The organism is Methanothrix soehngenii GP6 (assembly GCF_000204415.1).
In the GTDB taxonomy this organism is placed as follows: domain Archaea; phylum Halobacteriota; class Methanosarcinia; order Methanotrichales; family Methanotrichaceae; genus Methanothrix; species Methanothrix soehngenii.
The window spans coordinates 1-57,671 of record NC_015416.1 but is presented as its reverse complement, the minus strand read 5'-3'; the positions used below and the strand labels follow the sequence as shown (position 1 = coordinate 57,671).

The window sequence follows — 57,671 nt, the reverse complement described above, 5'->3', positions numbered from 1 at the left end:
TCTTACACTGGATCTTATGTACCGAGATGATAATAGACCACGATTCCATATAAATTGATTGCAAGCTGGCCTTGAGGCCTGGCCATTGCAGGCTGATGATTTTTGCCATCAAACAGCACTCAGCCACCAAGCCCTAAGGAAGGGATATGCCTCGGGCCGATCACTGCCGTTTTTCAGAACCCGGAAATCATCCAGGCTCTCTGGTCGGACTGATTTGACTGCCCAATCGGAACTATGGTTGCTTTTTTTAGACTCCATAAAATAGTGCGCAATTGTTTCAGGGGTTTCATTTTAGATGATACCTTTGTAAAGGCAAGTCCTCTGCAAGAAACCTGATTCGAGCCAGAATACTTCTCCAGGCGGATGAAGGGCACCATGATGTAATACGTTAAATAAATATATATGAATAATAATAGATAATTTTGAACCGCCATTGAAATATAAATGGATGCTCGCTATAATCAAGGGTGATGCAATGAGATCAATGCGAAGGATTTGGCTAATATTTTTGATCATACTGATTACGGGGATCTGTGCGGCTCAAGTTCCTGACCTCGTGGGCTACTGGGCAGGATCTGCGCCGGCATATTTTATTGAAGATGGAGCTCATGATCTGGTGGAAGACGACCGCATTGTTCTTGCTGTCGTCGAGCAGACGGACCGCCTCTTCACAGGAAATATAACGTTTATGCGAGATGGAGAAGAGGTTGTAGAGGCTTTTGCAGGAGCAATTAGTGCGGATAACAAGACGTTATACATTGCCGAGAGTAATGGATATGGCTTTGGAACGATAATCTCTGAGAATGAATTTGAGATGTTTTATCTCGAACATGGAACGCCAGCGATAGCTGCCATTGATCAATTCCATAGGATAAAAGCATAGTCTGCCCATTAAAAATTCCTTTTTTCCGCCTCATACGAGTTAAAGAGATGTATGCCTTCGAGTCGCATCCCGAGGGCTCGCGCCCCTGTAGGCGGGGTGGGGCGTGGTTGCCTGGACTCGTGGTAGCAATAATTTCGGGAGATCCGCCCTGGGATAATGCTTGTCGTTTGCCGCGGACTTGCCCATTTGGGGATAGCCCAGAACGCTGAAGATATTGAAATATCTTAATGATAGTTTTATTGGTTGGTATCCGATCATGGTAGTTATCGATGAAGTTGCAAGTGCCCTGAAGATGGATCGTGACGTTCTGGTTTCAGGCTAGCATCAAGGCCTTCCTTGAAAAAGAACTCAGGTGCATCGAAGCAGAGATATTCGAGATTAGGAGAAAGCATGACGTGAGATCCATACTCGAGCTGGATGATAAGCTGAAAAAAGGGGAAGTTCGGGAGGAGGATGTTCTGGAGGATTTTCAGGAACTCGACTATCTGGAATCAAGGAGAGATGAGCTATTAGCAGCGATGAAGAACCTTCCTCAATAGCGGATCTAGTGATGTTAATGAGAATTATCGATACAGAATATGCAGATATTTCGACAGATTCCATCATTTCTCGCGGCAAGCTAAGAGCTTTTTTAGGGGCAATTCATAATCTCTCCAGCTATGTAGATCAATGGGAAGATATGGCAGTAGCGCCAGACATCCCAAGTATATTGCACTCCGCTTCGGCTCAGCCAATGCACCACCATCGCCTCATCCCAGGAACTCCTTTACTATCAATACAGTCTCCTCAGGATGGCTGATCCAGAAGATGTGCCCTGCGCCTTCGATCTCCCGCATCTGTGCGCCCGGAATTTTTCGGGCGATCTCGAAGCTATTGGGCGGCGGAATCAGCACATCTCGTTTGCCGATTATCACCATCGTAGGCGCGCGAATAAAGCCCAGGCGCCCTTCGACATCGAACTCATTGAAGGCCTTGAGCTGGGCCTCATAGGCAGCAAGGGTTCCAGGAAAGGCGAGATTGGCCTGGATCTTCCTCTCCACTATATCCGGATGGGCCTCAATGAACTCCGGCGGATAGCATACCGCTCCAGTCCACCAAAGGTAGTCATGGGCGGAAAGGTCCGTCCTCGGATAGAAATACTTCTGGATCTCGGGCGGCGGATTGGTCCTGGAGCTTCCACCAGCGGTTGTGCCTCCGAGCACCAGCTTGTCGACTTGCTTGGGGTAATCCAAAGCCATTTGCAGAGCAATCATGCCCCCCATGCTTCCTCCGAATACATGGGCATGATCAATTCCCAATGCATCCAGCAGGCCCGCGGCATCTTTTGCCATCTGCCCTATGGTTAAGGGGCCAGGAGGCTGATCGCTGCGCCCTGCTCCGCGGTTGTCAAAGAGAATCACCCTGTAGCTTTCTGCCAATCTCTGGGGCACTATCCACCCCCAGTCGAGCGAGTGGCCCCCCCAGGCCCATGATCATGAGCAAGGGCTCGCCCTGGCCGTGAACCTCGAAATACATCTCTATATCGTCTACAGGGACTCTGCCTGCAGAAATCGGTTCGCCAGTCTCTTTCATGGCTCGATCAACGGAATTCATCTGAGCATAATGACCGCTAAAAAGTTAAAAGTTTTTCTGCAGTCTGTTCGCAGAAGAAATACAAGCCAGCTCTTTCAGCCGGGAAGCATTCACAGATCGCTCCGGGGTGTAGGGGCAGCGGAAGCCTCGGTCTTTAGGCCGGGGAGGAGCGTGCCCCACCCATTACTTTCGCTGTGCTCTGCATACATATTTAACATGCCAAATCCATCTCCTGTATTGTACTTGGGCATCTTAGGCACCCTCGCGGTAAACCGCTTGATGCTGATCCTGTATGGCTCTGCCAGACTCTTGCCCGAAAGGGTGCGGTCGAAACACGATTTGAAGCCGTCTTTGGCAGATCTGAGGCCAATGTTCCAGCAAGACTGGGACCTCTGCAGATCGTCGCTGCATGTAGGCTGGCCTGGAGGTCCGATCTGGTCTCTGATTTTTGGAACAGACCAGATCAGGGCTGCTGAAAGCTCCGGTCTTCAGGCCGGAGTAGCTTACGTAGTTGGTTATGACATTTTCCGAACTCATCTATATTCTTCCTAATGCTTCTCAAATAACTCCAAATACCTATGCATTTTAGCCTATTGCTGGAGTTGGGAATTGTGGATCCCTTTTCAATGAAAATAATTTTGGGCTGTAGATGAAAGCAGAAAGGAATGGATGAATTAAAGTCTCTAGCGTGCGAAAAGAGCCTCTTCGATGAAGATGCAGCTCATGGAGCCTGTGCTTACTCCAGAGCGATATCTGTTTTGAATCCAATAGCAGATGCCATGCATGTGGTCCAAGGACCACTTGAATGCGCTACATGCGCTACATATGCCTGGAACGCGCGTGGAAGCATTTCCAGCCAACCAATGCTTCATGGTAAACGAGATAAGATATTCTTCGATAATTTAGGATTATCTGCTCAAGTCATGCGGGAGCTAGCTGCAGCCTGCAAGCCCCAGGCCATATTCGTCTATTCCACCTGCATGACCGAGACAATGGGTTGCGATGTCAGTGAAGTGTGTGAATCTGCGGCGAAGGATCTGAGGATACCTGTCATTCCGGTGGGTAGCATGGGTTTCCAGGCGGAGACGGGATACGAAGCAGCATGCAATGCACTCTTGAGGCTGATAGGCAGCAGGAGCTACAAGCCCATAAGCCCCTATTCAGTGAACATCCTGGGAGATTACAACATTGCAGGAGATCTATGGCCTATCAGATCCTACCTTGAAGAGCTGGGTATTGAGGTGATATCTGCAATAACCGGTGATTCAAGAGTTGCAGAGATTCAGAGGGCTCATTGCGCAGATCTGAATCTGGTACAGTGTAGCAGCTCCATTGGCTCCCTAGCCAGGCGATTTGAAGAGGAGTATGGCATACCCTACCGAAATGTGAGCTTCCTGGGCATCGAAGAGACATCTTCAGCCTTAAGAACTGCCGCGGAGTTCTTCGAAAATCCCGGCATAATTGAAGAATCCGAGAGGATGATCGGTAGTGTCCCGATTATGATGTAAAATAGTAGTAATAATCCTGGCGATGTATTGGATGCTGCTTTGGTAGTAGCAGCATTTTTGATCATTTGCAAGAATTATAATAGGCCCTGTATTCATACTTGAGTTGTCTCGAAATCAAGGAGGACACAAGGCCATGCAACCATTAGAGCCAGTAATAAATTATCTTGTCGATGTCCCGATTGAGATCGGGACTCTTTCCCCGTAGGTGAAAGATCCGAATAGCGGACTGAAGCAGGTCATAACCGAGTTCCTGAACGCGGTAATGCTGTTTGAGGCATATCTGCAGAGCGGTGCGCTTCCCTACGAGCGCAGCCCTCAGAGAAAGGCCCACAGAAACGGCACTAGATCGAGAACCCTCAAGACCCGCGTTGGCGAATTGACCCTTAATAAGCCTCAGTTCAGAGAATTCCCATTTGAATCAAGCGTATTTGAAAGATACTGTCGTGTAGAACAAGCTCTGCTAATGACGATTGCAGAATCATATATCCAGGGCGTTTCAACCCGAAAAATGGAGGAATTGGTCAAAAACTTCGGTTTGAACAGGTTATCTGCGTCTGAGGTCTCTCGTTTATGCAAGATTCTCGACGAAAAAGTGGAGGAGTTCCTCAAGCGCCCAATTGAAGTCAAGATTCGCTATCTGCTGGTTGACGCCACCTACTTCAAGGTGAGATGCGGTGCCCAATACAAGAACAGGGCTTTGCTGGTTGTAGTGGGGATTCGCGAGGATGGTCTCAGAGAGATCCTGGGCGCCAGCATAGCGGAATCAGAGGACAGTGGCTATTGGATGACACTATTCAGAAGCCTCAAGGATAGGGGATTAGAGGGCGTCGAGTTGGTGATATCAGATGCACACAAGGGAATTCAAAAGGCAGTGGAATCGTCTTTTGTGGGAGCCTCCTGGCAGATATCGCTGACTGAAGTCAGCGAGAGTTTCGACAAAGTCGAAACATTGCCGTTTTCACCATTCAAGAGCGGTCCTGGAGAGCATTCCCAACAAGGACAAACAGGAGATCGCCGATAAGCTAAAAGAGGCATCCGATGACGAGATGAAGATGCAAGAACTGGCGAAGGAGCTGAGAGATAGAGGTTACGATCCTGCTGCAGAGACAATCGACAGGTTCAGATTCGATCTATGGAATTATAAGGCGTATCCGAAGGCCCATTGGAAGAGGATACGAACCACAAACATCATTGAGCGCATCAATAAGGAATTAAAGCGCAGAAGCAGACCTGTAGGAGCATTCCCGAGTGATCAATCCCTGATGAGATTGGCAGGATGCATCATGATAAATATAAATGAAGAGTGGGTCACAGGTAAAAAGTATTTAACGATGGACGTATAGTAATGATAGTAGGATACAGGGCGGCTAAATTACAGCAATTTCGGGACACTACCCCCAACCGGCCCCCAGGCGGCAAGCCCACGCGGCCACGCGCGCCCATGCGAGAGCACGCACGAACGCCTGCAACATCAACTCCGCCATTAGGGCCATGTCTAGAGGACGAGCCAACTGAATGAGAAGCCGTCGGCTCCGTTATTTTAAAATGGCCTGAGCTTCATGCGGATGCAGAACTTTGGTCTTGAACTCTTTCGGGATGCTATAGCCCCTTAGAATTCTGTCGGTGGTTATGAAAAAGTCCACGTCGTAAGCCAGAGCGTATCCCAAATGCACCAAATCAGCTGGTTTGATTCTTGAATCTTTATACTTGCTGTGGTTATACAGATTGTAGCAGGTAGTAGCAACTGCTTCATTAGGGTGAAGAAATGAAATTCTCAGGCCGCTCCAGATATCGATAAGCTCGTGAAGCTCTTCACGATTATGCTTGTCCTCCCGGCCTTTCCACTCACCTTCAACGCATATGATGACTACTTCTCCAAGGACGGATATGGGAACACATAGCGAGATATCAGGATGACTGCTAAGATGGAATAAAAATTTTTTAATATCGTACGGATTTATATCCCGCTTGGTTAGGCTTTCGCTCTTATGGCTGATGGAAAAGAAGAAAATATCCGCATCAATGGCTGCTCGCCGCATAGCCATTACTCTTTTCCAAATGCCTTCTTTATGCGAAACATCATCTGGTCATGCTCTTCTTTGGAGACCTTCCAGAGTATCTTGCCGTGGATGTCTGTTGCTCCGCCGTAAGGCATCTGGTTATCATCTAAACTGTAGTACTGCTCTGGTATCTCTTCGGGAATGAGCGACTCCTCCTTCCAATAGATGCATTTTTGCGCATTAGCCAACAGAAATCTAAATGATCTGATTCATATTTAAATTGATCCATCGCACTGTAAACTGCCATGATACCCGTTGGCCCTGCCACGAGCGAAGCACTGGGGAGCGCGACCTTGGACTCCGGCGAGGATGCAGCACAGCTGATGAGCTGCTGTGCAAGTAGCCTACAATTCGCAATAATTGCAAATCTGGAGACGACAGCCCCGAAACTTCGCCCAAGAATCTCTGTGCGTCCTCCGTGCGCTCTGTGGCTCTGTGGTGTGATCGGTAGTTGTTCGGTTATAATTTTCAGCTAGTAATAAAAGCTGACCCGCCATTGCTTCCCAAAATCCAGCCCCCCTTGAAAAGCTGCCCATCAAATAGGCAAGCCCCCAACCGCACGCCCGACCGGCCTCCCGGCCCTCCATGCGACAAGCCCACGCCGGCACGAGCGTCCATGCGAGAGCACCCCAGAATGCCCGCCTGCCAGACAGCGATGCAGCCCGATCATTCCCGCACACTAGCGGAAATTGATCGTAAATCGTGGGGCACCGGCCAGGGTTCAGCCCGGCCGATGGGCTGCCAGGCCTGAATTAACCCCGACCAGGCGAGGTGAATTATCCTGGACGATATCTGCAAAACGGTCCTGGCCTAAACCCCCTCCACATGGATCTCTTTGGGCACACCGGCCGGGAAGAGTATATCGTTCTCATACATCCAGAAGCCGTCCCAGATGCTTATCACATGATTCACGCCGCCCTGGACGCTCAGGTTGAATACGCCATTCTGTCCTACGCCCACGAGCGCTCCATCGACGTAGACCTGGAAGGCGGATTTGCCGGGATAAAGGATCGATACCGGTGTATCGCCAGAGGAAGGTGCAGCAGAAGGTTGCAATGTTGATGGTGATGGTGCAGACTGCTCTGACTGCCCTGCTTCTGTGGGATAGATTGGGGGCTGAGCCGATGGGGCCTGGGCGAATACATCGATTATTATAACGTTGCTCGGCTGGTTATCCACCACAAAATAGAGCATATGTCTTCCCATCTCATCCGCCCGGTACTTCATGCTGTTATAGCCTTGATGGAACTGGTAGATCCTGGACCTCTGGGCGTTCGTTCCATTTGTGATGCTCTCGAAAAATCCGCCTGTTCCTCCCAGGGGTACGCGGCCGACCAGATCAAGAGTCGTTCCTACTGGGCTTACCAGATACTGAGTCCAGTTTTGCCTGCCCCGGATCCAGAGGTCATTGGCCTGGGGAGCGGTGATGGACAGATACTGAGCATAAGCCAGTCCCTGGCCGTTTCCATAATAGAGATAAGATGGTGGAGATTGTGTAACATTGAACTTAACGGGATTGCTCACGATCTCGCCGTCCATGGGAATGGCCTGGGCATAATAATACTCCCTGTATGGAGCGAATGTAGATGATGGCGCCATATGTCTGGAGAAGGTCAGGTCGGAGCTGTACCAAGGGTAGGATGGAACAGGAGAATCCAGCCAGCGAACCATGCCAGCTATTCCCGGGTCCATTAAAGAAGCCCGATCAATGGGAGTAACGTATGCTCCCTCTAGCCAGTCAACCGGATAAAGCTGGCCTATAGCCGGAGCGGTTTCACCCTCGGCTGATTGGGCCAGGGGAGTTGCCAGGGCAACGATCAGTGCCAATAATATCAATTTCAATGACATCGTTCTCATAGTATTACCTCGTTTACATTCTGCCTTCTTGAAATTCATAAAGCTATTGAGAATAGGGATATGCATTCAGAAGTATTGAGGGGCTGAGTGCTGAGCAGTTGACCATCGTTTAAGACAGAGCGGCTCATATTCTGCCCCGGTAGTAGGCGAGACTCTTAGCATGTGGGCGGAAGAGATCCATCAGCCTTGCTTCCTCCAACGGGTCCAGGGGTCGGCCGTCCTCGCCCAACCTGGCCAGTTGCTGCACTTCTTCCGGGCTGGAGCATCCCACAATGGCGGTGGTGATATCCCGAGAGAGGGCGAACCGGATCAATAGCTCTGGTGTGATCCCCAGATTTGGTGCGATGTAGTTTCGTGCCCCCAATACCTTCATTCCTATCACGGCTATTCCTTTATCCAGGGCAGCAGTAATGACCCTGTCCATGAATCCGCCGATTATCGCCTCTGCCGGATTGACGGGAAGGAGGACGGCATCCAAAGGCCAGCTCTCTATCGCCGCCAGGATTACCTCTGGATCGTGGTGACCGGTAACACCGATATACTTCGTCAGGCCCGAATCCCTTGCCTCGATGAAGGCCTTTAGGGCGCCATTGGAGGATTCGATCTCCTCCTTCTCCCTTCTGGTGCGGAGGTCATGGATCTGCCACAGGTCCAGGCTCTTCAATCCCATAACCTCCAGAGTCTCAAACAGATCGGCCCGGGCTTCATGATATTCGCGGGCGGCTGACTTGCTGGTCTGAAATATGGTGGATCGGTTCTCCTGATGGCTCCTATAGAAACTGCCGTAATATCCCTGGCTGCCGGCATAGGCCTTGGCAGAATCAAAGTAGCTAATGCCCCTGGTTGCGGCCTCCTCAATAACCTGCAGCGCATCCCTTCCCCGGCCGTAGGTGCGGAGCACTCCTTCTCCTCCCAGGCCCACGCGGGTGACGGATGGGCCAGTCCTTCCAAATAGCCTGGTACTAATCGCCATAGAGATCCACCATTTCGATATTTCCTGGTTTGGGTATGCTTTGATGTTGGTATTAATCATGTCGTTTGAGATGAATGAGGCAGGCAATCGGATTAATGGGTGATGGCTCTTTAGGGAAGCTTGGATAGGTAGGCATTGGACGCTGATTGCTCAGATATCTGAGCGAATAATCTGCTGGCGGATTCATGAGATTGATCTTGAAAGAAAAAAATAAAAGAGGGCTTTGCAGGCAGTTCCAGTCCACCCCCAAAATTACTTATGCATATATTTCAGTTCGCCTTTATCGGCCACCATGGTGAATCGGTGGATCCGGAATCAGATCAACCCTTGGCCTCAGGCTCTGAGTGGATGAGTCCCTCCATTTCATTCTGGCTTTTCACCGATATAGATGCCTCTGCCATAAGATTTGTAGTCGTCGAAGGGGCCGGAGGGTTTTGGTGATGAGCTTCTCTCTGTGCATTCCACCACCTTGCCTCCTATCCTGGCAAAGAATGTGGGCGATGGGTCAACCATCTCTCTGATCTTTTTTTGCTTTTCTGAGAAGAAATAGTAACCATCTGGCTCCATTTCAGAACATCCTCCTTTCTGTGTATGAAAGCGCATATCTATATCTGGTTGATCTATCGAACTCATCTATATCCGAATTGGCGTTCATTTTATTTGATCTCATTTCAAGCAACCTCGTAACCCTTTCCATTCTCTCTCTTCCTTAATTTCTGACCGCAAGTCTCGCATTCTGGTTTTGGATTATTTTCATTATGTGCTATCCACATGGAACCGCACATAGGACATCTCGGCAACACCATTCTCAATAATTCTCCAGATATACTATATTATTTATAACATCTAACACAATCTTTCCCTGACATTCCCCATCTCAATAATCGTCCTCTTACCGGACCAATGCCAGCAAATTCTTGTCTGCCATTGAATTGATGTCGTTTGAGCTCAAGAACCTCAATGGATTATCATCCATAACCAGCAGGGGAGAATCAGGAGCAGAGATGCCCATGGATTTGAGCTGCAGCAGTGATTCTTTGCTTCTCATGTCTGCTTCTTCAAAACTCAAATTAGCCTCTTTTAAGAGGCACACCAAACGCTTACTTTGCGTGCAATCCTCTGTCGTATACAGGATATTCCTTCTCATTTTCCAACTCCTTGAAAGAGTTGGCCGCGGTGTTTGCCTTGGAGCGCCAAAATGCTTTAATGCATAGGCGCTATTTAGAGCAATCAACCTGATGGAGTCTCTCGAGTTTGCAGACCAGAAGGGCTTCATCCGGCCATTTCTTTCTATGTTTTTTATACTTATCACTTAATTAATCTGCTTATGCTGATCAGATATGATGAATCCTTGCTGATGGATTCAGCTTGAAAGATCCGGTCTTATTGGATCTGATCTGGCATTGCCTCAAAACTTCTATTCTGAATGCTATATTGCAGCGCAATGTCTTTGTTTTGAATCAAGAGATTGATCCCGTTCATCGATGCTTTCAGAGAATGAATAACATCTATGCTCGAACAATCAACATAGCGCACATTCGGCATTCAATACCCAATCCGAGCCATCGGATTGGGCCTTATAGGCCGGGTTTAATCATGGATGCATCTAAGGACGCATCGCGTCCGTGCTCTCGACTAAAATTGCGAATTAAGAGCCACGACATGCTTTAGAGGTCCTCGCTAAAGTTATATATATTTTGCCATCAAGCCCTATTAGAATATATCTATTTATTTAATTTATATTATATCGTTCCTGGGTTTTCTCCTGGTTATTACCTATGAATTTTACCTTATATTCTCACCTGTATCCCCTTATGGTATGCCTATTACTTCCTAATATTTGCCTAATATCTTCGCCACTGCTCTATGTATGGAATGCATATTGAATCCCTTATCGGCCAGGTACATCATGGGGCATCTGCCGGCTATGTAATGCACCACCGCATCCTGACTCATCTTCTTGGTCCCATCAGTCTCCGTTCTCCAGTGTATCCAGAAATTCTTGATGCCGATTGTCTTTAGCTCTTCAACTGCATGTGCAGGATCCTTTTTTGTCAGACCAATTACTGCACAATCTATTTCAGGGGATAGATCGGAAAATTGTGATACGCTTCCTTTTTCAGGATCGTCTGACAAATCGACGATGTAGATCCTCTTTCCTTTTCTTCTCCAGCTCCTCGATTGTCCACTTCATGGCCGGCTTTGTCCTATCTGTGACCACCACAAAGCTCTCGTTCTCCCAGAATGATTCTTGCTCAGTCATGCCGCCCTACCTCTGGTATATGTTTAGAGCTCATAGTATATAGATAGTTTTGCTGATAGCTCACTAGATTGTCATATTGATAGATCATCAAATATCGGTTGGAGCGATCAACTCAACAATTCAATTGCGATACATTTTAATATTTCGCTTTCAGTCTAACATCCCACATTCCGCACTTCGCATAAAATAATCCAAGAAATAGCCTGTGATTAAAATAGGAAAGATTATTTAATAGCAGCTACAGCTTCTTCCCAGAAGGGAAGCAGCATGGAGATGGATGTCCAATCTTACTTGATAGGCCACCTTGGCATTGTAGCAGGCTCATTCGATGCATTGAATCTCGCGGATGTAATTGATCGGGTTCTTCCAAAGAGAGGCTCGCGAAATCTTCCCCATTCAGTAATTATTAAAGCTATGATCCTGAATGGCTTGGGTTATACTGGTCAGCGACTTTACCTCTTTCCTAATTTTTTCAAGACAATCCCTACCGAAAAGCTACTTGGCAAAGGAATTTGTCCGACTGACCTCAATGATGATGTCGTTGGAAGGACACTCGATGCGATCTACAAATACGGTGCTACCGAGCTTTTCAATGAGATCTCTTTGCACATCATGAAACAATTTTCCTTTGGAACTCAACTGCTTCATGCAGACACAACAAACTTCGGAGTTTATGGAAAATATGAGAATGATGCACCAGACAGTACCGATTCTATTAAAATTACTTTTGGCCATGCCAAAGATGGTAGAATGGATCTGAAGAGGTTTGTCCTCGGCATGGTCACAAATCAGTTTGGCTTGCCTCTCTTCACTGAAGCTTACTCTGGGAACAAATCTGATAAGAAAAGCTTAATGGAGATGATACAAAAAACGCAACAAGCGATCGATTTAGATGATGATAATTTTTGGGTCGCTGATAGCGCTCTGTATACTGAAGAAAATATTAAACTAATGGGTACAGAAACAAAATGGATTACACATCATGCGTCTTCGGTTAAGACCACAATCCCTCCCTGAATCGTTCTCTATTGACATGCGGATCAAGTGCCTCACTTGAACACACATTTAAGACTGTAGAGAAATCATGCTCTATTCCAAGGTAATCCAATATCGCAGACAATAGATGCGAGGAATTTTGGACAAAGATGTTACTCCATCTCAATTGAGTAAAGCGAACCATTTTGGCACCGGGATTTAGTTTTCGCACTATCGAATACAATTTTCTGCTGACAAGAAGCGTCAAAATTGAGACCCAGATTAAGGCCTCAATCGCGTATGGGCTCTTTGTTGTTATCTGATCTAGCGCATATCTGCTCTTCAATTCTTTGAAGATGAGTTCGACTTCCCATCTCCCAGAATAAACCGCTGCAACCTCTGAAGCATTTAATATATCTGATGAAATATTAGTTAGATAAAAGTGATGTTCTTCTGCTTCGGTATTATAAATGGCGACTAATCTAAATATCTTATTATCTTTTTTGCTCTCGCCGCGATAGGATCTTCGGTCAAATGATACTTCCACATTTACATCAAAAATATCATCGGATTTTTCTAGTTTAATATCTTTCAAATGTTTCCCGTTTAGATCAACGCCACGGGTATTGCGTACCTGATTTGTTCCTACTATTAAGGGATTTGCATTGCTCTTGAGGCGAGAGACAAAGGATCCGCCGTTTTCAACTATCCTGCTGAACAGTTGATATTTGTAAAATCCTAGATCTATTAATAATATTATATCTTTTACCCAGGGACCTATTTTTAAGGTCTTTACATCGTTGGTATTCTCAGGCAGTATCGAAATGCTTTTTGGACTATTGGCTATGGCACTTGTTAAAAATGCCACTTTTACTCCTGCAGCCACTTTTCGGGAACGAGTGGCTGGCCACTTATCAGCAAGGCTTTTATGAAGCCGAATAATAGTGCTATCTTGAATCATTACATCCCGAAAGCTAGCTAGACGGTCACCCAAAATCCTACTGGGTTCTTCAGAAATGTGCTCTATGCCGTGAATCACACATTCTCTGAGAAATTTTACCAGTTCTGGAGTGAAACGATCATGCCAACTGCTGTCTGAAATTGATACTTTCCCTCTGACTTCGTAAACGCGTTTCAACTCCACTATAGTTCGATACAACTGTGAGCCATAGCCGATAGCGAGAGTCCAAAACATTATCACTGGATCAATCTTTCTTTCTCTTTCGATCAATCCGCTCTCTCTTGCTTTATCTCGAATCCACTTGGATTCAAACATCCTGGTTAGTTCTTGCTCGACTATATCTTTCTCAATTTGTGATACTCCTTTTCGCATGCTAATCCCTTGGATTGAATATAGTATCACATATTCCATATAAATCTTATTAGATGAACTATTTCAGAAGATAAATTAATGTGCATTTATAACGATTGTGCTAGGAATGATCTGCTAACCGAAGACGCATGGATTACACATATGCCTGCTACGGTGGCAGAAGCTCAAGAGCTCCTCAGTTCCAACTTAAATATGATTCCTGGCAGCGATCCACGATACGCTTTTTATGCTACTGATATCAATTATGGCGGCGTCCCTCAGCGTGCAGTTGTTGTTTGGTCCAAAGAAATGAACGAGAGGAATGAAAAGACATTTGAGAGAAAAATAGAGAAAGAAACTATAGAAGCAGGAAAAGATCTCAAAAAGCTAATGAGAAAGAAATTTGCCTGCATACCGGACGCTGATAATGATTTGAGATTATGGCAATCCTCACATCCACATCATCTCCTCGATAATGTGCGGGTTGTGCCTGTTATGGAAAAAGCAGAAAAGAAACGAGGAAGACCGAAAAAAGATGAGCTTTTAACTGCGAGCTATATGATTCAGGGAGAAATTAAATTAAATGAAGAAGCTCTGATCGAAGCTCGCAAGAACTTAGGTCGATTCGTTTTAGCCAGTAATCAGGTCGATCTTGATCCCGAGGTTATGCTAAATTATTATAAAGGACAGCAAGCGGTGGAACGTGGATTCAGATTCTTGAAGGACAAAAGTTTCCATGTCTCTGAGGTCTATCTCAAAAAAGAGGAGAGAATAGAAGCACTTTGCATGATTATGGTGTTAAGTCTTCTAATATATTCATTTGCTGAATGGAAGCTCAGGCAAGAACTCAAGAAAACCGGCCAGACTGTGCCCAATCAGCTAAATAAACCAACACAGCGACCCACAATGCGCTGGGTCTTTGAGATTTTTATGGGCGTTATAGCATCGGCTATTATGGACGGTGAAACAATCATAAAAACAGTTATACATCTAAGCGATCCCCAGAAAACCATTCTGGAATTATTAGGTAGTGAGTGCAAAAAGTATTATGTGATGGGGTGAACTGCGGAATGTGGGTAACATATAATCCTAGCATCATTTATGTCAGGCTTCAGGATAAGACACAGAAAGCCTTGATTGGGGTTGATCTACATTCGCAAGAGAAGGTGCATTAGATTTGATGACGATCGGGAGAATTATCCCATCCAGCAAACCTGGGATCATTTGAGAGGATACAGGAGAGCCTTATCATGACTGCAGGGAACCAGGGGAACCAGGCGATCCAGCCGGGCGAGATGTTCCTGGGAGGAGTAATCGACCCGGTTAGCGGCCAACGCATGCAGAGGGACATCATTTACGATGCCCGCAACCTGACCACCCATGGCATCATCGTAGGAATGACGGGCTCGGGCAAGACAGGCCTTGGAATAGTCATGCTGGAGGAGGCTCTCTCCTCGGGAATTCCCTGCCTTATACTGGATCCAAAAGGGGATATGGGCAACCTGCTCCTGAACTTCCCATCGTTCTCTCCCCGAGACTTTCTCCCCTGGATCAATGAGGCTGAAGCAAAAAGCCAAGCTACCGGCACCGATCAGCTCGCCGTCCAGATATCAGAAAGCTGGAGGTCTGGTCTGGCAGAATGGGGAATAGGGCCAGACCGAATGCAAAAGCTTGCCGATTCTGCGAGTTGTACCATTTACACCCCAGGTTCAGTATCCGGGGTCCCGATCAATGTGGTCGGATCGCTTGTTGCCCCCAGGCTGGACTGGTCCGACTCCTCGCAGGCGGAGATCGGGCGGGATGAGATCGAGGGCCTGGTCTCCTCTTTCCTGGTGCTCGCCAGGATCGATGCTGACCCCATCTCCAGCCCGGAGCACATTCTCCTGGCAAACATCATCGAGAAGGCCTGGAGCGAGGGCCGGGATCTGGACCTGGGATCTCTGATCTCTCAAGTACGGCATCCGCCCATGAGAAAATTGGGGGTGTTTGAGATCGATAGCTTCTATCCCCAGAAGGAGAGAGACCGTCTAGCAATAAGGCTCAACGGCCTGATTGCATCCCCCTCTTTTGCCGCCTGGATGGCGGGACCTCCCCTTGATATCGAGAGAATGCTGTATTCCTCCCGTGGCCAACCACAGGCCTCAATAATCTATCTAGCTCATCTCTCAGAAGCCGAGCGACAGTTCGTGGTCACTTTAATCCTCTCCAGGCTGATAACCTGGATGCGAAGACAATCTGGAACTCCGGACCTCAGGGCGCTGGTCTATATGGATGAGGTGTTTGGCTTCGCTCCACCTACCGCCGAGCCGCCATCGAAAAAGCAGATCCTGACCATTCTCAAGCAGGGTCGGGCTTACGGGGTGGGCATGGTCCTCTCCACTCAGAATCCGGTTGATCTGGATTACAAAGCGATGTCCAATGCCGGGACATGGATGATCGGCAGACTGCAGACGGAAAGGGATAAGGCCAGGATTCTGGAGGGAATCGAATCGGTCTCCGGCCAGACAGACATGAAGCTCTTCGACCGGCTGATCTCAAACCTGGGCAAGCGACAGTTCGTCCTTCAATCGGCCAAGGCCAAAGAGCCGGTGATCTTCACCAGCCGGTGGTCTATGTCCTACCTGGCAGGACCTTTAGATAGAAACCAGATCGAGAGGTTGACCCGTGATCACCCTCTGCGCAGCATTTCCATATCCTCTTCCTCCGCCGGCGCTGGGGCTGCCTATGGGACCGCCGCTAGCACGAGCTTCAAGATCGCCTCAGCTGCCGCCTCACAGGAAACGCTGCGGCAGGAAGGAGGAATGGAGATGACCAGGAGAAGCTCTGGTGGATTCCCTCCAGCCTCTGGAGAGATATCCAGGGATGAGAGCCAGGTGGCTCCCCGAGTGGATCCATCCACTGCAGTCTATTATCTGGATCCATCAGCCCCCTGGGCATCTCAGGTGCGGTCAATGCCCGGAGGAAAGCGGCTCCAAGCAGGCCTGATCGCCCGTGTCCATCTCAAATATGATGACAATAAAGCAGCGGTCGATCATACCGAGGAATGGGAAGCGATTTTCTTCCCCCTTAGCAAACGCTTCGATCCCAAGTCGGCAATTAACGTCGATTATGATGATAGAGATCTGACCAGCAGGCCGCCCGACAGGGCAATTTACCTGCTGGCTAAAGCAGATCTGGATAAAGCGTCCTACTTCAAAGAAGCGAAAAGCGCCTTGCAGGATCATCTAGTAAGAAGTCGCAGCATAAGCATCCTACGCAATCCTGCCCTGGATTTGTACTCCAGGGTGGGCGAGTCGAGGAATGATTTTGAGAGAAGATGCTTCCAGGCAGCTGAGGATAAGGCAGATATTGAAATGGCGAAGCTCAAAGATAAGCATGAGTCCTCCATCAACCGAATAAAATCCCAGCTCAACAACGCTGATCGAAGGGTTCGAGAGCTCAATACAGATACCCGTCAGAGGCAACAGGAAGAGCTGCTCCACGGTGCTGGCGATCTTCTATCAGGGCTTCTCGGTGGCCGGCGTCGCTCCCTGAGCCTGGGCGGGGCAGCATCCCGGCGCTCAATGACGATTCGCACTCAGGAGCGTCTGCGCTCTGCAGAAGAGAAGAAAGAGGAAAAGGAGAGAGAGCTGGAGGAGCTCGAGGATAAGCTGGCAGAGGAGATTTCGCTGATCTCCGATCGATGGAAGGTAGCGGCCGATCAGATCGAAGAGATCAAGATTCCCCTGGAAAAGGCAGACGTTGATGTGGAAGAGATGAGCGTCTTGTGGATTCCAGTAGGATGAAACATCTTTTTTTCAGATGTGCCTTAAAAAAATAATTGATCTCATAGCTATGGGGTAGACCAAAAGCTCTCACTCTCGGCAGGTGCCTCGCTCGTTGACCTGAGGAAAGTGCCGGAGCCAGCCTATGTAGCATCCTCTTTCCAGATGCCAAACAGATCATAGTATTGCTGCAGATCAACTGGAAAGCCGTCAATCCTTCCCATCAGGCTCGGCATTATGGAAAATCACATGTGCAAGCATATTATCCGCCTTGCATTAGAAGTCGAAATAAGCCGGCCCTATTGAGTAGTACATCTCTGCCGGAATGCCATTTATCAGCCCATTCTTGTCAGGCTCGGGCAGTCCTGCAAAAGCGGAACTCTGGTTCCAGCTGGCATCTATCTCGTGAACAGGGGTCATAATCCTGTTCACAGAGTATGGAGAATCCTGTTTCGAGCCGTTTTGGGGTTTATCATTCGTCTCATTGCCAGCACTAAAAGGAGAGGTTATGCCCAGCCAGTCCTCGCTAAGTGGGTCCGCCTCGCTCAGATTGCTTTGACTGCCAGCCGCAGGCGGACTGCTCTTTGGCCCCAGATTTTTCTCCAGCCACGCCCGTCCAAAGTCGCCGCCAACCTTCTGAACCTTATCAGTGCCGCTCATTGCCTGTGCAAAGGCCAAAAGAGAGAGCGCCATAAGCAAGATCAGAATCCACCTCATTAGAACCGTCTCCTCGCATTTTTTAGGAACATAATTCGGCTGCTGATTAAGATAAAGATATGCGGCTTGATATTTATAGCCTACTCCCCTCTAATAATGATCCTGACCAGCAGCGATAGCCTAAAGATCAGCTGAAAAAAGATAAAAAGAGCATGCCAGCCCCAACAATAATAAAAAAATGATATGATAATTCAGTCAGGAACCGGGGATTCTCAATTCCTCAGCTATGAGACGATCACCCTCTGTTATGCTCCTCCAATAGATGAAACTTCAGCTCTTCCTTCGACTCAAATATCATGCGACAGATCTTGCATTTGAACTTACCTTCTCTCTTTGATCCGGTGCTGTCCATCAAAACACCTCGAATCAAGATGGCTATTTAATTCATTATTATTTCAGCTTTTCCATTCTCAAGCTTATGCTATCCATTCATAAGCAGATCAAAGCTCCATGAGGAAACTGCTTTGCTGGGCAAACGCTTATACTCAAATAGAGACTAGTAAGATTCAGATAATAGATTCAGGCTTCCGGATACCATCAAAGGTATCCAGATACCTTGAATCGGCTAAAAAGAGGATTAGCAGAAAGAGGATAGTGGTTTTCATGGCAAAAAAATATAAGTGCACTCTCTGCGGCTACATCTATGACCCTGAGATAGGAGATCCGGACTCCGGCATCGCCCCCAACACTCCCTTTGAGGAATTGCCAGACAGCTGGACCTGTCCCCAATGTGGGGCATCAAAGAGCGACTTCGAAGAGCTAAAATGAATAGCAACCAGGTGGATGAGAGATGACCCTTGTAAGAGAGATCAAGCCGGGAGTATTTTCCATCGGGGCGATAGACTGGGACCGCAGGCTCTTTGATGCCCTTATCGCCCTGCCCGATGGAACCAGCTACAACTCATATCTGGTCCGGGGAAAGAACAAGATCGCGCTCATCGATGCCGTGGATTCTACTATGGCCGATGTGCTCATAGAAAACCTGAATGCTCTGGGCATAAAGAAGATCGACTACATCATAGTCCAGCATGCCGAACAGGATCACACCGGGAGCCTTGGCCGGCTGGTTGAGCTATATCCCGATTCCACAGTTGCCGGCTCGGCCAGATGCCTGGAGCTGCTGGTTGAGTTCGGCCTGGTGGATAAAAAGAGAACGCAGGAGCTGAAGGACGGCGATGTAATCGATCTGGGAGGCAAGAGCCTGCAGATAATCTCCGCGCCCTGGGTTCACTGGCCAGATACCATATTGTCCTATCTTGCCGCGGACAGAATTCTCTTCAGCTGCGATTTTCTGGGATCGCATCTAGCCACCAGCACTCTATATGCAGATGAGGCAGTGGTCTATAGAGCGGCAAAGAGATATTATGCAGAGATCATGATGCCCTTCCGCCAGCACATTAGAAAGCACCTGGAAAGGATATCGAATTATGATATTGACATCATTGCCCCCAGCCACGGCCCCATCCATGCCCGTCCAGAATTCATACTAAATGCTTATGGAGAATGGGCCTCGGACGAGGTGAAAAACCAGGTGGTTTTGCCCTTTGTTTCCATGCACGGTTCGACAAAAGCCATGACCGACTATATCGCAGATGCTCTGATCGCCAGGGGAATCGAGGTCAAACGATTCGACCTCACCAACAGCGATATAGGTTTGCTGGCCGAGGCCCTAGTCGATGCTTCAACCATTGTAATTGGCACGCCCACGATGCTCTCTGGCGCTCATCCCCTGGCCCTTTATGCTGCCATCCTGGCCAATGCCCTCCGGCCGAAGACCAGGTACGCATCCATAATCGGATCATATGGCTGGGGAGGGAAGATGCTGGAACAGATCACCCAGGCTATGCCCAATCTCAAGCTGCAGCTCTTCGATCCGGTGGTGGCCAAAGGATATCCCAAGGAGGCCGATTTTCGCCGTCTGGACCGGCTGGCGGATGAGATTTTAGCCAAGCACCGTGAACTAATGCATGCCCAAAGCGCGACCAAATGAAAGCTCAGAAATGACGAATACAATCTCATCGACCCTCAGGGCGAGATGACCGCCAAGAGATTCGCTTGCAGGTGGCCATGATAGCAGAATCAATGCTCATCTATATTATCGTCCTCCTGCTGACGGGAATGGTTGTGGGATTTGCCTGCGGCATGCTGGGGGTAGGAGGTGGATTCATCATGGTGCCGGTGCAGATCTGGGCTCTGACATCCATGGGAGTGGATCCAACTCTATCAACCAGGGTGGCTTTTGGCACCTCCCTTGCGGTCATACTGCCCACGTCGCTCTGCGGATGCCACGGTCATAACTGCCAAGGAGTAGTCCTCTGGCGTCCAGGAGTGACATTGGGCCTCTCTGGCCTGGTAGGTGCCTTTCTAGGCGGAACCATTGCCTCTCATGCTCCGGGGGAGCTTCTCAGGATGATCTTTGGGATTATTATCATTGGAGGAGCTCTGCGAATGATATATGCCCGGGACCTACGGCGAGGAAGGCCCGAGGTGGTGAGCAGCCTTTTGCCTTATATTCTATGGGGGGTAGTGGTTGGAGTTATCTCCGGGCTCGCAGGAATAGGGGGCGGCGTGATCCTTGTTCCTGCTATGGTAATTGCCATGGGCTTTACCATGTATCAGGCGGTTGGCACATCAACTGTAGCCATTGCCTTTAACGCTGTGGGAGGGACGATTGCCTATGCCATCAATGGATGGGGGGTAGCTGGGCTTCCTGCCTACTGTGTGGGCTATATCGATCTGTTTCAGTTCGTTCTCTTAGCAGGAGCAAGCATGCTGACTGCCCATTGGGGAGTGAATGTCACCCATAAAATGTCAGAGGAGAAGCTCAAGAGGATCTTCATCGCCCTGATGATCCTCATCGGCCTGAAGATGATGGGATTATTTGATTTGATGGGATTTTAGCGACGCCAATTACTATGGGAAGATCGACGAGGATTTTCATTTGTGCCGTACTAAAGCGGCATTCCCCACATTGGGTACCACTTGGCCATATCCTTCTCTATTGGCAGCTCCTTTTGCATCAGTGACCTCAACCGGAACTCCATTGCAGTGTCGCGCTGCTTGTTGGATTTCGGCACAAAGGGATAGTATGATCCCAGCTTGAAGCTATAGATCCAGTATACAGCAGCCACTCCCTTGAAGCGATAGACTGCCGCCAAGAGCTGAGTTCCGAATCCATGCTCCATCAATATCTGGCAGATCATTTGAATATTGGCCACCAGATCCTCAAAATCCTGATCGGTCAGGATCACCCAGATATAGCCGTACTCATCCTTCTGGAGGCTGTGCGATGTGCCCGACTCCTGGAAGCTCAGCTTGAGGAGGTCTTCAATCTCCTTGCTGGCAGATTCATAGTAAGAGGACTCCATGGGCTTGAAGCATAACCCAGCCTGTCCATCCGGCACAAGATCGAGGTTGGCATCCATTGTCACCGCAGCGGTGGAGATGGCAAATAGCCGGTCGATCTTAGCCTCGGGCAGGCGCGTCTTTCCCATAATGGAATCCAGAAATCCCATCTTCAGCTCTCCAGCCCCTGCTCAATCCTCTGCAGAGCCTCGATCCTGGCCTCCAGAGTGGGGTGAGTCGAGAAGAGGTTCATGATGGAAGAGCGGCTGAAGGCAGGCACTATGAACAGAGCGCTTACGGGCCCCTCCACCTTTCTCAGATCCTCGGTGGGCACCCGAAAGCCGCTTATCTTCATCAATGCACTCACCAGGTTGGAGGGCTGCCCGGTGATGATTGCAGCTCCACGGTCGGCAGCAAACTCCCGGTATCTGGAGAGGGCTTGTATCAGTATAAAGCTCAAGACCCAAACCGCCAGGGAGACCACGAATATCACTATGAAGCTGCCTCCTGAGTCGCGATCGCGTCCGCCCCCTCCGCCCATGAATGGCATGGATCTGACCAGGATCTGGGCCATGGAAGATAGGAACGTGGCTATGGTCATCACCATCATATCCCTGTTCTTAACATGAGTCAATTCATGGGCCAGCACCGCCTCCAGCTCGCTATGATCGAGCTTTTGCATAATGCCCGTGGTCACCGCCACCACCGCATTCTTCTGGTTCCTGCCGGTAGCGAAGGCATTTGGCATTGAGCTGTTTACCACTGCTATTTTGGGCATGGGCAAATCGGCGATGGCGCAGAGCCGGGAGACGATTTGATGAAGCTCTGGAGCTTCACTCTCCGAGACCATCTTGGCGCCCATGGTCGACAGGATCATCTTATCTGAATAGTAGTATTGAAGGAGCATGAACCCGCCAATGAATAAAATAATTATTATATTATCAACGCCCTGGGAGACCAGAACTGCCAGAAACGCCATGTATAGGACCGCCAGAAGGATCATGGTCAGAAGCATTCTGGCTTCAAGCCCTCGATCTGCCTTCCATCTCATCATATCTTGAATTCACCCTCGATATACCTTGATTGCATCAGCCAGCATTTGTCGCTTCTCAGATATGGATCTTCTCATGGATCATGCATGGATGAAGTTATATGGAAGTAATAAGAAAAAGGATTGAGGATAAAGAGGTGGATCATATGGCACAGGCGAAAATGGGCGACACCGTAAAGGTGCACTACACCGGCAAGCTGGGGACAGGGGTTATATTCGATACATCAGAAGGATGCGATCCGCTGGAGTTTGAGATTGGATCAGGCTCTTTCATACCTGGCTTTGAAGAGGCTGTAGTCGGCATGAGCCCGGGCGAGTCAAAGAAGGTCCAGATCCCTCCAGAAAAGGGCTATGGCAATTACAAGGAAGATCGGGCTATAACCATGGATAAAAAGGATTTCCCTTCAGACCTCGTTCCCGTCGAGGGAATGAGCCTTGAGATCTGCACCTCCGAGGGTACTTATGTCCCTGCGCAGATAACAGATGTTACAGAGACCACAGTCACCCTGGATGCAAATCATCCCCTCGTCGAGCAGACGCTTTATTTCGATATTATGCTATTAGAGATAACGAAGAGCATGGAAAAGTCTGCTCAGTAAGAGAAGATTTGGCCATTCAGCGAAGAGCCATAGATTTTGGGGAGAGGGGCAGGATGGGAGGGGCAGGATTATGCCCCCTTTTCCCGGAAAAAAAGCGTATCTATCCAGAATATGTGACTCTCATATTCCATTTATTTATAATGCCTTTATCCAGCCTTGACAGATCCATAGCCCTGAGTATCCAATTTCCTTCCGCTGGTTGGCCTACGAAAGCCTGCAATTCTGGATTTATCTGCGAGTCATAGGTCTTGTCCAGGTTATCCTGATCGAAGCCTCCTCTATCATGGATAATGGCAGTCTTTCCAGAAGGAGACAGTATCTCCACCCTCAAATCTCCAATGAAGGGATGAGTTATATCCACCATGGTCACAACTCTCTGGACGATTCCCTTCTTATCAAGATTCATCGCCACGCTAGCCCCTCTCGGATCATTATCTGGTATTAGCTCATTCGGCTCCATATCCTTGCTTACTTCCATTTCAGAGGCTTCTTTCTCGATCTCAATTGACCATCTATTGAGGACGCCCTTGTCAATGGCTGCTACATCTGCTACGGTCAGTGACCACTCGCCATTGATTGGCGAACCTACCAGATCCCCTAAAGAAGGCAGCGAATTGGAGTCATATGTCTTTATCAGATTGCCTTCACCTCCTCCCTCGCGATTATGAATCATCGCTCTCTTACCGGATGGCGAGATGAGCTCTACCTTCAAGTCGCTGATATAGGAATGAGATATATCGAGGTTTAAATAGATCCTGGACGCCCTTCCTTCTTCAGAGATATTCAATGAGCTGCTCACTCCGTGAACATCATTGTCAGGTATGGCAATAGATACATTTGCCTCCCCTTTGACCGTGTCGGAAGAGACCACCGGCCCCACAACCAAGGATATTACCTCTCCTGGTTCACTGATGTCTGAAATTATAAAACCTGAATCGGAGCGATCCCATATCTTTGAAGATGGATTGGTATCATACGATAAGGCAACGCCATTGACCTTCTTGTATAGATCCGTTCCATCACCATAGTTGAGTCCCCTTTCAAGATGCAGACTGCCATCTCTCTGAAGCAGAGCACATTGAAAATGCTTGGATGGCGAACCCTCCTGCCACTCATTGGACCCAAGAATATCGCAGTGATAGATCGCCAGTCCACTGGAGGGAAGAGCCCTGTCCAGACCCATTTGAGAGCGGTTTTCCACCAGGAAGTACTCATTTGCCCTGTCAGTCGCGTATTTCATCACAGTTCGATAATCGCCATGCTTGGCTTCATACTTCCCTGGCTTATTGAGATCCACCACATTGTCACACCATCCTGCCAGGTTTCTAAAATAGGCACAAACAGGAGATGGCGTCTTCCAATCGTCCAGATGATCTCCAACGCTCATCAGGCAATATAAACCAAGTCCTGCGCTCTCAACAAGATCTTCATCCCTTCTCCCGTAATCATAGAGATCCGGGAAGCGACATAGCAGGTGTCCTGTCTCATGGCAGATGGTGCCTATTGCCAGATCGTCTTTGCTCGTTCCCAGATTGGAGAGCATGTACAAGTAGGTCTTGATATCGCCGAATTTCAGATCGATGTACGAGTTATGAGGATGAAGCTCGCCATCGTAAACGGCGTTTCCCGCATAAAGGAAGCTCAAAGCATCGATTAAGCCGACTCCCTTGGAGTCGAATCGGGATAGGTCTATACCCATGCCCACGACTGCATCCATGGCCTCCTCAACAAAGAGGTTGAAGTGATAATACATTTTGTTTTTTTTCAGTGTAATCGGCCCTACCACTTCATTTGTATAGTCGAGCTTTCCATTGGACATCTTAAGGTAATAATCCCGGACAGAGCAGAAGTTTCCACCCTCATTGTATCCTGTCTTATTGAGCATTTCTGATATATTGGCTGCAGAGACATTGATCTTTTCATCGGGGAACTCTACCAGGATTGTGAGACCCTTTATCTTTCCTTCATGAAGGAGCCTGCCTCTCAGCAGTCCATGCTGCTCGCCTATAGTTCGTGGCCGCTCGTCCATGGTTCGGGTAATTGGTGGCAGCATTCTGGCGTATTTGAGTTCGAATTTTCTCTGACGAACGGATGGATCCTCTCTCTCGTGCTTTTTTAATCCTTCTGGGGCGGGATTTGAAATAGGCACTCCACTTGATACCAGTTCTCCATTGACGAGAACGCTGTAGGTGAAAAGGCCCAGCTTGCCATCATAGACCACCGTATAACCTTCAAGATTCTCGTATCTGACATAGAATTCATCTCCTGACATCCAAAGCTTTACAGCAGGCCCATTCTCTTGAGGAACCTCGACGACCCTTCCTTTAATTGCACTCATGTGCTCTCATCTCCATATTTGATCGATTAAAAAAAAGAAAATTTCGCTCATATTTTCAGCTTCAAGAGCTATCCGCTCAAGCTCGGTGGTTCTCTTTTCTCAAACCGTCTTTGCGCTTTCTCCCTCATAACCTCATCTGACTCTCTCAGATGAGGCTTGAGATTTCCAGGAGGCTCTTTTGTAATGGCAACTCCTGTGGAGATATATTTGCCATCGATAACCTCGGCATAGGTGAACAGACCCATCTGCTCATCGTAGATCGCTGCATAACCACCTTTGTTTTCATAGCGAGCATAATACTCATCCCCAAAGACGGCCAGTTCAACTTCTGGTCCCTTTTCCTGTGGTATTTTTTTTATATCTCCGATTAATGCAGACATCTAAATCGCCTCGCATCATTAGGCTCATTCAGATTGAGGAGATTATCCCATTCTCCTGCGAAAATATTGACGATATTTCTTGCTTTCGTCTCTCGTAGTAAGCCCTCTGGATTCTAGATTTTTAATAGCAGAATATTCTGCCAGTTAAAGATATAAGTACTATGCCATTCGCACCTATTAAACTTTCGTCCATTAAACAAACGATTAGCCCAAGTTAATGGAGAAGAGCAAACCTCTCCAATTTAGAGAACCGACTATTGCTGCCTGAAATCCTCCAGGGTCATCTCCCTTTTCTTCTGCATCAACTGCAGCCCGGCAGCCTCCTGATCCCGCGCTGGCATTCTCTGGCGAAATGCTTGCAGGTTCTTTCTTTCCGGGCAGTACTGGCTGTCATAATAGGTCTGCCAGATATCATCTATATCCTGAGCATTTGCCCTGGCACCCTCAGCATCCGCCCCTTTCTCTTCTTCCGATATCTTCAGGGCAGATTTCAATCTATCCAGAGTCTCATTCAATCCCGCCCCGTGAATTCGCATCATCCTGTCCTGCCGGAAGAATGCCGTCCAGCTCTCGGCGCCATTTCCCAGGACTATTATCGTGCCAGGATTCCGGCGGGCGAAGTGCTCGCTCGTGTGCTCCCCGATCTTGTGCCTGGGTTTCATATAGCCCCAGAGGACCCGGTCCCCCAATGGCCTGAGCCTGACAAATGCTTTCATCCTGTGCACCTCACTCATCACAGCATAGACCATCCTTCTCAGGCTCACAGCCTCAGGACTGGTCGAGACCTCCAGATCCAGAGCGGTTAAGCCCTCCGTCCTGGCAAGCAGCCTTTCGCTCGATTTAGCATGCATGACCAGGTAGCGGCAATAGTCATCCGGCACCCTCATCCTGACCACTTCTCCAGGGTGGTATCCCTCCAGCCGTTGATCTTCAAGAAGGGAGCTGCTCTCTTGATCACGACCCCCAGAGCCTCAAGCTCCCTTTTCGAGACGATATTCTTCCTCATTCTCAGGGCGATTATTCTCTTCGCGCTCCGTGGCCCGATGCCTGGCACCCGGATAAGCTCCCGGTAGGCGGCCGAGTTAGGATCCACCGGCGAATCCAAAAGCTCCCTGGCTATGGCCAGCTTGGGATCGGAGTTGGATAGAAAGCCGTTCTCATCAAATGCCATGTGAATGTCGGCCGGAGAGAAACGGTAGATCCGGTAGAGCCAGTCCATCTGATAGAGGCGGTGCTCCCGCCAGAGGGGCTGGCCTTCTCGAGACTCAAATGCTGTTCCATTTTGGGGAGAAAAAGCGCTATAGTAAGCTCGCTTTACTCCAATATCTTTATACTCATATAGAATTCTTTTAAAGATGTCCTGATCGCTCTCTCCCGCAGCCCCCACCACCAATTGAGTGGTCTGGCCTGCGGGCAGATTCTCATCCGTTCTCAGGTCGCGAATGTATCTCTGCCTTTGCAGAATATCATTCTCATAGCTCTTGGTGGCACAGATCTCATTCAGCTGCGAGGCACTGGCAGCTTCCAGGTTTATGCTCACCCGGTCTGCCAGCTCCATAGCCTGCTGAATATGGTTCTTGGATGAGCCGGGCAGAATCTTGAGATGGATGTATCCCGGAAAGTCGTATTGCTTGCGCAACTTCTGCAGAGTCTCCAGCATCCTCTCCATGATCAGATCCTCATCCCTGCCAGCGCCCGAGCTGAGAAAGAGTCCTTCGATATAGTTGGAGCGATATAAGGAGAGGGTGATCCTGGCCAGCTCATCTGGAGTATAGGAGAAGGTTTGCACCTTGCGGCTGCAATTGGTGGCATTGATGCAGTAGTTGCACTGATGGCTGCAGTGGTTGGTGTAGAGGGTCTTGAAGAGGCTCACACACCTGCCATCCTGGGTGAAGGCATGACAGATTCCGGGCAGGGGCGATTCGCGAGGAGAATAGGTGGATGCGCACACGTCATGCCGAGTTCCCTCTCCCAGGGTTGAGAGTTTCTTCGGGTTGATATTCACGCCTGGCCCGAGGGAGTCAAAAGCGCAATCTTCAGCCAGGTGAGCTATCTTCTCCAGGGTGACCATTCAAATATAATTGGGCCTCATCGATTATAACCGATGTGCTTGCGAGGCGAAAGTGAGTGAAAGAGGCTATAAGGAGAGATAGTCCTCTCTGGGCGGGCTGAAAGTATCCACAACCACTGTCGCCTCCAGAGCTCTGGCGCTGTGCAATACTCCTGGTGGAGCACAGTAGCTGTCCCCTGGCCCCAGCTCGAGGCTATTTCCGTCTATTGTAATCTGAATTCTGCCCGAGACCACATAGCCCGCCTGGTCGTGAGGATGAGAATGCTCAGGGATCTGGACCCCACTTTCCAGATCGAACCGGCAGATCATCAAAGCCTTTCCGCTGACAAGGGTGCGCCTTATGAGGCCTGGCAGCATCTGCACCCCAGGAGCCTCATTCAACCGATAGAACATTTTATTCACCTCAGAATAGACTAAAGCAAAAAGTCCCGGTCATCGAGCAGTTGCCGCCTGGCGCTGCTTTGGCCTGGCAATCTCCTGCTCAGAGACCTCACCCCGGATGAACTGCTCCACCATCTCTTTGGCCAGCTCATCAGGAAATTGCACTGGGGGGTGCTTCATGGTGTAGGCGGATATGCCCAGCAGCGGCCCTCCGATCTTTCTATCCTTTGCCAGCTTGCATATCCTTATGGCATCGATGGAGCTTCCTCCGCTATTGGGAGAGTCCTCGACTGAGAGACGCAGCTCTAGATTTATTGGCGTATCTCCGAATATCCTGCCCTCCATTCTCAGGAAGCAGACCTTGTTGTCCTTCTGCCATGGCACATAGTCCGAGGGTCCGATATGAATATCATCATCGCACAGTGGCGTGTCCAGGATGGACTGGACCGCTTCCGTCTTGGATATCTTCTTGGACTTGAGCCTCTCGCGATTGAGCATATTTAAAAAGTCGGTGTTGCCGCCGATGTTAAGCTGGTAAGTCCTGTCCATGATGCAGGCCCGGTCCTTGAAGAGCTGAGTGAGAGCACGGTGCACAATGGTTGCGCCGATCTGAGATTTTATGTCATCTCCCACTATTGGAATCCCTGCCACCTGAAACTTCTTTGCCCATTCGGGATTAGATGCGATGAATACGGGCATGCAGTTTACAAATCCCACCCCGGCATCTAAAGCCGCCTGAGCATAGAAGCGAGTGGCATTCTCCGACCCTACGGGCATGTAGTTTACCAGGACGTCGGCACCGCTGTCGACGAGCTCCCGGGTTACATCCACCGGCTTGGCATCAGCCACAACGAACCTCCTCTCTTCAGGATAGTTTTCCATGTGAGGTGCAACGCCGTCAAAAACAGGTCCCATCTTGACCTCAACATTTTTTTGGGGAATATCAGAGTAGAAGATATTGGTGCAGTTGGGCTTGGCAAATATAGCCTGGCTCACATCCTTCCCTACCTTTCGAGCATCTATGTCAAAGGCAGCGACAACATCAATGTCACCAGCTCTATAGCCGTTGATATCATAATGCATCAGCCCAATACAACTTTCTTTACCAACATGTTTATAATATTCAATTCCCTGAACTAGGGAGCTTGCGCAGTTTCCTATGCCCGCGATTGCCAACCTTATCTTCTTCAAACTCTTTTCCCCTCCTGGGTCATGTGAAGCCTGGAGACCTGAGTTAGGATTCGGAGCTTCGTATAAAGGCAAGACATATATAACGTTATAGGCTTCGGTGAATATGGCCTGTCCCGGAATCCTATTGATCGCTCAAGTCTTATCAATCCTATAGGGATGCCGTCATGGAACGCAGAGTTTCGCTTATCTGCTCCTCCAGCTTTTCCCTGCCCTGAATGCTATCCTCATACTCAATGCTTTGTGTTTTAGGAATATCAATCAGATATTTTGAGCCTTGCGGGTGGATGAGGATGGTATCCTTGCCCAGAGTATGAGCGATGCCTAAGGCGTACATGACCTGGGGATCTGCTCCCGTCAGGTCGGCAATAATCAACGCCGCTTGATTGATAGAGCGCCATAAATCCCGGACGGCAGACTTTCCGCTTCTGATGTCCTCAGCCTCATCGCCTGCCAGCCCGCTGGCACCGATCGCCCTGAGGATCGAATCTGCATTCATTCTTGCCGCTTCATCCCCAGCTAGCAACAATAGAAGGCTTCCTGGCTGCACCGGTTGGGTGGCCTGCCCAAATATGGGACGGGTGCGTATCAAGTTTAAAAGCTGGGCCAGCCTCAGAAACTCTGCATCAAGGTGCTTTGAGGCGATCTCCTGCAATGAGCTTTTCCTTTCTTCTGTGCTCTTCTCCAGCAGATCAGCTGGAAGCTGGATCACAAAAGCATCATCAAAACCAAACTCCCACTTAGCATTGCTGGCTACCTTCTGGAGGGTCAATGATTTATCTGGTCTATTGTAGTAGCCTGTAATCCTGTTCTCCATTCTGAACTGACCCAGGATGTAAAGCCACTGAGCTTCAAGGATGAAAACCATGCTGCATGGCAGCTGAATTCTTGCTATTCCCTTCTGGAGATGGCGTTCATCGACCAGGCGATCGACGATGGCCATAAACTCCTCTGCAATTCTGTCCACTCTCTCCCTGAGCTCTGGAGGCATATCACCGCTCATAATCCTGGTAGCTTCGAATGGCATAGAAGGTAATTCAATCACCGACTTAAAGTAGGTTTCCGATAAACAGGATGGTATCATTAGAATATCATAAAAAATGAGAATATCATGAAAAGGAGCTCAATGTGGTCTGGCGGCTCTTTAGCTCCCCCCGGAGAAGATCGCTCTGACGGATAAAACTCTTTACCGGAAGCTCAAGCCTTGTGGATATGTATCCAAGAGCAGCCCTCATGTCCTCGAACTCCAGGGGCTTCTGGTGCATTGCATTTCTCACATTCTCCCGAACATTGAAGACCCCCAGGGGCACATAACCGGCATAGGCTTCTCTGAGGATTATCGCCCCTGCCTGCCTTCTCTCCCTCTCCAGCCCCTCCAGGACCGCCATCTTGCAGGAATAATAGCATCCTCCCACCCGGGAGTATCCCTTCTTGCCGCCATTTGTCTCAAAATCGGAGAATATCAGCTCCTCGTTTCCCATGATGCGCAGGAATGCCTCCATCCACTCATACTGCCAGGCAGTGGGGAGGAGAAGAACGGCATAGTAGTTGTTGAGGCTGGCGAACTCCCTTATCTGGCAGCAGTCGATTATATCATAATCCCTCACCTTTTGAAGAAGACGATCGCCAAGGGCGCTATCACAGGCGGTGATAGACCAGCGGGTGGGAACCAGCCTCCTTTTCTTTTTCATGCCCATTGCACCCACTGAGAAGGCCTTCTGGATGCTGGAGAAGGGAAGGCCACGCTGGTGAAGATCTTCCACCGCATCCGCCGCCTTCAGATCCCCATCGAAGTAAACCTTCTCTAGATCTCGATCCCACCTAGAGTTGCCGATTTCAAACCTCTCCAGAGGAGCGCTGGGACCAAAGGGCGTATGCACGTCGTCAAAGGACATGCCTTTGGGGGCCTGAATGAACTGGGCCTCGCTCTCAATGGACGAACTGGATAAGGAGATGTCGCGAAGCTTTTCTATAAAGCGATTCTCAATATCAGTTACCTTGACAGATCTCTTGCCTCTTATCAGGTTCAGCCGGTACCTTATGATCTCCTCCTGGGTTTTATTCTCCGGTATCCATGATTCAGGGTGGTCCATGACCATGGTATCTCCATGCAGGGGAGAAATCATAGGTCCGGCGAGTACTTTAGGATAATTCCAGCTGCCGATGAAGACAGAAGGTGGGGTGCTGCCATCCAGCTCCTTTCCTACCTCCTGGGAAGGGATATACATGCTGGCAGTCAGCTTCTTTAGATAGGCTTCCTTGCCCTTGATCACAAAGATCCGGTTTACTGTGATGTGAATAAAAATGTGATGGATGCAGGGCGAATGTGTTTTTCATTGATTAAAAAATTTTATATTATCATCTCAAACATATTGAAGATATGCGGACAAATACGAGTTCTTGGAGAAATATATTTTATCTGGACAGTTATCTATTTACATTCATAGGGTCAATGAATTGCAGAGATGATCCTAGATGAAATGGACTCTATTGGCAATGGCAATGCTCATGCTCCTTTGCACCGCATCGCTGGGGCAATTGACACCTTACTCCACCACCACAACTGGGGGCGCACCTACTCCGTCCACGCCCACCAGTCCTGAATCCATGGGGCTGGAGATACCGAAAACGATCACGACCTCAGGACAGTCTCCCTCTGTGCAGGAGAGCGGCCAGACCATAATAAGGTCAACCGAAGAGGCAGCCTATTCCTCCGCTCCGGAGAGCTTGAAATCGACCTCTTCCAGTCCGATCTCCACCAAAGCGACCTATCCTCAGGCGACCTATCCACCTGGAGGAATGTCTCAGAATAGCCTTTATATCTCGTATGCGTCCCAGACCGTCGCGGGCTGCAATCTTTATGCCAACCTGCCCTTATGGATGCAGATTTCGGGAAAGGGAAACATCTGGTTTTATGAGTGGTATCCCTCTGGATCGCTGGTTACAAATTATGCAGGAAATGTCTACTATCCAGGCTGGTATAAGAGATGGTTCTACGCTGATGTTCCTGGATGGCACATCCTCCAGTATTACTGCAATGGCTGGAGCAACTACGCTTATATATATGTCAACGGTCCCAGCCACTGGGTTGATCCGAGTCCTGGCCCCAGCCCGATGCCCTATCCTTATCCATATCCCTACCCGTATTACTACTCATATGATGATGGGCCGATGATATACACATATAGCTATCCGTCTTCCTCCCAGGGCCAGCCATACAATCCCTACGAATAAACCAGTAGCAAGAGATTGTGAATCTGGTTGGGCCAAATTTTTTGGGGTATTAGGATGCTTATTCGATCTCGACCAATCCTGCTCGCATAATCTTAATCTGATGGTCTCATCCGGATCCTATTCGGATAATGCTATCATGCTCACGATTACTTATTCATGATTACTTATTTATCTGCAAAGACATATTAACTGATGGTTAGTGATTTTATGAGTCTCGAACATGTGACAGGCAAGGATAAGGGCAAGATCATGCTTTATGCACTGAGCACCTGCATCTGGTGCAAAAAGACCAAGGAATTCCTATCCTCAGTTGGAGTCGCCTTCGACTATATTTACGTGGATCTTTTAAAAGGGGAGGAGAGGGCAAAGGCTATCGCAAGTGTCAAGCGATTTAATCCCAGCACCTCTTTTCCTACCCTGGTGGTCAACGATAAGGCGATCATCGGCTTCAAGGAGAAAGAGATCAAGGAGGCTCTGGGCTTATGAAGAATGATATTCAAGAGCCGACTCAAGAGGAGATCGACCGGATGCATGCCCGTCTGGCAAAGGATGCAAAGCAGGGAGGATATTACCTCAATCCGGATATCGATTTCGTCAAAGGCCTTATCAATGGATTAATTGTTAACGAGCGCCGTTACGGCTACCAAGCCTGCCCCTGTCGTCTGGCAGCAGATGACAGGTCCGAGGATCTGGATATAATCTGCCCCTGCAACTACCGAGATGCAGATATCACAGAATCTGGGGCCTGCTACTGCGCCCTATACGTCTCAAAGGCTGTGATCGAGGGCAAGCAGGAGCTGAGCTCAATCCCGGAGAGAAGGCCTCCCTTGGAAGAAAGGCAAAAATTGCAGTCACAGGGAGAGACACCGGGATCCAGAGCAGCTATCCTGGGCCAGAAGCTCTCAGTTCCCGTCTGGAGGTGCGTTGTCTGCGGCTATCTATGCGGCAGAGATGGCCCTCCGGAGGTCTGTCCCATCTGCAAAGCAGGCAAAGAGAGGTTTGAGCGATTCATTTAGAGCGGATCAGGGCTATTTGAAGCAATCAAACCGCAAAGGGGGGGTTTTCATGGCTGAAGAAAGAATAGCTGAGCTGAAGGTGGAAGGAATGATGTGCGCCGCCTGCACATCTGCTATTGAGAAAGCCCTCCAGAACCTGGATGGTGTCTCCTGGGTTCGGGTCAATCTGGGAGGAGAGACGGCGACGGCAAAGTATGATCCCAGTAAAATCAAGCTCGTTGATATCGAAAAAGCAATTCGAGATCTAGGTTACGATGTTATCGATCAGCAGACTGTGCTCAAGATAGGGGGCATGGCCTGTGCCATGTGCGTGGGAGCCATAGAAGCGGCCCTGAGAAAGCTGGATGGCGTGGTTGATGTGCAGGTAAACCTGGCGGCTGAGAAGGCTCGTGTTACCTACAATCCCGGGATGGTAGGCCTGGAGGACATGAAGAAGGCCATCATCGAATCTGGCTACCAGTTCATAGGGGTTGCCGGAGAGGAGACGGAAGAGGCAGCGGAAAAGGAAAGGGAGCTGCGAGAGAAGGACCTTTCTGATAAGAAGCGGCGAATTATCATCGGCTTCGCAGCCAGCATTCTTCTCATGGCCATGATGTACATTCCTCTCCACCGGATCATCCCCTCTGGTATCTCCACTGCAGTTCCAAACTTAATGAGCTTGCTCATGCTGGTAGTATCCCTTCCCGTATTCGTCTATGTCAGCCATCCTATTTTTAAGGCGGCCACGAGAGCTCTGAGAAACAGAACACTGGACATGGATGTAATGTACGGCATGGGCATTGGCGTGGCTTATGCCTCCAGCATCCTGGGGACCTTTGGGATCGTTCTCACCCCGGATTTCATGTTCTATGAGACAGCGGTGATGCTCGCCACCTTCCTGACACTGGGCCGCTACCTGGAGGCCAACGCCAAAGGGCGCACATCCGAGGCCATCCGGAAGCTGGTTGGGCTGCAGCCAAGACAGGCCACTGTCTTAAGAGATGGACGGCAGATCGAGGTGGCAGCAGTTGAGGTAATGGTCGACGATCTGGTCCTGGTCCGGCCGGGGGAGAAGGTTCCGGCAGACGGCCTGGTGGTGGAGGGAGAAAGCTATGTGGATGAGTCCATGATCACTGGAGAGCCAGTCCCCGCTTTCAAGGCCGCCGGCGAGAAGGTGGTAGGAGGGACCATGAACAAGAATGGTTCATTGACCTTCAAGGCCACCAGGGTGGGGAAGGATACCGTCCTGGCGGGGATCATAGCACTGGTCCAGGAGGCCCAGGGCTCAAGGCCCGCCATGCAGAGGATTGCAGACCGGATAGTGGCCTACTTCATTCCCACCATTCTGGCAATCGCTGCTGCGGCTTTTGTTTACTGGTATTTCGTAGCCCACAATACCCTTCTCTTCTCTCTGACTGCGCTCATATCCGTGCTGGTGGTGGCCTGTCCCTGTGCCCTGGGGCTGGCCTCGCCCACTGCCATAACCGTGGGCATTGGAAGAGGAGCGGAGCTGGGGATTCTGGTCAAGAGCGGCGAGGCTCTAGAAGCGGCGGAGAAGCTCGATGTGGTGGCTTTTGACAAGACCGGGACTCTGACCATTGGCCGGCCGGATGTGGTCGACCTTTTCGCCTGGGAGATGGATGAGAGAAAGCTCCTGCGCCTGGCAGCGTCAGCGGAAAAGCCCAGCGAGCATCCTCTGGCCGAGGCGGTGGTGCGACGTGCGAAGGAGGATGGATTTGATCTTCTTCCGGCTGAGCAGTTTGAGGCCTTTCCCGGAAAGGGGGTCGTTGCCCGCATCGCCGGGATGAGCGTGGCTGCAGGAAACAGGATTCTCTTCGATGAGATGGATATCGCTATGCCTGACGGCCTCCTCCAGAAAGCTATTGGATATGAGGAGGAGGGAAAGACGGCCATGCTAGTGGCTGTGGACGGAAAGGCGTCCGGAGTTTTGGCCATATCCGACAGGCTCAAGGATTCATCTGCTTATGCAGTCGAAGAGCTGAAAAAGATGAATCTTGAGGTGGTGATGATCACCGGCGACAATCCTCGCAGCGCGGCCAGAGTGGCAGAGAAGATCGGCATTCAGAAAACTCTTTCGGAGGTTCTGCCCGAGGAGAAGGCCCATGAGGTCAGAAGGCTGAAGGAGGCGGGTAGCCGGGTGGGCTTTGTAGGGGATGGCATCAATGATGCTCCCGCTCTTGCGGAAGCTGATGTGGGGATTGCCATAGGCAGCGGCACAGATGTGGCCATTGAGACCGGTGATATCGTCTTGATGAAAGACGACCTTCTGGATGCTGTGGCTGCCATTCAGCTCAGCCGCAAGGTCATATCCAGGATCAAGCTGAACATCTTCTGGGCCTTCGCCTACAATGCCCTGCTGGTTCCGGTGGCTGCGGGGGCTCTCTATCCGCTCTATGGCATCACCTTCCGGCCGGAGCTGGCCGGCCTTGCCATGGCCCTCTCTTCTGTGACTGTGGTCACCCTCTCTCTGCTGCTCAAGAGATATATACCGCCAGCAACGAAAAAGAAAGCAATCAGGATTACGGGCACTGGAGGATGAGGAAGATGGCAATAGATCCCATATGCAAGATGGCGGTGGACGAGAAGACGGCGAAGCTGGTGAGCGAGTACAAGGGCAAGAAGTATTACTTCTGCGCTCCGGGGTGCAAGAAGGCCTTTGACCAGAATCCGGAGAAGCATCTGGGTGGAGAGATGGTCAAGGGCGGGGGAGGCGGCATCAGGTGAAGGGGCCAAAGCGCATTATTAATAGAGTAGAGCCTTTGATCTCCTTTGATTCGGCAGTGTCAGAGGCGTCTTTCTTCCATCTGGATTGATTCTTCTCATGGAAATGCGATTCACACTACCACTTCAGCCACAAAAGTCTCACTAATTCCGTCTATCTCTATGGATTCCCGGCCAAATGTCTCGATGTGGAATTGAATGGCAGACTTGACATCGGCAAGGGCTTCTCCATATGTATCGCCCTCTCCAATTACGATACCCTTGATGCCGATAGGATAGGCAACATAACCGTCCGGATGCATTTCTATTATTATCTTTATCGGCTGCATCTGTCATGTAGGTTGCATTCTTAGAAAATAAAATTATGCCCACTATTGGTGGCCAGGAAGGAGTGGGCCTTATCGTCATTTGAGCTCAGTCTCTTGGATTCTTTTGCCCCACGCTTTCATAGGGAGATACGGCTTTAGCCAGTGAGCGTGCGTATGGATGTATTCGCCTAGACCTCTCTCTCCTTCTCCGCCAGCCCCAGCACATTCAGTAATCCCAGAAGGTTCTCCCTGGATAGCGATCCGTCCGAGACCTTCTTTAGAACCTCTTTGGCATTGAAGGCCACTCCCAGGCCGGCATTCTTGATCATCAGGCAGTCGTTGGCCCCATCCCCCACTGCGACGATGTTGTCCGGGCTGATCTTCTCCCGCTCGGCAAGATCATAGATGATCCGCCCCTTGGCCTCGGCATCGATGATCTCCCCTTTGATCTCTCCGGTGAGGACTCCGTCCTCGATCTCCAGATCGTTGGCAAAGGCATAATCGAATCCCAGGCGCTCTTTGAGCACATCCGTAAAGTAAGTGAATCCGCCGCTGATCAGGGCGATCTTGTATCCGACCTGCTTTAAGTGGTGGATGAGCTCCTCAGAGCCTGGGGTCAGCTGAAGGTCGGCAGCGATCTCTTGCAGGGTGGAAAAGGGCATTCCCTTCAAGAGGCGCACCCTCTGGCGGAGGGATTCTTTGAAGTCCATCTCGCCGTTCATCGCCCGGTCTGTGATCGCTTTCACTTGCTCGTCCACACCGGCAAAGCTGGCCAGGCGGTTGATTATCTCGAAGTCCACTATGGTCATGTCCATATCAAAAACGATGAGCCTCTTCTCTTTTCGGGAGCGGCCCAGATCCTGTATCACCACATCCAGCCCCAGGCCTTCGCACTCCTTCTTAAGCTGTGATCGGCAGTCGTCCGCACTGCAATCGGCAAAGTCCATCAGAAACTCGATGGAGATGAGCTCCCCCCGGGCGGTAACCGAGGCCCTCTCCAGGTTGACACCATTCCTGGCGGCCACCTCCGCTACGTCGCGAATGATCCCCGGCCTGTCTTTGGCGAGAATGGTGACGATATAGAGCTCTTTCGCGGTCTGGCGCCGGCCCTGATGCTTCTCCAGGGGGAGGAAGGAGAAGTCGATGGCCAGGCTCTCTGCATTATCCCGGTACCATTTTTCCAGCTTCTGCGGGGTGACTTTTGCTGATTCGAAATCGGCAACAACTGTCATGACGCTGATTCCCTGCATCACCTTCTGATCCATGTCCACGATGTTGACGTTTTGCATAGCAGGCTCGCTCAGAATGTCGCGTATGAGCCCGGATCTGTCCCGGCCCATGAAAGATATGACCCAGAGATCGTCTGTCAGAAGGCACAGTCCCCCTTTGTCGGTGGTTGCATCGCTATCACACTAGTCCTCTCAAGCCTATATCTCAAGCCTAAATACCTTTTCGGATAGAAGGGGGCGGAGTGGGCGAAGGAGGGGATTTGGGACATGGCATGGAAGGGAATGAAAAATTTAAATTAACTATTTTTTTTATTCGATTGCCTCCTGTTGATTCACTCAGTTGCAATCTTTTTTAAGAGCCAGCCCATGTTCTGCCCCAGGGTCCGCATGGTCGCCAGCCCCTCTTGGTCCCTCTCCACATCCCTCTCCTCCAGGCCCATGCCTATGTTCCAGTAGCTTGACCCGGCGATGATCATCTGGCTGATCAGGAAAAGGTGGTTGATGGAGTCGAAGACGTGGATCGCCCCTGCCCGGCGAACGGCCACCACCGCCGCCCCAACCTTACGCTTGAACATATATCCATTGGCCATGGCCACAAAACCGGCCCGATCGATGAGGGCCTTGGTCTCGGGAGTGAGATCGGCAAAATGGGTGGGCGAGCCGATTATGATGCCGTCCGCTGCAGCCATCTTCTCGATGCACTGATTTATCATGTCCTTGTCCTGAATGCACCGGCCGTTCTTCATCTCTTTGCATTTGAAGCAGGCTTTGCAGCCAGCCAGGGTGCCTATAAGGTGCACCAGCTCCGTCTCAATCCCCTGGCTCTCCAATTCCCGGAGGACTGCTGCCAGGAGGGTGGCGGTGTTTCCATCCCGTCGTGGGCTGCCGTTGAATGCTATAACCTTCATGTTCAGACCTCCTCCAGCTGATAGTCCTTCCTGCCCAGACCTATCCTCTCCCCGTAATCCATCTGAATGTTGCCCGTAGTGCTCTCCCAGATCCCCAGGAACTTATCCTCGCCCGGCTCAAGATTCCTCTCCAAAAGAGTATTTTTCAGGCCAGCCTGCCGGTTTACCAGGTCATAGCTGGCCTGATCTATGGCAACAGGGTCCTTTGAGGCCAGGATGCCGATGTCCGGCACAATGGGGGTGTCGCTCCAGGGCACACAGTCGCAGTCAGGGGTGATGTTGAGAAGGAAATTGAAGAATCCCACCTTGCCCTCCTTTCCGGTCACTGCCCCCAGGGCATACTCCACCATCCTCTCCATGAATGGCGGCACCTCCACAATCCAGTCGAAGTCCAGGGCATGAGCAGGGCAGAGGCGCAGGCACTTGCCGCAGCCGGTGCACAGGCTGTAGTCGATCTGGGTTATCTTCTTTTTCACAGTGATGGCCTGGTTGGGGCAGCCATCTGCACAGGCCCGACAGCCTTCACATAGCTCGGCATTGAATATGGGCCGGGCGGAATGCTGGTCCGATTTCCCGAGGGCGGGGGCACAGCCCATCCCCAGGTTCTTGATCGCCCCTCCAAAGCCGGCGGGCAGGTGGCCTTTGAAGTGGGATACAACTATCATGCTCTGGGCGGAGGCGATCTCACCGGCAATTTTGACCCGCTGGAAGTGCTTTCCGGAGATGGCCACCTCCCGGTAGTTGTCTCCCTGCAGGCCATCGGCAATGATCACCGGCGCTCCGGCCACCGTCCGGCCAAAGCCGTGCTCCTCTGCGGTCTGCAGGTGGCGGACGGCATTGGAGCGGCTGCCTCCGTAAAGGGTATTGGTGTCGGTTAGAAAAGGCTGTCCTCCTGCAGATCTGATCTTATCGGCCACGGGTCGAACCAGGACGGGATTCACATAAGAGCTGTTTCCCTGCTCTCCGAAATGAATCTTGATCGCTGTCAGGTCTCCTTTCTTCATGATATAGGGAAATCCTGCAGCATCAAAGAGCCGCATGATCTTGTTTTGCAGATTGTCCTCCGGGCTTCTCGCTCTGACCCCGGCAAAAAAGACTGTGCTTTTCAATTCCTGCCACCACCAGATTAGTATGGTATTATGTTGGCAGTAGATGAATTTGGTGGTGGGGCAAAGAATTAGAAATCAGGCTCGTGGATGCTCAGCAATGACAGAATCTCTCTCGTGGTGAGGACTCGTAGCTTCTCCGCTATTCCTCTCTTTATCTTATGATCAATCTGGTCGATATCTTTCTCCTCTAGCTCGCTGTCCTTAAGAAGATCATCGCAGATCATGGAGATAAATACGTCATTTTTTATATCAGTTGATATCTGACGTTCTATCCTTCTCTTCACAAGAGCATTAAGCTCTTTATTCGCTTTTATTTTAAACTCTAATTCTTTGGGAATATCGACTTCAATGGACATTTTAAATCATAGACATATAGTCTAGCTTGAATTTAAACCTGTTTGCAGGGTATGATACTTCAAGTCAGCATCGATTTTTATTCACAGCCCCAATCATCGATCATCCACCGATTTGCGATCAGGTGATGGATAATGCAGATGGCTTTTCTGCCCAAAGCAGCAATAGCCGGCGATTTTTGATAGATAGCCAACAGTATTAAAAGCCTGCAAGCTCCCGCAGACATGTTATGCCGATCCGCTTAAATCCTATAAATCAGCACATTTGACCAAAAAGCAAGGTTGAGACAGGAAGAGGATAAAATGGATAGCCAATTCGCCGACAGAATGTCATCAGTCCATAAGTCGTTCATCAGAGAGATATTGAAGGTAACTGAGGACCCCAGCATCATCTCATTTGCTGGCGGTCTTCCCAATCCGAGGTTCTTCCCTGTGAGCGAGGTAGCAGAGGCGGCCCAAAAGGTACTTGGCGAATGCGGCTATGCAGCCCTTCAGTATGCCACCACCGAGGGCCATCCCCCTTTGAGAGAGTACATCGCCAAGAGATATGCAGAAAAGGGCCTCAAGGTCAGTCCAGAGGAGATCCTGATCACAACAGGCTCCCAGCAGGGCCTGGATCTGGCAGGGAAGGTCTTCCTGAACAAGGGTGACAGGGTCATCGTGGAGAGGCCGACCTACCTGGCAGCGATTCAGTCCTTCGGGATGTTCGAGCCTTAGTTCCTATCGGTTCCCTTGCATCACGACGGAATGGACGCAGATGCGCTTGATAGAGCGCTTTCAGAGCATCAGGTCAAGCTCGTCTACGCAGTTACCAACTTCCAAAACCCTACCGGCATTACCTACTCCTCTAGCAAGCGTCAGGAGATCGCAGATGTGCTAAAAGACCGTAACGTGGCCCTCATCGATGACAATCCCTACAGCGATCTGAGGTTCATGGGCGAGGAGGTTGCACCCATGAAGGCCTTCCTTGGGGACCAGGCCATAATGCTCGGCTCCTTCTCAAAGCTGGTATCACCTGGTTTCAGGCTGGGCTGGATATGCGCCCGTGAGGAGATTATGGAAAAGCTCATCGTTGCCAAGCAGGCCGCAGATCTGCACTCCAGCTGCTTCGCTCAAAGGGTGGTTCACCAGTATCTCGTGGATAACGATATCAATAGCCATATAGAAAAGATACGGGCCGCCTACAGGAGGCAGAGGGACACAATGGTTGAGGCCATAGAGGAAAGCTTCCCGGCGGGAGTCGAGCATACCCGGCCCGAGGGAGGCATGTTCCTCTGGGTTACCCTTCCTGAAGGGATATCCTCGCTTGAGCTGTTCGGGCGTGCCATAAAGGAGAATGTCGCCTTCGTGCCGGGGCAGGCGTTCTTCGCCAATGGTGGTGGGGAGAACACCATGAGGTTGAACTTCTCTAACTCGGATGAGGAGAGGATCGTGGAGGGAATAGCAAGGCTTGGGCGGGCGATCAATTCGATGATGTCCTAGGTTCATCTCCGTAGCAGCGCGGAGACCCCGTCCTTAAGGGTGGGGAGGAGCGCATGCTTGTCCCCTCTTAATTTTCAATTAATTTCGCAATTTAACAAGCGCAGAATTAGTATGATAAATTATCATGAATCATGCAATATACACAAAATTTATATCATTAAAGCAGTATTAGTACTAATATGGAATGCTAGACCACAATTTCTGTCTTGGAGACTTTTAAAATATGAAATGGAAAATAGCTGCCATCTTGCTTCTTGCAATTATCGTCATAAGCGGAGTTTATGGCTGGCATGAATACCAGAATTTTAATGCAGTGCCACACACTCGTCTGGCAGCTGGCAGCTATTACCCTGAGATGCTGCCAGATGAATACCATCATTACCTGCAAATTCCAATCAATCATCAAGACCCATCTCTTGGAAATTTTACTGATTTTTACCTCTTGAATCCTGAATTTATAGCTGGAGATAATGTTGTTTTTTGGCTTTGTGATAACCAACAAGAGGCTGTAGGATTAACGACCTCCTGGAGAGATTTTGATGCCAGTTTAGGCGGACTCTCGTACGTGCTCATAGGAAATCGTGGCGTAAGCCCCACATTATTTCCAGAAGTATTTGATAAAGACGGTTCCGTGAATTATACGTTAGCGATGAAGCTCTACGGCTCCAACGAACAGATAGATGACATCGAAGCGATAAGGCGAGACATGCAAAAAAAGGGGCTGCTGCCAAAGAACGGCAAAATCATGGTCTATGGTCGTTCAGGAGGTGGAGTTCTAGTTCAGCAATATTTGGACAAATATGGAGACCATGTATCTAGGGCTTTAATTGAAGCGAGCGGCGGCCCGGATCTGGCCAGGGAGCATAATACCACTTTCAATAAAAATACATATGAATCAAATCCGGCTGTAGCGAGCTCTTACTTTGCATTAGCTCAAAAAGGAGATGCAACTGCATCCTTGGCATTCATGCTATTTATGATTGGCCAGGGAGGAGATGTGGATCTGCAGAAGAAAATAGCTGACAGTAGGACAAATAATTCTTCATTGGGAGATAAATTCACCTATATGAAAAGCTGGCTTGTGCCATCTAACAATTTTCCCTTGATATACTCGTTGTTCAATGCGCCAAGGGAGTTAGAAGTCAAGGTGCGCCTATACGAATTGATGGCTGAAGATCTAGAAAACTACCATCCTGCCTCTTCGAAAGAAGTTTGCCTGGCGATCGAGTGGGCAAAGGTCCTTCTCGCCGATTTCATTAAAGCTCGTGAGAAGGGAGAAATACCGACAACACAGATAAATCTGAACCGCTCTCGCTACAAAGGAGAGGTTATGGTTTGGTCTGGAACTGGCGATCAGGTTTGTGCAGTGGAAATGGGACAATGGGTCAGCGACTCGTACCCGTATTCCAGATTAGCGGTATTCGATGACTCCCATCATTTCCAGGAGCATCCAGGCTACTATCGGCAATTTAGAAGAGCATATTTTACATATGGATTGAACTCTTCAGAAGTCCAGACTCATTTTGACGATCCTAGACAATTAAATGCAGAATTATGACAAACAAATGGACGATCCTAGTAACAATCTTTGTGATTTCTGTCGTTATATTATTTGTGACAATAATTAAATCTCCTGCGGGTTATACTTTTGATGTTGCATCTTCCGACGATGGATATGTTTTTGCCGTGGAAGGAGACCGGGGGATGAAGATATTCCAGCTGGACTCGAATAGATCTCGACTGGACATGGTCTCCGTCTTATACCCGCCCAAGGGACTTTATTTCAGGAACATTAAATTAGCTGGCAATTATGCATTTGTAGCATCTCTACCAAACGGAAACGACCCCTTTGTGAAAGGAGAACTTGCAATTATTAATATTTCAAATCCATATTATCCAATGGTCTCATATATCAGCGATATGGGTTCCGGCTTTGGCTTATTCATAAAGGATAGTTATGCATATGTAGCTGCTGGAACGGAAGGGCTTCATATCTATGAGATCGGAGATTCATCTGCAGTAAGAATCGTGGGCAAATGCGAAACTCCTGGCACTGCTTGGGACGTGTGGAGTTCAGGGAACTATGCTTATATTGCGGATAATGAAAACGGATTAGCTGTGGTGGATGTTTCCAACCCAGTCTTACCTAAATACTTAGGGCAGGCAATATGGTCAGGAATGATTTACCTCTTTTCCATGGGCCCGGAGTCTGGAAAATATTTAATCAATGGGACAATAGAAAAACACATCTTAAATAAATTTCATCAAAATGGTTTTTCCCTCGAAAATGGTGACACTATTGTTAAAAATAATGATAGTTATTGGGCAATAATGGAGAATAGCACGAAACGGATAAGCATCCAAAAGGAGAGTAATGAGCTAAATGTTTACCTGGAAGATCCCTGCGCGGAAATCGTCCGCGGTGAAGGAAACTATGTATACGTAGCTGCCGGACCACAGGGCTTGATAGTAATAGACGTATCTAATCCCTTCAGACCGGAGGTGATATCTCAATTCAGATCTGGAAATAATGCCTGCGCAGAGGGACTGGCCATAAGAGATAATATTTTGTATCTGGCTAATGGGAACCATGAAGATTCGAAGGATAATGGACTTCTAGTAATTGACATGTCAAATCCTTCAAATCCAAAATTGATCGGAAAATGTCCGTTCTCCGGATGGGTTGAGGGTGTGACATTATTCGAAGACATGGCTATCGTAGCAAATACTGATAGAGGTGTAGCAATAATCGACGTATCTGATGTCAGAGATCCTTTATTCGTATGTAGGGGATCCTAGTCGGAATATCATTGATGTTACCAAGATTGGTATCATGAATGCTGAAAATAATTGGGCATGAGGTCGCTCCCCCCTAGCCCACTCTGACCATCTCAAAAGCAGACTGCGCCTCTTTATCGCGACCTAAAGCGGAAAGAGCCTCTCCTTTGAGCTTCCAGGCCAAAGAATGTTCCGGATTTGCCTCAAGGAATTTGTCAAGGGATCTGACGGCCTCCTCGTACCGGCCCGTCGCATTCAGGGCCACCGCTCTGAAATACCAGGCATTAATGAAGGCGGGCGCCAGCTCGACGGATCTGTTCAAAGCCACAGCAGCCTCGTCATACCTGCCCTGATCGTTTAGATTGCAGCCTTTGCCGAACCAGGCATTGGCATCGTTTGGATTCTGCTCTATGGCCTTATCGTAGGTTTCTGCCGCCATGGCTGCGGCGCTTTTAGCCTGATCTTCCAGGCCCATCTTTTTCAAAACATAGCTCTTGCTGTCCCAGGATCTTGCGGCATTCATCGACTCTGGGTCAATTTCGATGGTCCGGTTATAGGCATTCAGCGCCTCTTCATAGCTTCCCATGCTGGCCAGGAAATCTGCCTTCCAGAACCAGGCATCAATCCTTTCCGGGTCTACTTCCAGGGTTTCGTTGAAGGCTTGCAGTGCATCCCTCGTCCTTCCAGTCTCGCCATAAAAACCGGCCTTCATATAGAGGGCGTCTGCATTTACAGGATCAATCTCGATGGACCTATTTACGCTATCGAGAGCCTCAATATAATTTCCCATTTCGAAGTAGGCGATCGCCTTCTTCAGCCAGGCCAACGATGAGTGCGGCTCGATCTGTATGGCCTTTTCGTAAGACTCAACGGCATCGGTGAGAATGAGATTTCTCAAGGTCATGTTTCCCGATTCATTGAAAGCTTCTTTGCAGGATTCATTGCCTTTGTCCAGCCAGTAACTGGCAGTATCCTCTGCAAAAGCAGAGGCGCATTGCATAGTTAGAGCTGCGCATACAAGAGCAATAAATGCTCTTATCATATAATACCCCCTTTTCATTAATATTGAATCGAAGATCTACTTAAGTTTTGCCGTTAACACTAAGTCAGTTCATCTTCTGCCAGACAAAGGAGGCATTTAGGATATTCGAAGGAACCGCAGAGGAGTACCTCCCAGGAAATCCGGCGGCCAAGTACCTTTACGTATGGAAGATGGCCCGGAACTGCAGTGGCGAGGTAAACTGTACGGAGGTTCCCACAGGTCCCGGATCATACGGCATAGGGCTGAACGATACCGCCTACATCGTATTTCGGGCATATAATGAGAAAGAGACAGCGGTAGGGCCATCTTATACCGAAATAGCCTACGACAGGGTGCTTAAGTTTGACAGCGATTAATCAAGAGTGCACATTAGGCAAAGAGGGCATAACTTCATGCCCTCTAATTTCATCAATAAGGCGAGACCCCTAAATGCGCTGGCGCTCCGCAAGCATGAGTTCGCTTTTATCGAATTACAGCAGTTAATGGGTATAAATCATTGGACTATATTATGAATAATAACATTTCTGAAATGAAGACAAAAAATTTTTTGTGACTTATTTGAGATTCTTTGAGTAACTAAAGCGATGTTTTAGGTATGTTTTTATACTTATAATCAAACAGATCAATAAAAGATTCGGGTGGTGAAAATAATAGCACAAGAAGCCAGCGAAAAGATCGTTCCTCATATCCAATCGATATGAGTGTGTCAAAGGCGGTATTTTCATGAAATGGAGGAATCTATGAAAAAAATATATGGATTTATTGTATTAATCTTTATACTGAGTAACGCAATCTCTGCCCAACAGAATATTACTAACAGTCACGCGAACGGAAATGTCACACTCATCCCACGGAATATACTATTCAGTAGCGAGGATAAATTTAGTGTGATGCTTAGCCCTGATGGATCCAAGATCAGCTATATTGCACCTGTAAATGGCGTTACAAATATCTGGGTGGGACCTGTTGGTGATCCAGGTTCGGCCAAACCTGTTACAAATGACACTTACCGAGGAATAACCAGGTATAATTGGGCCTATACCAATGAGCACATACTGTACCTGCAGGATAAAAATGGGGATTGGAACTGGCAGGTATACAGCGTTAACCTGAGCAATGAAAAAATTAAAAATTTCACGCATTTAAATGGTGTTCAGACCACTATCCAAGCTTTAAGCTTCAAATATCCAGAGGAGATCATCATAGGGCTAAATAACCGCAGCCCTGAATTCCGTGATCTCTATCGATTAAACATCGAGACGGGCGGCATGACACTTCTCCTGAAGAATGACGGATTTCATAAATTCTATATCGATGACGACTACCATATTCGCTTTGCATCCAGGCAGACTCCTGGTGGCGGAAAGGAGATTTTTGAGCGGACCGAAAAGGGTGACTGGAAACCGTTCGCAGAGATCGGATGGGAAGACGAGCTGACCGTCGATATTCTTGGGTTTGACAGCACCGGAAAGGTGATTTATCTGAAAGACAGCCGTAGCCGCGATACAGCTGCACTTTATGCCTATAACCTGGAGACGGGCGAAAAGACCATAATTGCAGAAGATGAGAAGGTGGACCTGGACGGCAGAGGCTTTTACAGACCGCTTATTCATCCTACTAAGAAAAACGTGCAGGCAGTGGCCGCCGAATATGACAGGATGCACTGGAAGATAATCGACCCGAGCATAAAAGACGACATAGAGTATCTGCGTACAGTTAATGATGGCGACTTCTTCATAGAGAGTCGGACTCTCGACGACAAAGCCTGGACGGTTGTCTATATGAGTGATGATGGCCCTTTAGCTTACTACTATTATGACAGAGATGCAAGAAATGCCAGATTTCTCTTTACGCTGAATGAAAAGCTTGAGAGCGAGCCATTAGCTAAAATGATTCCAGTGATCATCAAATCACGGGATGGTCTCGACCTGGTCAGTTATTACACACTTCCATCAAAAAGCGATTCCAATGGGGATGATATCCCAGATAGACCTCTACCAATGGTTTTACTCGTACACGGCGGACCAGAGGGACGTGATTATTGGGGCCTCAATTCCATCCATCAGCTGCTTGCAAATCGGGGCTATGCTGTTCTGAGCATCAACTTCCGGGGCTCGACCGGCTTTGGCAAGAACTTCACAAACGCTGGAAAATTTGAGTACGGCAGAAAGATGCAATATGACCTCATCGATGGAGTAGACTGGGCCGTGAAGAAAGGGATAGCCGATCCGGATCGTGTAGGTATTATGGGAGGCAGCTACGGCGGCTATGCGACACTGGCTGCATTAGCCTTCACGCCAGAGATCTTCGCCTGTGGAGTGGACATCTGCGGCATGTCTAATCTCACCTCCAGCGAGGAAAACATTCCTCCTTATGATCACTGGGATAGAGTTCGCTGGACAAACTTCGTGGGCAATATAAGCACCAAAGAGGGACGGGAACTGCTTTCTGAACGGTCTCCTCTCAATTATGCAAATCGTGTGAGACGGCCACTGCTAATCGCTCAGGGTGCCAATGATCCTATAGTCAATCAGAGTGAATCCGCTCAAATGGTCCTGGCCATGCAGGAGAGAAATCTCTCTGTGACCTATGTACTCTTTCCGGATGAAGGACATGGATTCGTCAGGCCTAAGAATAATATCGCCTTCTATGCAGTGGCTGAGGCGTTCTTCGCCAAGCACCTAGGCGGGCGATTTGAGCCCATTGATAAGGATTTCCAGGGCTCCGCAATTACCGTGCCGGTCGGCGCTGAGGAGGTGCCCGGGCTAGAGGCGGCACTCAATGGATCTGATTACCATAACCTCCCAGAGAAATCAGGCAAATAATTTAAGGGCCTCGAAGACTACTTTTTTCAATAGCGTCTCTGATTTAGCGTTTTTCTTCTTTTCATTCGCAGGCCTCATTTTCTTTTATCGACTAAAGTTGTTATGATGATAATATGAGCCAAAAAAAGATAAGCGGATAGCCTTAATACCCCTGGCTATTTTGCATTAGGCATTAGCTCTGCCAGCTCAGTGACCACTGGCACACTTCCTGTTTTCTTATTCGCTCTATTTATCATCTAGCCCGCCGCATGATTCTGGTATCCGAAATCATTAAGTTCATCTCATGGAGTAACCACTATCCCCACAGGATCGCTCAGTTCACTCTCATTTCCTTCGCGGTTCACGGCAGAGACCCTGAAAGTATAGCTCTTCCAGAGTTCTCCTTTCAAAGTATATTCGGGACTTTTTACTTCAGCAAGCTTCTCTAATGAGGCACCTTTAAGGCGATACACATTGTAATAGTCCGCATCCTCTGAAGCCTGCCAGGTGAGGCTTATGTTGCCACTTGTCAAGATGGATGATACTGATTCAACCTTTTTGGGCAGATCTTTTATTTGCTCCGTCGATGCAGGACCTCTCGTATCTCCTATCTGATTCATCTTCTCTTCAATTTCTGTGCTGTTAATGCTGGTATTACCAGTTTCAATAGGGATTTTGTCAATGATTTCAATATCTTTTTCAGATATGCCGTATCGACTTTGTGCTTTTATCTTGTAGATCCCTGTTTTCTCAGGAGCTGTTAAGTTGATCGAATCCTTTCCTTTAACGAGATCCACATTCTTCGTGGTACCATTAAATTCTATAACAGCAGTTGCTGTATCATTCTCGACCAAATTGCCAAATTTGTCCTGCACCTCTAGCTTGACTTCAAAAGGCAGATTGGGATCAGCACGGTTTGCAGTATCTAGGGAGATAGATATCGGTTCACCGGCTTCTACCACCAGTTTTACCGGAATGGGTATGAGATTCCCGTCCTTTTCTGCTATTCCCAAATATGCCCCTGCCTGTTCAGGCGCTTTTATCTTCATTGGTGCACTGGCGTTAGTATTAGCCTCAAATTGACTCTTCATATGGTAGAGTTCAAGACCGCCGTAAAGGTTCATGACGAAAAAAAAGTAAGTCCCATTTCTATGAATTGGTATTATATCAATGTAAGAAGGATCGATGCCATCATACCTCTTTTCGGAAAATATAAGCTCATCCATCTCGCTGCTATCATCCGATCCGAAGTATATATTTGCTCCCCAGTCCATCGTTCCATTCCCGTTTGAATCAAAGAATATCTGTGGCGAGTATTCAGCATCGTCGGAACGTATCATTAACACATCTCCTTCCTTTGCTTGAAAGACCATAGGGCTGAATGCAAACTCCTCGCCTTTGATCTCTTCGCCTTTAGAAAAGCCTGTTATGCCATCGATTCCTATTGGCAGGAAGCTTACCGTTTCTCCAGCCTTTGCTCTAATATCAATGAGGTTAAAGGACAAGGGACTGACTTTTACAGTTACATTCTCTCCGTACTTATTACCTCCAGAGACCACCTGATGCAGCGTGATCAAGTTCAGTCCTTCAGTTAATTCACCGGTTATTATCTCTCTATTCTCTCCCGTAGATGTGTAAAAATTGCTGTAGCTGCCCCCAACCCCTCTATCACCATAAAGTATAACGTTGATTCCTGAGACCCTCGTGCTATGTCCATTTTCTTTTAGAACTTTCAACGGGGGCAGCTCCACGGGTGCAGCGGCGGTAAATTTCCATAGCTTTGATGTGTTGAAAACGTCTTCTCCATAGAGGTAAACATCTATATCCGTATTCGGATCTTCCCAGGCAACTTCAACGGTTGCTAAACCATAGCCATGGTGATATATCGGATAAAACCTGGAATCCCAGAACTTGCTTGGCTCAGCCTCAAACCTCCCGTAGATCTTAGCATTTTCGAAGATCTCACCCGTATTATTTATTTTAATACCATCGTGCAGATAGGTCGAAAGAGATATGGGAATGCATTGCTTCTCGTCACCATATTCCAGAAGTATTTTGCCTTGAAATACCCCTGTGGTGCTTGGAGTCGGTATTGAGACGCGGAGGCAATTGTCATCAAGATTTGTTTCTATGTCCCATGGTTTCCATTCGTAGTTTTCGACTGCCACCTTAACCACATCGCTCTTTATTTCACCTCTATTTTTCAAGATGCCCACAATTGCATCATCCATTCGTTCAGCAGGATTATGCACTCTAGCTTCGGAGGTAAATCCAAGGCCCATATCACCTGCAGGTGAGACTATGGACTCAAGTTCAAGTTCTTGTATTTCTCCATCTCTATCCGTATCTCTCCAATTATAGAGGTAAAGATCATAACCCTCGTATTTCTCCAGTTTCGTGCTCCTGGAATCTCTTGGATAATACGAGGAGACCTTCAGCAAATCGCAGTCGAGCATATCCCCTGGTAATGTAAATACGATATTTTCATTTATATTCTCGAAAGTTAATTCTTTTGATTTTTCCTTTACTAAAATTTTTGGTTTCAAGTCGATTGGCTTGCCAGAGTAATTTGAAATGGTTAAATTAAACTCCAAAGCGGGACCGGCCTCGACAGGTGAGGTGACGAGCAGTGCAGGTTCAATCAAAACTCCATCTTTCCCGGATGCTATTTCCACTGCCCTCTTTGCATTTACTATTCCCGAGCCCTGGGCAAAGACCTCTTCATCTATATCTGTAGCAGAAGACATTAGAATATCCCTGGCCTTCTCAGAGGTCGGAAATTCTCCATGGGCATCTTTGTAGGCTTGATAAATTAGAGCTATAACTGCGGCAACATGCGGCGTTGCACTGCTGGTCCCGCCACCCATATCGTTCCATGCGGCTTTGCCACTGTGAGTTTCTGATAGGGGTAAGACCCTAGGTGCGAGATAACCCGTAGCTAATACGTTCGGCTTTACCTGACCGAGGACATTGGGGCCACGCGAGGAGAAACAGATTACGTCACCGCTATATGAAGAGCTGTTCCACCAAAGATCGTAAATTGCGCCTGCATTGATAACATGCTCACTCGATGGGGACTGGCAGGTGCCGTATCCAGATCCGTCGTTTCCATTTGCATACACAATAGTCGTAGACGGCGAAACATTGGTGGTTAGGTATTCTAAGAAAGCGGAGCCCTCATCAGCGCCTTTGTTGAAGAGATACGAAAAGCCTCCGCTTCTGCTTATTATATCTGCTTCGTCTCCGCTTTCTGGAACTCCGTCATAACCGATTGAGGCAAGGAGACACAGGATCATATCGTTTTCCGCCGAGTTTTGGACTGGCATGATCCTGGCATCAGGGGCGATGCCCTTGATATTTTTTCCCTGAGCAGCTATTATCCCGGCGCACATAGTTCCATGTGAGCCATCATCGTAATGGAAGGCAACCAGCTCTCCATTCTTCGGTATTTTTGCATTCTCACCATAGAGCGTTCTGGCTAGTGGCAGAGGCATCTTGCCATCAGCTATAAAGTAGACCATGCCTCCCGATTCATCGGGATAGCCATCCTTATCTCTATCCCAATAGGAGATCTCATCGCCTTTTCTGCAAGGTTTATCGTCTTTGAAATCTCGATTATTATTCAAATCCACGTACACCGTATCATATACCCCAGAGCTTTTCTCGTCAACCAGGAGAACTTTTGCAGGCTGCCCAAAGAATTGAGCAAGATACCCATCAGGATGATCGCCTATATGGTAGATGCCGCTCTTGCTGGTTCCAGTCGTCTGAAAGCCCGTTGTATCTATCGAGGAGGTATCCGCATAACGGCTCTGGATGAAAGGGTTTACTGGGCTTTGCTGATTATAGAGAGATAGCGAATCCAGGTCGATAACAATGGGCCAGCCATAGTAAGGAGAGCTTGCGTTTGAGACACGGGCTTGAGTTCCCATGAGGTCAGGAGTGGCGAAGTCGGTAGTGTCCCGATTGTGATGTAAAATAGTAGTAATAATCCTGGCGATGTATTGGATGCTGCTTTGGTAGTAGCAGCATTTTTGATCATTTGCAAGAATTATAATAGGCCCTGTATCCATACTTGAGTTGTCTCACGAAATCAAGGAGGACACAAGGCCATGCAACCATTAGAGCCAGTAATAAATTATCTTGTCGATCCGAATAGCGGACTGAAGCAGGTCATAACCGAGTTCCTGAACGCGGTAATGCTGTTTGAGGCATATCTGCAGAGCGGTGCGCTTCCCTACGAGCGCAGCCCTCAGAGAAAGGCACACAGAAACGGCACCAGATCGAGAACCCTCAAGACCCGCGTTGGCGAATTAACCCTTAATAAGCCTCAGTTCAGAGAATTCCCATTTGAATCAAGCGTATTTGAAAGATACTGTCGTGTAGAACAAGCTCTGCTAATGACGATTGCAGAATCATATATCCAGGGCGTTTCAACCCGAAAAATGGAGGAATTGGTCAAAAACTTCGGTTTGAACAGGTTATCTGCGTCTGAGGTCTCTCGTTTATGCAAGATTCTCGACGAAAAAGTGGAGGAGTTCCTCAAGCGCCCAATTGAAGTCAAGATTCGCTATCTGCTGGTTGACGCCACCTACTTCAAGGTGAGATGCGGTGCCCAATACAAGAACAGGGCTTTGCTGGTTGTAGTGGGGATTCGCGAGGATGGTCTCAGAGAGATCCTGGGCGCCAGCATAGCGGAATCGGAGGACAGTGGCTATTGGATGACACTATTCAGAAACCTCAAAGATAGAGGCTTAGAAGGCGTCGAGTTAGTGATATCGGATGCACACAAGGGAATTCAAAAGGCAGTGGAATCGTCTTTTGTGGGAGCCTCCTGGCAGTATTGCCATTTTCATCATTCTAGGGCAGTCCTGGAGAGCATTCCCAACAAGGACAAACAGGAGATCGCCGATAAGCTAAAAGAGGCATCCGATGACGAGATGAAGATGCAAGAACTGGCGAAGGAGCTGAGAGATAGAGGGTACGATCCAGCTGCAGAGACAATCGACAGGTTCAGATTCGATCTATGGAATTATAAGGCGTATCCGAAGGCCCATTGGAAGAGGATACGAACCACAAACATCATTGAGCGCATCAATAAGGAATTAAAGCGCAGAAGCAGACCTGTAGGAGCATTCCCGAGTGATCAATCCCTGATGAGATTGGCAGGATGCATCATGATAAATATAAATGAAGAGTGGGTCACAGGTAAAAAGTATTTAACGATGGACGTAGAGTAATGATAGTAGGATACAGGGCGGCTACGAAATTACAGCATTTTCGGGACACTACCGGCGAAGGTAGTGTACTTCCTTTTCTGTAAAATGATATAAAGGCCCTGTACCCACTATATGTTTGGAAACAAGGAGGATACAGAGCCATGGAGATATTTGATCTGCTAGAAGATTACCTTGTCGATCAGGATGATGGATTAAAGAAGCTACTGACCTGGTTCTTGAACCTAGTCATGCAATTAGAGGCGATACAGCAATCAGGAGCCGAGCCCTATGAGCGAAATGCCACGCGAACAACTCAACGCAATGGCTATAAAGAGCGATCTCTTAAAACGCGCGTTGGAGACCTGGAACTTAAAAAACCTCAATTTAGAGACCGTTCGTTTAAATCCTGTGTTTTTGATAAATATTCTCGCGTGGAGATAGCTCTGACAAATGCGATAGCAGAATCGTATCTGCAAGGCGTTTCAACAAGACGGATCCAAGAGGTGATCTCTCATTTGGGAGTTGAACGTCTCTCAGCTTCTACAGTATCTCGTATAGCCAAGGAGCTAGATGAAAAAGTAGAGGAGTTCCTTAAAAGACCTATCGAGCGCCCGATGCCGTACATTTTTGTTGATGCGAGTTACTTCAAAGTCCGGGATGGCGGAAAATACGTAACTAAAGCTTTTCTTGTCATCACAGGGATTCGTGATGATGGATATCGCGAAATTCTTGGAGCCAAGATTACCGATAGCGAGAGCGAAGGATTCTGGTCTGGATTTTTTGATGAGCTTATAGATCGCGGTTTGAGTGGTGTTGAGCTGGTAATATCAGATGGTCATAAAGGAATACAAGCAGCAGTCTCGTCAAGGTTCTTGGGTGCATCATGGCAGATGTGCCAGGTTCATTTCAGCCGGGCGGTGCTTAACAATATTCCAAACAAGGATAAGGAAGAGATAGCAGAGAAGCTCAGAAAAGGATTCGAAGACCAAACAAAGATGGCGGAGCTGGCTATTGAACTCAGGCAGAAGAGATATTCAAAATCAGCTGATACGATCGACCGGTTTAGTCAGGACATATGGAATCATAAATCATTCCCCAAAGAGCATTGGAGAAGGATTAGAACCACCAACGGGCTGGAACGAATCAATAAGGAGCTCAAGAGAAGAAGCAGAGTCGTTGGGGCTTTTCCCAATGATGGGTCACTTCTTAGGCTTGGAGTTGCCATACTCATGAATATCAACGAGGAGTGGCTGACCGGTAGAAAGTACTTATCTGTGATAAAGGAGTAAATGGTTGTGGATACGAGGCCAGGATTTTACAGAAAATTCGGCACACTGCCTCGTCGAACCTTTGTTCGCCAAATATTAGCTCATCTATGTCCCTATCAATCGTCCCATTTCTGTTTGAATCAAAGAATATCTGTGGCTTATAAATAGTGCAATTGGAACGGATCAGCAATAGATCTCCCTCCTCTGCCTGGAAGGTCTCCAAGTATCCTCCACTCTTGAGATCATCGCCCTTTGAAAAGCCCATTATCGAGTCCACTCCTGCATTCCTTTGCGTGAGGTTCACCGTCTCTCCTGCTAAAGCTACGAGATTAATGGGATTATAGGGCGTGATATTGATCTCTATAGATACATTTTCGCCATATTCATTGCCTCCAGGGACCACTTGACGCAGGACAATAAGGTTTAGCCCGTTCGTCAGTTCACCAGTTATCACCTCTCTATTCTCTCCCGTGGATGTTGAAAATACGTTATAGCTGGGGCCACCTGCGACACCCTCATCAGAAATAATGAAGGTATCTCCAAGGATTCTTCGGCTATGACCGTTTTCTCTTAAAATCTTTAATTTTGGCAGGTTAACGGGCGGTTTTGTGGGATACGTCCAGAGATCTGAGGCATTAAAAGCACTCTCCCCATAGAGATAAACATCGATATCAGTATTTGGATCCTCCCATGTAACATCGATATTTGCCAAGTCATGACCACGATGGTATAACGGATAGAACCTCGTATCCCATCCGCTTTTGCCGTCTCCTTCAAACCTGCCATATATCTTGGCATTCTCGTAGATATCGTCAGTATTGCTTAACGAGATATCATCGTGTTTATAGGCTGAGAAGGATATCGGAATACACTGTCTCCCATCATATCCCTCTAGAAGGAGCTTTCCCTGAAATACGCCTGTAGTGTTGGGTACTGGTATTGAAACACTCATCTTACTGCCATTGATATTCATTCCGATATCCCATGGCGTCCAATTATATGCTTCGACCACTACTTTTGTCTCATTGCTCTGTATCTCGCCCCTCTTCTTGAGAACAACAGCAAGTCCATCATTCACTCGCTTTGACGGATCATGCATTCTTGCTTCAGACGTAAATCCGTAACCCCAAGCAACAGTATTCAGCGCTACTATTTTCAGTTCATCATTTTGTATTTCTCCATCCTCATTCATATCTTCCCAGTTGTAGAGGTATATGTCATAGCCTTCATTTTTCTCCAGCTTTGTATTCCTGGCATCCCTGGAATAATAGGAAGAAACCTTCAGCAGGTTGCAGGTGAGCATATCTTCAGGGATAGCTATAATGCTCTCATTCGCCGAGCTTTGTGTAAATTCCCACGTTTTGTCTTTAATCAGGATCTGGGGCTTTAGATTAACTGTTCTGCCAGAATGATTCGTCAGAGTGAAGCTGAACTTTAGAGTGGATCCGGCCTCAACAGGAGCCGTGACCAGAAGGGCCGGTTCAATCAGAACTCCGTTCCTTCCTGATGCGATCTCCACTGCTTTTGCGGCGTTTATCATACCCGATCCCTGAGCGAAGATCTCTTCATTGATGTCGGTAGCTGAGGACATGAGAATGTCCCTGGCCTTCTCAGAGGTCGGAAACTCTCCATGAGCTTCTTTGTAAGCCTGGTAGATCAGAGCGACAACTGCAGCCGCATGGGGTGTTGCACCGCTGGTCCCGCCGCCATGATTGTCCCATGCGGCCTTGCCGCTGTGAGTTATCCATAAAGGCAGAGATTCGGGCGTACGGTAGCCAGGGGCTAGTACGTTCGGTTTGACCTGACCTAGAGCGTTCGGCCCGCGAGAAGAAAAACAGGTTACATCTCCTCGATAGGAGGAGTTGTTCCACCATTGATCATAGGTTGCGCCTACATTTATCGCATGCTCTCCTGAAGGTGGGTTGCAGGTACCATACCCTGAACCGTCGTTTCCACTTACAAATATCATAGCTGTGGACGGAGAGACGTTTGTGGAGAGATATTCTAAGAATGCTGAGCCCTCATCAGCACCTTTGTTAAGGCGATACATGAAACCTCCGCTTCGACTTACAACATCTGCCTCATCTCCAGTATTCGGAACTCCATCATAGCCGAGCACAGCCAGCAACCAGAGAAGCTCCTCAGTTTTTCCCAGTCGAACAGATATTATCCTGGCATCAGGGGCGATGCCCATAACATTTTTGCCCTGGGCCGCTATTAATGAGGCGCACATGGTTCCATGAAAGTCACCATCGCACTCAAATGCAATTAACTCTCCACTCTTCGGTATCTTTGCTTTCTCACCATAGAGCATCCTTGATAAAGGCAGAGGCGTCTTGCCATCAGCTATAAAGTAAACCATGCCACCAGATTCATCAGGATAGCCATCGTTATCTCTATCCCAATAGGAGGCCTCATCGCCCTTTCTGCAAGGCTTATCATCCCTGAAATCATGGTTGTTGTTCAAATCAACGTATACTGTATCATAAACGCTAGAGACACTCTCATCGACCACGAGAACCTTCACTTGTTGGCCATAAAACTGAGCAATGTGCTGGTCGGGATGATCTCCAATATGGTAAATCCCGCTCTTACTGGTTCCTGTTACCTGATAATCCCTTACATCCATCGAGGTAGTATTTGCATAATGAGAACTAAAGCCAGAGGTTCCATCCTGATAATAGGAGAGAGACTCCAGATCTATTACAATGGGCCAGCCATAGTAAGGAGAGCTTACATTTGAGACACGGGCTTGAGTTCCCATGAGGTCTGGAGTAGCGAAGTCTATGCCAAAGTCTATTATCGCTATATTCACTCCTTTGCCCGTGTAGCCCATATCCCATGCATCCTTTACACCAAGGTCATCCAGCCCTTTGTATGCATTGTAGAGAGCGGGATTGCCGCCCTCCATTGCGCCTGAAGGTAATATTATTAATCCTATTAACGACAGAATAAGGATTGAT

Annotated in this window: 51 protein-coding genes and 4 pseudogenes; 24 read left to right on the top strand and 31 right to left on the bottom strand. The window is 48.5% G+C overall.

All coding sequences use genetic code 11. The features are described from left to right. The first annotated feature begins 508 nt into the window (after positions 1-508). Positions 509-883 carry a hypothetical protein gene (locus MCON_RS00260; RefSeq protein WP_232844308.1) on the top strand — a complete coding sequence of 125 codons (375 nt, stop codon included), beginning with the start codon at positions 509-511 and terminating at the stop codon, positions 881-883. A gap of 395 nt (positions 884-1,278) precedes the next feature. After that, a complete protein-coding gene (locus MCON_RS15855; RefSeq protein WP_157863591.1) occupies positions 1,279-1,422 on the top strand; it encodes a hypothetical protein in 144 nt (47 codons plus the stop codon). Between the two features lie 210 nt (positions 1,423-1,632). Here MCON_RS15855 and MCON_RS00250 read toward each other — a convergent pair whose 3' ends face one another. Beyond that, on the bottom strand, positions 1,633-2,313 hold the full coding sequence (locus MCON_RS00250; protein ID WP_157863590.1) for an alpha/beta fold hydrolase: 681 nt from the start codon (positions 2,311-2,313) through the stop codon (positions 1,633-1,635). Beyond that, entirely contained in the window at positions 2,270-2,476 is a 207-nt protein-coding gene (locus tag MCON_RS00245) for a hypothetical protein (protein ID WP_048131561.1), read from the bottom strand. The genes MCON_RS00250 and MCON_RS00245 overlap by 44 nt, the downstream gene beginning before the upstream one ends. Positions 2,477-3,120: 644 nt before the next feature. On the opposite strand from MCON_RS00245, the gene MCON_RS00235 reads away from it, so the two are divergent. Beyond that, positions 3,121-3,963, top strand: a complete 843-nt coding sequence (locus tag MCON_RS00235) for a nitrogenase component 1 (protein WP_013718040.1) — start codon at positions 3,121-3,123, stop codon at positions 3,961-3,963. A gap of 205 nt (positions 3,964-4,168) precedes the next feature. After that, a pseudogene (locus tag MCON_RS00230) lies at positions 4,169-5,306 on the top strand (IS256 family transposase). Between the two features lie 192 nt (positions 5,307-5,498). On the opposite strand, the gene MCON_RS00225 reads toward MCON_RS00230, so the two are convergent. Both MCON_RS00225 and MCON_RS00220 read right to left on the bottom strand, forming a co-directional pair. Next, positions 5,499-6,008, bottom strand: coding sequence for a PIN domain-containing protein (locus tag MCON_RS00225; protein WP_048131557.1), 510 nt, complete (start codon positions 6,006-6,008; stop codon positions 5,499-5,501). Further along, complete coding sequence (locus tag MCON_RS00220; RefSeq protein ID WP_013718038.1) at positions 6,008-6,211, bottom strand: hypothetical protein; 204 nt, start codon at positions 6,209-6,211, stop codon at positions 6,008-6,010. The genes MCON_RS00225 and MCON_RS00220 overlap by 1 nt, the downstream gene beginning before the upstream one ends. 263 nt (positions 6,212-6,474) lie before the next feature. Here MCON_RS00220 and MCON_RS15850 point away from each other — a divergent pair, with 263 nt between their 5' ends. Then, positions 6,475-6,774, top strand: coding sequence for a hypothetical protein (locus MCON_RS15850; RefSeq protein ID WP_157863589.1), 300 nt, complete (start codon positions 6,475-6,477; stop codon positions 6,772-6,774). 59 nt (positions 6,775-6,833) lie between these two features. On the opposite strand, the gene MCON_RS00215 is transcribed toward MCON_RS15850, so the two are convergent. From MCON_RS00215 to MCON_RS15840, 6 genes are all read right to left on the bottom strand, one after another. Beyond that, complete coding sequence (locus tag MCON_RS00215; protein ID WP_013718037.1) at positions 6,834-7,880, bottom strand: hypothetical protein; 1,047 nt, start codon at positions 7,878-7,880, stop codon at positions 6,834-6,836. A gap of 124 nt (positions 7,881-8,004) precedes the next feature. Continuing rightward, positions 8,005-8,853: an aldo/keto reductase gene (locus tag MCON_RS00210; RefSeq protein ID WP_048132690.1), complete on the bottom strand. Its 849-nt coding sequence runs from the start codon at positions 8,851-8,853 to the stop codon at positions 8,005-8,007. A gap of 363 nt (positions 8,854-9,216) precedes the next feature. Beyond that, positions 9,217-9,420, bottom strand: coding sequence for a hypothetical protein (locus MCON_RS00205; protein ID WP_013718035.1), 204 nt, complete (start codon positions 9,418-9,420; stop codon positions 9,217-9,219). 325 nt (positions 9,421-9,745) lie between these two features. Further along, entirely contained in the window at positions 9,746-9,901 is a 156-nt protein-coding gene (locus tag MCON_RS15845; protein ID WP_157863588.1) for a hypothetical protein, read from the bottom strand. 785 nt (positions 9,902-10,686) lie between these two features. Next, a complete protein-coding gene (locus tag MCON_RS00200) occupies positions 10,687-10,989 on the bottom strand; it encodes a CoA-binding protein (protein WP_013718030.1) in 303 nt (100 codons plus the stop codon). Beyond that, complete coding sequence (locus tag MCON_RS15840) at positions 10,973-11,116, bottom strand: hypothetical protein (RefSeq protein ID WP_013718029.1); 144 nt, start codon at positions 11,114-11,116, stop codon at positions 10,973-10,975. Before MCON_RS15840 ends, MCON_RS00200 begins: the two co-directional genes overlap by 17 nt. A gap of 267 nt (positions 11,117-11,383) precedes the next feature. Here MCON_RS15840 and MCON_RS00195 point away from each other — a divergent pair. Beyond that, positions 11,384-12,112: pseudogene (locus tag MCON_RS00195) on the top strand (IS1634 family transposase); the annotation flags it as partial. Here MCON_RS00195 and MCON_RS00190 read toward each other — a convergent pair. Next, on the bottom strand, positions 12,111-13,424 hold the full coding sequence (locus MCON_RS00190; protein WP_083804753.1) for an IS4 family transposase: 1,314 nt from the start codon (positions 13,422-13,424) through the stop codon (positions 12,111-12,113). The pseudogene MCON_RS00195 and the gene MCON_RS00190 sit on opposite strands and share 2 nt — an antisense overlap. A gap of 117 nt (positions 13,425-13,541) precedes the next feature. Here MCON_RS00190 and MCON_RS00185 point away from each other — a divergent pair. Beyond that, positions 13,542-14,465: pseudogene (locus MCON_RS00185) on the top strand (IS1634 family transposase); the annotation flags it as partial. 188 nt (positions 14,466-14,653) lie between these two features. Continuing rightward, positions 14,654-17,188 (top strand): ATP-binding protein, encoded by a 2,535-nt coding sequence (locus MCON_RS14970; protein ID WP_013718025.1) that lies wholly within the window; start codon positions 14,654-14,656, stop codon positions 17,186-17,188. A 255-nt stretch (positions 17,189-17,443) separates the two neighbouring features. Here the strand turns inward: MCON_RS14970 and MCON_RS00175 are convergent, their stop codons facing one another. Both MCON_RS00175 and MCON_RS17220 read right to left on the bottom strand, forming a co-directional pair. Then, on the bottom strand, positions 17,444-17,884 hold the full coding sequence (locus MCON_RS00175; RefSeq protein ID WP_013718024.1) for a hypothetical protein: 441 nt from the start codon (positions 17,882-17,884) through the stop codon (positions 17,444-17,446). A 235-nt stretch (positions 17,885-18,119) separates the two neighbouring features. Further along, entirely contained in the window at positions 18,120-18,236 is a 117-nt protein-coding gene (locus MCON_RS17220) for a C2H2-type zinc finger protein (RefSeq protein WP_455429672.1), read from the bottom strand. 251 nt (positions 18,237-18,487) lie between these two features. Here MCON_RS17220 and rd point away from each other — a divergent pair, with 251 nt between their 5' ends. The 3 genes from rd (at position 18,488) to MCON_RS00160 (ending at position 20,785) form a co-directional block, all read left to right on the top strand. Further along, on the top strand, positions 18,488-18,652 hold the full coding sequence (gene rd / locus MCON_RS17020) for a rubredoxin (protein WP_157863859.1): 165 nt from the start codon (positions 18,488-18,490) through the stop codon (positions 18,650-18,652). A 22-nt stretch (positions 18,653-18,674) separates the two neighbouring features. Then, positions 18,675-19,874: an FprA family A-type flavoprotein gene (locus MCON_RS00165; RefSeq protein WP_013718022.1), complete on the top strand. Its 1,200-nt coding sequence runs from the start codon at positions 18,675-18,677 to the stop codon at positions 19,872-19,874. 77 nt (positions 19,875-19,951) lie between these two features. Next, positions 19,952-20,785, top strand: a complete 834-nt coding sequence (locus MCON_RS00160; RefSeq protein WP_232844306.1) for a sulfite exporter TauE/SafE family protein — start codon at positions 19,952-19,954, stop codon at positions 20,783-20,785. A gap of 50 nt (positions 20,786-20,835) precedes the next feature. Here the strand turns inward: MCON_RS00160 and pspAB are convergent, their stop codons facing one another. Both pspAB and htpX read right to left on the bottom strand, forming a co-directional pair. Next, complete coding sequence (gene pspAB / locus MCON_RS00155) at positions 20,836-21,399, bottom strand: PspA-associated protein PspAB (RefSeq protein ID WP_013718020.1); 564 nt, start codon at positions 21,397-21,399, stop codon at positions 20,836-20,838. A 2-nt stretch (positions 21,400-21,401) separates the two neighbouring features. Then, entirely contained in the window at positions 21,402-22,283 is an 882-nt protein-coding gene (htpX, locus tag MCON_RS00150) for a zinc metalloprotease HtpX (protein WP_013718019.1), read from the bottom strand. A 143-nt stretch (positions 22,284-22,426) separates the two neighbouring features. Here htpX and MCON_RS00145 point away from each other — a divergent pair, with 143 nt between their 5' ends. Further along, entirely contained in the window at positions 22,427-22,879 is a 453-nt protein-coding gene (locus tag MCON_RS00145) for an FKBP-type peptidyl-prolyl cis-trans isomerase (protein ID WP_013718018.1), read from the top strand. A gap of 100 nt (positions 22,880-22,979) precedes the next feature. Here MCON_RS00145 and MCON_RS00140 read toward each other — a convergent pair whose 3' ends face one another. The 8 genes from MCON_RS00140 to MCON_RS00105 all read right to left on the bottom strand — a co-directional run bounded on the left by MCON_RS00140 (position 22,980) and on the right by MCON_RS00105 (position 31,510). Then, positions 22,980-25,217 (bottom strand): M6 family metalloprotease domain-containing protein, encoded by a 2,238-nt coding sequence (locus MCON_RS00140; protein WP_013718017.1) that lies wholly within the window; start codon positions 25,215-25,217, stop codon positions 22,980-22,982. Between the two features lie 68 nt (positions 25,218-25,285). After that, entirely contained in the window at positions 25,286-25,597 is a 312-nt protein-coding gene (locus MCON_RS00135; protein ID WP_013718016.1) for a hypothetical protein, read from the bottom strand. Between the two features lie 254 nt (positions 25,598-25,851). Next, positions 25,852-26,484, bottom strand: a complete 633-nt coding sequence (locus tag MCON_RS00130; protein WP_013718015.1) for a DUF4130 domain-containing protein — start codon at positions 26,482-26,484, stop codon at positions 25,852-25,854. Continuing rightward, positions 26,481-27,668 carry a radical SAM protein gene (locus MCON_RS00125; protein ID WP_013718014.1) on the bottom strand — a complete coding sequence of 396 codons (1,188 nt, stop codon included), beginning with the start codon at positions 27,666-27,668 and terminating at the stop codon, positions 26,481-26,483. The genes MCON_RS00130 and MCON_RS00125 overlap by 4 nt, the downstream gene beginning before the upstream one ends. A 66-nt stretch (positions 27,669-27,734) precedes the next feature. Further along, positions 27,735-28,061, bottom strand: a complete 327-nt coding sequence (locus MCON_RS00120; RefSeq protein ID WP_013718013.1) for a cupin domain-containing protein — start codon at positions 28,059-28,061, stop codon at positions 27,735-27,737. Between the two features lie 39 nt (positions 28,062-28,100). Beyond that, on the bottom strand, positions 28,101-29,240 hold the full coding sequence (locus tag MCON_RS00115; protein ID WP_013718012.1) for an inositol-3-phosphate synthase: 1,140 nt from the start codon (positions 29,238-29,240) through the stop codon (positions 28,101-28,103). Between the two features lie 148 nt (positions 29,241-29,388). After that, positions 29,389-30,264 carry a hypothetical protein gene (locus MCON_RS00110; RefSeq protein WP_157863586.1) on the bottom strand — a complete coding sequence of 292 codons (876 nt, stop codon included), beginning with the start codon at positions 30,262-30,264 and terminating at the stop codon, positions 29,389-29,391. A gap of 82 nt (positions 30,265-30,346) precedes the next feature. Continuing rightward, positions 30,347-31,510, bottom strand: coding sequence for an Nre family DNA repair protein (locus MCON_RS00105; protein ID WP_013718010.1), 1,164 nt, complete (start codon positions 31,508-31,510; stop codon positions 30,347-30,349). Between the two features lie 202 nt (positions 31,511-31,712). Between MCON_RS00105 and MCON_RS00100 the strand changes: the two genes are divergently transcribed. The 5 genes from MCON_RS00100 to MCON_RS00080 all read left to right on the top strand — a co-directional run bounded on the left by MCON_RS00100 (position 31,713) and on the right by MCON_RS00080 (position 36,211). Further along, a complete protein-coding gene (locus tag MCON_RS00100; protein ID WP_013718009.1) occupies positions 31,713-32,471 on the top strand; it encodes a hypothetical protein in 759 nt (252 codons plus the stop codon). A gap of 207 nt (positions 32,472-32,678) precedes the next feature. Beyond that, complete coding sequence (locus tag MCON_RS00095) at positions 32,679-32,957, top strand: glutaredoxin family protein (protein WP_048131545.1); 279 nt, start codon at positions 32,679-32,681, stop codon at positions 32,955-32,957. Continuing rightward, positions 32,954-33,487: a ferredoxin-thioredoxin reductase catalytic domain-containing protein gene (locus tag MCON_RS00090; protein ID WP_013718007.1), complete on the top strand. Its 534-nt coding sequence runs from the start codon at positions 32,954-32,956 to the stop codon at positions 33,485-33,487. The genes MCON_RS00095 and MCON_RS00090 overlap by 4 nt, the downstream gene beginning before the upstream one ends. Positions 33,488-33,536: 49 nt before the next feature. After that, positions 33,537-36,026, top strand: coding sequence for a heavy metal translocating P-type ATPase (locus MCON_RS00085; RefSeq protein WP_013718006.1), 2,490 nt, complete (start codon positions 33,537-33,539; stop codon positions 36,024-36,026). A 5-nt stretch (positions 36,027-36,031) separates the two neighbouring features. Further along, positions 36,032-36,211, top strand: coding sequence for a YHS domain-containing protein (locus tag MCON_RS00080; RefSeq protein WP_013718005.1), 180 nt, complete (start codon positions 36,032-36,034; stop codon positions 36,209-36,211). Between the two features lie 110 nt (positions 36,212-36,321). Here the strand turns inward: MCON_RS00080 and MCON_RS00075 are convergent, their stop codons facing one another. From MCON_RS00075 to MCON_RS00055, 5 genes are all read right to left on the bottom strand, one after another. After that, on the bottom strand, positions 36,322-36,537 hold the full coding sequence (locus MCON_RS00075) for a type II toxin-antitoxin system HicB family antitoxin (RefSeq protein WP_048131544.1): 216 nt from the start codon (positions 36,535-36,537) through the stop codon (positions 36,322-36,324). Positions 36,538-36,704: 167 nt separating this feature from the next. Further along, positions 36,705-37,856 carry a phosphoserine phosphatase SerB gene (serB, locus tag MCON_RS00070; RefSeq protein WP_013718003.1) on the bottom strand — a complete coding sequence of 384 codons (1,152 nt, stop codon included), beginning with the start codon at positions 37,854-37,856 and terminating at the stop codon, positions 36,705-36,707. A gap of 221 nt (positions 37,857-38,077) precedes the next feature. Then, the gene (locus MCON_RS00065; RefSeq protein WP_013718002.1) at positions 38,078-38,653 is read right to left on the bottom strand and encodes a flavodoxin family protein; all 576 of its coding nucleotides are present in this window, start codon (positions 38,651-38,653) and stop codon (positions 38,078-38,080) included. Positions 38,654-38,655: 2 nt separating this feature from the next. Then, a complete protein-coding gene (locus MCON_RS00060; RefSeq protein WP_013718001.1) occupies positions 38,656-39,762 on the bottom strand; it encodes a DUF362 domain-containing protein in 1,107 nt (368 codons plus the stop codon). A gap of 68 nt (positions 39,763-39,830) precedes the next feature. Continuing rightward, positions 39,831-40,118 (bottom strand): hypothetical protein, encoded by a 288-nt coding sequence (locus tag MCON_RS00055; RefSeq protein ID WP_013718000.1) that lies wholly within the window; start codon positions 40,116-40,118, stop codon positions 39,831-39,833. A gap of 300 nt (positions 40,119-40,418) precedes the next feature. Here MCON_RS00055 and MCON_RS16580 point away from each other — a divergent pair. The 3 genes and pseudogenes from MCON_RS16580 to MCON_RS00040 all read left to right on the top strand — a co-directional run bounded on the left by MCON_RS16580 (position 40,419) and on the right by MCON_RS00040 (position 44,396). Next, positions 40,419-41,597: pseudogene (locus MCON_RS16580) on the top strand (aminotransferase-like domain-containing protein). 223 nt (positions 41,598-41,820) lie between these two features. Then, entirely contained in the window at positions 41,821-43,155 is a 1,335-nt protein-coding gene (locus MCON_RS00045; RefSeq protein ID WP_013717999.1) for a hypothetical protein, read from the top strand. After that, positions 43,152-44,396 carry an LVIVD repeat-containing protein gene (locus tag MCON_RS00040; RefSeq protein WP_013717998.1) on the top strand — a complete coding sequence of 415 codons (1,245 nt, stop codon included), beginning with the start codon at positions 43,152-43,154 and terminating at the stop codon, positions 44,394-44,396. The genes MCON_RS00045 and MCON_RS00040 overlap by 4 nt, the downstream gene beginning before the upstream one ends. A 73-nt stretch (positions 44,397-44,469) precedes the next feature. On the opposite strand, the gene MCON_RS00035 is transcribed toward MCON_RS00040, so the two are convergent. Then, on the bottom strand, positions 44,470-45,375 hold the full coding sequence (locus MCON_RS00035; protein ID WP_048131543.1) for a tetratricopeptide repeat protein: 906 nt from the start codon (positions 45,373-45,375) through the stop codon (positions 44,470-44,472). An 89-nt stretch (positions 45,376-45,464) separates the two neighbouring features. On the opposite strand from MCON_RS00035, the gene MCON_RS00030 reads away from it, so the two are divergent. Beyond that, on the top strand, positions 45,465-45,773 hold the full coding sequence (locus tag MCON_RS00030) for a hypothetical protein (RefSeq protein ID WP_013717996.1): 309 nt from the start codon (positions 45,465-45,467) through the stop codon (positions 45,771-45,773). 384 nt (positions 45,774-46,157) lie between these two features. Further along, entirely contained in the window at positions 46,158-48,242 is a 2,085-nt protein-coding gene (locus MCON_RS00025) for a S9 family peptidase (protein ID WP_013717995.1), read from the top strand. A 281-nt stretch (positions 48,243-48,523) separates the two neighbouring features. Here the strand turns inward: MCON_RS00025 and MCON_RS00020 are convergent, their stop codons facing one another. Then, positions 48,524-52,294 (bottom strand): S8 family serine peptidase, encoded by a 3,771-nt coding sequence (locus MCON_RS00020; RefSeq protein WP_013717994.1) that lies wholly within the window; start codon positions 52,292-52,294, stop codon positions 48,524-48,526. A gap of 39 nt (positions 52,295-52,333) precedes the next feature. Between MCON_RS00020 and MCON_RS00015 the strand changes: the two genes are divergently transcribed. Continuing rightward, on the top strand, positions 52,334-53,461 hold the full coding sequence (locus MCON_RS00015; protein ID WP_013717993.1) for an IS256-like element ISMco5 family transposase: 1,128 nt from the start codon (positions 52,334-52,336) through the stop codon (positions 53,459-53,461). 140 nt (positions 53,462-53,601) lie between these two features. Beyond that, positions 53,602-54,729, top strand: coding sequence for an IS256 family transposase (locus MCON_RS00010; protein WP_048131541.1), 1,128 nt, complete (start codon positions 53,602-53,604; stop codon positions 54,727-54,729). On the opposite strand, the gene MCON_RS00005 is transcribed toward MCON_RS00010, so the two are convergent. Continuing rightward, positions 54,677-57,619: a S8 family serine peptidase gene (locus MCON_RS00005; protein WP_013717992.1), complete on the bottom strand. Its 2,943-nt coding sequence runs from the start codon at positions 57,617-57,619 to the stop codon at positions 54,677-54,679. The two genes, MCON_RS00010 and MCON_RS00005, sit on opposite strands and share 53 nt — an antisense overlap. Positions 57,620-57,671 lie beyond the last annotated feature (52 nt).

What these genes read in the sequence shown, in the direction of transcription:
- MCON_RS00245 (WP_048131561.1), bottom strand. Translation starts at nt 2,476, where the DNA reads ATGAATTCCGTTGATCGAGCCATGAAAGAGACTGGCGAACCGATTTCT.
- MCON_RS00235 (WP_013718040.1), top strand. Translation starts at nt 3,121, where the DNA reads ATGGATGAATTAAAGTCTCTAGCGTGCGAAAAGAGCCTCTTCGATGAA.
- MCON_RS00225 (WP_048131557.1), bottom strand. Translation starts at nt 6,008, where the DNA reads ATGGCTATGCGGCGAGCAGCCATTGATGCGGATATTTTCTTCTTTTCC.
- MCON_RS00215 (WP_013718037.1), bottom strand. Translation starts at nt 7,880, where the DNA reads ATGAGAACGATGTCATTGAAATTGATATTATTGGCACTGATCGTTGCC.
- MCON_RS00210 (WP_048132690.1), bottom strand. Translation starts at nt 8,853, where the DNA reads ATGGCGATTAGTACCAGGCTATTTGGAAGGACTGGCCCATCCGTCACC.
- MCON_RS00205 (WP_013718035.1), bottom strand. Translation starts at nt 9,420, where the DNA reads ATGGAGCCAGATGGTTACTATTTCTTCTCAGAAAAGCAAAAAAAGATC.
- MCON_RS15845 (WP_157863588.1), bottom strand. Translation starts at nt 9,901, where the DNA reads ATGAGAAGCAAAGAATCACTGCTGCAGCTCAAATCCATGGGCATCTCT.
- MCON_RS15840 (WP_013718029.1), bottom strand. Translation starts at nt 11,116, where the DNA reads ATGACTGAGCAAGAATCATTCTGGGAGAACGAGAGCTTTGTGGTGGTC.
- MCON_RS00190 (WP_083804753.1), bottom strand. Translation starts at nt 13,424, where the DNA reads ATGCGAAAAGGAGTATCACAAATTGAGAAAGATATAGTCGAGCAAGAA.
- MCON_RS14970 (WP_013718025.1), top strand. Translation starts at nt 14,654, where the DNA reads ATGACTGCAGGGAACCAGGGGAACCAGGCGATCCAGCCGGGCGAGATG.
- MCON_RS00175 (WP_013718024.1), bottom strand. Translation starts at nt 17,884, where the DNA reads ATGAGGTGGATTCTGATCTTGCTTATGGCGCTCTCTCTTTTGGCCTTT.
- MCON_RS17220 (WP_455429672.1), bottom strand. Translation starts at nt 18,236, where the DNA reads ATGGACAGCACCGGATCAAAGAGAGAAGGTAAGTTCAAATGCAAGATC.
- rd (WP_157863859.1), top strand. Translation starts at nt 18,488, where the DNA reads ATGGCAAAAAAATATAAGTGCACTCTCTGCGGCTACATCTATGACCCT.
- MCON_RS00165 (WP_013718022.1), top strand. Translation starts at nt 18,675, where the DNA reads ATGACCCTTGTAAGAGAGATCAAGCCGGGAGTATTTTCCATCGGGGCG.
- MCON_RS00160 (WP_232844306.1), top strand. Translation starts at nt 19,952, where the DNA reads ATGATAGCAGAATCAATGCTCATCTATATTATCGTCCTCCTGCTGACG.
- pspAB (WP_013718020.1), bottom strand. Translation starts at nt 21,399, where the DNA reads ATGGGATTTCTGGATTCCATTATGGGAAAGACGCGCCTGCCCGAGGCT.
- htpX (WP_013718019.1), bottom strand. Translation starts at nt 22,283, where the DNA reads ATGATGAGATGGAAGGCAGATCGAGGGCTTGAAGCCAGAATGCTTCTG.
- MCON_RS00145 (WP_013718018.1), top strand. Translation starts at nt 22,427, where the DNA reads ATGGCACAGGCGAAAATGGGCGACACCGTAAAGGTGCACTACACCGGC.
- MCON_RS00140 (WP_013718017.1), bottom strand. Translation starts at nt 25,217, where the DNA reads ATGAGTGCAATTAAAGGAAGGGTCGTCGAGGTTCCTCAAGAGAATGGG.
- MCON_RS00135 (WP_013718016.1), bottom strand. Translation starts at nt 25,597, where the DNA reads ATGTCTGCATTAATCGGAGATATAAAAAAAATACCACAGGAAAAGGGA.
- MCON_RS00130 (WP_013718015.1), bottom strand. Translation starts at nt 26,484, where the DNA reads ATGAGGGTGCCGGATGACTATTGCCGCTACCTGGTCATGCATGCTAAA.
- MCON_RS00125 (WP_013718014.1), bottom strand. Translation starts at nt 27,668, where the DNA reads ATGGTCACCCTGGAGAAGATAGCTCACCTGGCTGAAGATTGCGCTTTT.
- MCON_RS00120 (WP_013718013.1), bottom strand. Translation starts at nt 28,061, where the DNA reads ATGTTCTATCGGTTGAATGAGGCTCCTGGGGTGCAGATGCTGCCAGGC.
- MCON_RS00110 (WP_157863586.1), bottom strand. Translation starts at nt 30,264, where the DNA reads ATGCCATTCGAAGCTACCAGGATTATGAGCGGTGATATGCCTCCAGAG.
- MCON_RS00100 (WP_013718009.1), top strand. Translation starts at nt 31,713, where the DNA reads ATGAAATGGACTCTATTGGCAATGGCAATGCTCATGCTCCTTTGCACC.
- MCON_RS00095 (WP_048131545.1), top strand. Translation starts at nt 32,679, where the DNA reads ATGAGTCTCGAACATGTGACAGGCAAGGATAAGGGCAAGATCATGCTT.
- MCON_RS00090 (WP_013718007.1), top strand. Translation starts at nt 32,954, where the DNA reads ATGAAGAATGATATTCAAGAGCCGACTCAAGAGGAGATCGACCGGATG.
- MCON_RS00085 (WP_013718006.1), top strand. Translation starts at nt 33,537, where the DNA reads ATGGCTGAAGAAAGAATAGCTGAGCTGAAGGTGGAAGGAATGATGTGC.
- MCON_RS00080 (WP_013718005.1), top strand. Translation starts at nt 36,032, where the DNA reads ATGGCAATAGATCCCATATGCAAGATGGCGGTGGACGAGAAGACGGCG.
- MCON_RS00075 (WP_048131544.1), bottom strand. Translation starts at nt 36,537, where the DNA reads ATGCAGCCGATAAAGATAATAATAGAAATGCATCCGGACGGTTATGTT.
- serB (WP_013718003.1), bottom strand. Translation starts at nt 37,856, where the DNA reads ATGGGCCGGGACAGATCCGGGCTCATACGCGACATTCTGAGCGAGCCT.
- MCON_RS00065 (WP_013718002.1), bottom strand. Translation starts at nt 38,653, where the DNA reads ATGAAGGTTATAGCATTCAACGGCAGCCCACGACGGGATGGAAACACC.
- MCON_RS00055 (WP_013718000.1), bottom strand. Translation starts at nt 40,118, where the DNA reads ATGTCCATTGAAGTCGATATTCCCAAAGAATTAGAGTTTAAAATAAAA.
- MCON_RS00045 (WP_013717999.1), top strand. Translation starts at nt 41,821, where the DNA reads ATGAAATGGAAAATAGCTGCCATCTTGCTTCTTGCAATTATCGTCATA.
- MCON_RS00040 (WP_013717998.1), top strand. Translation starts at nt 43,152, where the DNA reads ATGACAAACAAATGGACGATCCTAGTAACAATCTTTGTGATTTCTGTC.
- MCON_RS00035 (WP_048131543.1), bottom strand. Translation starts at nt 45,375, where the DNA reads ATGCAATGCGCCTCTGCTTTTGCAGAGGATACTGCCAGTTACTGGCTG.
- MCON_RS00025 (WP_013717995.1), top strand. Translation starts at nt 46,158, where the DNA reads ATGAAAAAAATATATGGATTTATTGTATTAATCTTTATACTGAGTAAC.
- MCON_RS00020 (WP_013717994.1), bottom strand. Translation starts at nt 52,294, where the DNA reads ATGGATACAGGGCCTATTATAATTCTTGCAAATGATCAAAAATGCTGC.
- MCON_RS00015 (WP_013717993.1), top strand. Translation starts at nt 52,334, where the DNA reads ATGCAACCATTAGAGCCAGTAATAAATTATCTTGTCGATCCGAATAGC.
- MCON_RS00010 (WP_048131541.1), top strand. Translation starts at nt 53,602, where the DNA reads ATGGAGATATTTGATCTGCTAGAAGATTACCTTGTCGATCAGGATGAT.
- MCON_RS00005 (WP_013717992.1), bottom strand. Translation starts at nt 57,619, where the DNA reads ATGGAGGGCGGCAATCCCGCTCTCTACAATGCATACAAAGGGCTGGAT.